This window comes from Streptomyces rubrogriseus, assembly GCF_027947575.1.
GTDB classification, from domain to species: Bacteria; Actinomycetota; Actinomycetes; order Streptomycetales; family Streptomycetaceae; genus Streptomyces; species Streptomyces rubrogriseus.
In genome coordinates, this window is the sequence record NZ_CP116256.1 from 7,677,493 (window position 1) to 7,733,422 (window position 55,930).

Here is a 55,930-nt window from a genome sequence, read left to right on the forward strand (position 1 = left end):
CAGGTCGTTGGCGTTGAGGTCGGGCATCTTGGTGGTGGCGATCTCACGGACCTGCTCGCGCGTGATCTTCGCGACCTTGGTCTTGTGCGGCTCGCCGGAGCCCTTCTCCACGCCCGCGGCCTTGAGGATCATCTTGGCGGCCGGCGGCGTCTTGGTGATGAAGGTGAAGGAGCGGTCCTCGTAGACCGTGATCTCCACCGGGATGACCCAGCCGCGCTGCGACTCGGTCGCGGCGTTGTAGGCCTTGCAGAACTCCATGATGTTGACGCCGTGCTGACCCAGCGCGGGGCCGACCGGCGGAGCCGGGTTCGCGGCACCGGCCTGGATCTGGAGCTTGATGAGCCCCGTGACCTTCTTCTTCTTGGGAGGCATAGCTCTCCGGGTCCTTTCGATTCGGGTCCTGCCCGCGTTCGGGAGCTACCCGGACACAGGCATACCGCACAACGATAACGGGTATAGATGCGCGGCCAAAAACCGAGCAGGTCAGACGCCGCGCGAGCGGGCGCCTGACCTGGTCGGAAGCAGTACGTCCAGAGGAGTGCGGAGTACCGGTGGGGTACTAGTTCTTCTGGATCTGGTCGAAGCTCAGCTCGACCGGGGTCTCGCGGCCGAAGATCTCGACGAGGCCCTTGACCTTCTTCGAGTCGGCGTTGATCTCGTTGATCGTGGCCTGGAGGGTGGCGAAGGGGCCGTCGGTGACGGTGACCGAGTCGCCGACCTCGAAGTCCAGGACCTGGACCTCGACCTTGCGCTGCGGCGCCGGCTTGCCCTCGGCCTCGGCGGCCTCGCGGGCGGCCTTCTCCTCGGCCTCCGGGGCGAGCATCTTGACGATCTCGTCCAGCGTCAGCGGGTACGGGTCGTAGGCGTTGCCGACGAAGCCGGTGACGCCGGGGGTGTTGCGGACGACGCCCCAGGACTCGTTGGTGAGGTCCATGCGGACCAGCACGTAGCCGGGGAGCTTGTTCTGGCGGATCGTCTTGCGGTCGCCGTTCTTGATCTGGACGACCTCTTCCTGCGGCACCTCGGCCTGGAAGATGTAGTCCTCGACGTTGAGCGAGACGGCGCGCTGCTCGAGGTTGGTCTTCACGCGGTTCTCGTAACCGGCGTAGGTGTGGATGACGTACCACTCGCCGGGGAGGACGCGCAGCTCCTGGCGGAGCTTCTCGATCGGGTCGAGCTCGGGCTCCTCGGCCTCGGGCTCCTCCTCGGACTCCTCGGCTTCCGCCGCGTCGGCGTCGGCGTCGGCCTCGGTGGCCTCCGCGTCGGCCGCCTCGGCGGTCTCGTCCGCCTCCGCGTCCGTCGCGTCCTCGTCCGTCTCCGCGACGACCGTGTCGTCGGCAGCCTCGGCCTCGGCGGAGGCCTCGGTGTCCTCGTTGTCGGCGCCCTCGACGGTGCCGAGCTCGTCCTCGACGGACTCGACCGGCTCGATGGCGTCGTTCACGTTCGGGTCAGACACTGTGGCTGCTTCTTCCTGGATACATAGGGGTGGAACACGCGAAAGGGGCGCCGGGTACCTCGGCGCCCTTCGCTCTCGACTCAGCCGAAGACGTACTTGGCGGCGTGAGAGAAGCCATAGTCAATCAGAGTCACCAGGCCGATCATGATGACCACGAAGATGATCACCACGGTGGTGTACGTCGTCAGCTGGTTGCGGCTGGGCCAGACGACCTTGCGCAGCTCCGCGACGATCTGGCGGTAGAAGAGCGCGAGCCGCTTCAGCGGGCCCTTCTTGCCTCGCTTGCCGCCCTTGCGGGACTTCTTGGAGTCCGGCGCCTCGTCCTGGGCATCAGGCATGTCGATGGAGCCCACGGCGTCCGTCACTCGTCCTCACCTGATTCCGGGTCGTGGCCGTGCCGCGCCCGGTTGGAGCCGCACGGCGGTGCATTGCTGTACGTACATGCGCACACATCCTGGCGATGGTGTGTGTAGCAGGGCCGGAGGGACTTGAACCCCCAACCGCTGGTTTTGGAGACCAGTGCTCTACCAATTGAGCTACGACCCTTTGTTCGTCCCCCAACGTACCGCATCCGCCCGAATGCTCGGTGTGCACCGGGTGATCGCGGGCCGCTGAAGGCCAACGAGGTGAGAGTGTACGTGCTCACGGGCCGGGCGTCGAACAGAAAGCATGTCCGGACTGATGTTCAGGCCGGGGACCGGACTGGCGTTCAGGTCCTGGACCGGTCCGGTTCAGTCCGTGAAACCCCTGTGCCCGTGAGGTTTCCGGTCTGGAACGATGGGGTCATGAGCGCTGCAACCCCTCCCACCGAGCGCCGGGTCTCCGCCCGAGTCGGCGCGATCTCCGAGTCCGCGACCCTCGCCGTGGACGCCAAGGCCAAGGCCCTCAAGGCCGCCGGACGTCCCGTGATCGGCTTCGGCGCGGGTGAGCCCGACTTCCCGACGCCGGACTACATCGTCGAGGCCGCCGTCGAGGCGTGCAAGAACCCGAAGTTCCACCGATACACGCCGGCCGGCGGGCTGCCCGAGCTGAAGGCCGCCATCGCCGCGAAGACGCTGCGCGACTCCGGCTACGAGGTCGACCCGTCGCAGATCCTCATCACCAACGGCGGCAAGCAGGCCATCTACGAGGCGTTCGCCGCGATCCTCGACCCGGGCGACGAGGTCATCGTCCCGGCGCCGTACTGGACGACGTACCCGGAGTCGATCCGGCTGGCCGGCGGTGTGCCCGTCGAGGTCGTCGCCGACGAGACGACCGGCTACCGGGTGACGGTGGAGCAGCTGGAGGCGGCGCGCACCGAGAAGACCAAGGTCGTCCTGTTCGTGTCGCCGTCGAACCCGACGGGGGCGGTGTACAGCGAGGCCGAGACCGAGGCGATCGGACGCTGGGCCGCCGAGCACGGGCTGTGGGTGCTGACCGACGAGATCTACGAGCACCTGGTGTACGGCGACGCCGTCTCCGTGTCCCTGCCCGCGCTGCTGCCCGAGCTGCGCGACAAGTGCATCGTGGTCAACGGCGTGGCGAAGACGTACGCGATGACCGGCTGGCGGGTCGGGTGGGTCATCGGCCCGAAGGACGTCGTCAAGGCCGCGACCAACCTCCAGTCGCACGCCACTTCCAACGTGGCCAACGTGTCGCAGGCGGCGGCGCTGGCCGCGGTCTCCGGCGACCTGGACGCCGTGGCGAAGATGCGGGAGGCCTTCGACCGGCGCCGCCAGACGATCGTGCGGATGCTGAACGAGATCGACGGCGTGCTCTGCCCGGAGCCCGAGGGCGCGTTCTACGCCTACCCGTCGGTGAAGGCGCTGCTCGGCAAGGAGATCCGCGGCAAGCGTCCGCAGGACTCGGTCGAGCTGGCCGCGCTCATCCTGGAGGAGGCCGAGGTCGCGGTGGTGCCGGGTGAGGCGTTCGGCACGCCGGGGTACCTGCGGCTGTCGTACGCGCTCGGGGACGAGGACCTCGTCGAGGGCGTGAGCCGGATCCAGAAGCTGCTGGCGGAGGCGCGGGACTGACCCGTCCCGTTGTCCCGCGGGGCCACCCCTCAACGTTGAGGGGTGGCCCTGTTTGGTTGAGGGGTGGCCCTGTTTGTTTGTGCGAGCAAGACCACGTACGGGGAAAGTGCTGTCCGGCCGGGCGTGTCGTGCGGCAGGATCACGGAATGGAGCGTGTACGTGATGTCTCTGAACTGCCCAAGGCCCATCTCCACCTGCACTTCACCGGGTCGATGCGGCCCACCACCCTGCTGGAGCTGGCAGACAAGCACGGGGTGCGGCTGCCCGAGACGCTGACCGAGGCCCTGGGCCGCGGGGAGTCGCCGAAGCTGCGGGCGACGGACGAGCGGGGCTGGTTCCGCTTCCAGCGGCTGTACGACGCGGCGCGGTCGTGCCTGCAGACACCGGAGGACATCCAGCGGCTGGTGCGGGAGGCCGCGGAGGAGGACCTGCGGGACGGGTCGGGGTGGCTGGAGATCCAGGTCGATCCGACGTCGTACGCGCCTCGGCTGGGCGGGCTGATTCCGGCGCTGGAGATCATCCTGGACGCGGTGGAGACGACCGTGCGGGACACCGGGATCGGGATGCGGGTGCTGGTCGCCGCGAACCGGATGAAGCATCCGCTGGACGCGCGGACGCTGGCGCGGCTGGCGGTGCGGTACGCGGAGCGGGGGGTGGTCGGGTTCGGGCTGTCGAACGACGAACGGCGCGGGATGGCGCGGGACTTCGACCGGGCGTTCGCGATCGCGCGGGACGGGGGGCTGCTGAGCGCGCCGCACGGGGGTGAGCTGACCGGTCCGGCGTCGGTGCGGGACTGCCTGGACGACCTGGAGGCGGACCGGATCGGGCACGGCGTGCGGGCTGCGGAGGATCCCCGGCTGCTGAAGCGGCTGGCGGACCGGCAGGTGACGTGCGAGGTGTGCCCGGCGTCGAACGTCGCGCTGGGCGTGTACGAGAAGCCGGAGGACGTGCCGCTGCGGAGGCTGTTCGACGCGGGGGTGCCGATGGCGCTGGGCGCGGACGATCCGCTGCTGTTCGGGTCGCGGCTGGCCGCCCAGTACGAGATCGCGCGCGAGCACCACGGGTTCACGGACGCGGAGCTGGCGGAGCTGGCGCGTCAGTCGGTGCGGGGGTCGGCGGCGCCTGAGGACGTGAAGGGGAGGCTGCTGGCGGGAGTGGACGACTGGCTTGCGGCGTAGGTGGTGGGCTGCGGGGGGCGCGCGGGGTGCCTGCGGCGGCCTGTGCGGGTTCGGTGGGAGTGCGCGTAGCGCGGTACGTCCGGTGGGTGGGTCGGGGTCGCGCCGGGGGGTGTCCGTCCTCGGAACGGCGCGGAATCGGTCGGCCACGGGGGTGCGGGGCGTTGACGCGCCAACCGCTGCGGGCGGACACCCCCCGACACGCCCCCTTCTCGCCGTACCTACCTAGCTGCGGGCAGTCGTGCCGCTGGGGCGGCACGGGTGGGCGGTGGGGGTACCTCCCAGGCCGTTCAGGCACTGGGGGAGGCACCCCGCAACGCCGGGCCGCGCTCCCCTCGCGCCCGCACCCGCGCCGGGGCCCCGTAACGCCGGGCCACGGGATCCACCGGCGGCGCGTGGCCGCGGGCTACAGGGCGACGCCCACCGTCACCGGTTCGTTGACCAGCGTGACGCCGAAGGCCTCGTGGACCCCGGCGACGACCTCGCGGGCCAGCGCGAGCAGGTCCTCGGTCGTCGCCTCGCCGCGGTTGGTGAGCGCGAGGGTGTGCTTGGTGGAGATGCGCGCGGGGCCCGTGCCGTACCCCTTGGTGAAGCCCGCCTTGTCGATCAGCCAGGCCGCTGAGGTCTTGACCCTGCCCTCCCCGGCCGGGAAGGCGGGCGGCTCCACGGCGGCACCGAGGCGCCCGGCGACGCGGGAGCGGAACGCGGCGAACTCCTCGTCCGTGAGGATCGGGTTGGTGAAGAACGACCCGGCCGACCACGTGTCGTGGTCCTCCGGGTCCAGCACCATGCCCTTCCCGGCACGCAGCCTCAGCACCGTCTCCCGGGCGGCCGTCAGCGGCACCCGGTCGCCCGCCTCGACACCGAGGGCGCGGGCCGTCTCGGCGTACCGGAGGGGCGCGGAGAGCCCGTCGGCGTTCTCCAGCTCGAAGCGGACGCGCAGGACCACGTACCGCTCGGGCTCGGCCTTGAAGCGGCTGTGGCGGTAGGAGAAGGCGCAGTCCGCGTTGGAGAGGGCGACCGTCTCGCGGCTCCGGCGGTCGTACGCCGTGACCTCGGTGATCGTGGCGGACACCTCCTGGCCGTACGCGCCGACGTTCTGGATCGGGGTCGCGCCCGCCGAGCCGGGGATGCCGGCCAGGCACTCGACGCCCGCCAGGCCCGCCTCGACGGTGCGGGCGACCGCGTCGGTCCAGATCTCGCCCGCCGCCAGCTCCAGCGTCGTGCCGTCGAGGCGGAAGCCGCGCGTGGCGATGTGCAGGGCGGTGCCGTCGAAGCCCTTGTCGCCGATGACCAGGTTGGATCCGCCGCCGACGAGCAGCAGCGGGGTCCCGGTGTCGTCGGCCTCGCGGACGGCGGCGATCACCTCGGCGTCGGTGGTGGCCGTGAGCAGCCGGGTCGCGGGCCCGCCCAGGCGGAAGGTGGTCAGCGGGGCGAGGGGGGCGTCGTGGAGTTCCTGCACGGGCTCAAGAGTACGAGACGGCACCGACGGCGCCGGGCCGCAGGCAGGGGAAACACGGCGACGCCCCCGCAGGCCGGCGGGGGCGTCGCGGGGCGTGTCCTCACGTCAGGCGCCTGCGCACCTCCGCCCAGCTGATGGGGAGCTCGTCGCTCGACGCCGGCCAGGAGGCGAACTTCGAGTCCCGCATCTGCGCCGACAGTCCGCGGGAGGTCGGTGCGTGGGTGCCGGAGCGGGCGAAGGTCTTGAGGGTCTCGGGCGACTCCCAGGCGGAGAGCGTCCAGAAGGTCCGTTTGAAGGGTTCCGCCTTCAGTGAGGCCCCGTACGCTCCGGGCGCGCTGCGGACCTGCCGCCACACGCCCGGCGTGCGCGCGAGGAACTTCAGCGCTCCCCACAGGGTGCGGGTCTCGAAGCGGGAGGCGAAGACGTGGACCTCGGTGGCGCGGGGAGGCTCGTTCGGCACGGTCCAGGGAAGGGTGGGCATGTCGTACTCCTCTCGTGATGCTTGCTGTGCCGTGCGGTCAGTGGTGGGGCGTCGGTGCCGTCGTGGCGAGGGCCGGTTCGGTCGCCGGTTCGGTCTTCGGTGTGGCTGTGGGGTCGTCGGTACGGCGGCGGGCCGGGATCGCCAGGGCCGCTGTTCCGCCCAGGGCCACCACTGCGGCACCCACGGCGATCGCCGGGCGCAGTCCGTCCACGAAGGTCTGCGCGGACTCGTAGCCGCCCTGCGCCGCGAAGATGGAGGACATGACGGCGATGCCGAGCGCGCCGCCCACCTCGCGCAGCGCGTTGTTGGCACCGGAGGCGATGCCCTGCTCCTTCGCGGCGACGCTGGACATCACCAGGGCGGAGGCGGGGGCGAAGTAGAGGGCCATGCCGATTCCGCTGAGGATCAGACCGGGCAGCTGGACCGCGTAGGAGGCGTCGGCCGTGATCACGGAGGCCAGGTAGCCGAGGCCGGCCGCCTGGAGGAAGAGTCCGGTCGCGACGACCGGGCGGCCTCCGATCCGGTCCGAGAGGAGACCGGCGATCGGCGCGACCAGCATCGGCATGCCGGTCCAGGGCAGCATGCGCAGGCCCGCCTCCGTGGGCGAGTAGCCGAGCACGCCCTGCATGTACTGGCTCAGGAGGAAGATCGAGCCGAACATCCCCAGGAACATCAGCAGGCTCGCCGCGTTGACCCCGGCGAAGGCACGGGAGCGGAAGAGCCGCATGGGGAGCATGGGGTTCCCGGCACGGGTGCTGTAGAGGACGAAGCCGACGAGCAGCGCGGCCCCGGCGAACAGGGCGGTCAGCACCACGGAGCCGGTCCAGCCGTCGACGGGGCCGCGGACCAGGCCGTAGACGATGCCGAAGAGGCCGCCGCTGGCGAGCAGCGTGCCGGGTATGTCGAGCGGGGCGCCGGTGCCGTGCGACTCGGCGAGGCGGAGGCGGGCGAGGGGCAGCAGGGCCAGGCCCAGCGGTACGTTCAGCCAGAAGATCCACTGCCAGGAGATGTGCTCGGTGAGGCTGCCGCCGACCAGCGGGCCGGACGCCACGGCGAGCCCGTTGACAGCCCCCCAGATGCCGTACGCCATCCCGCGGCGTTCGGCGGGTACCGCGGCCGTCAGCAGGGTCAGCGTGAGCGGCATCATGATCGCCGCGCCGACGCCCTGCACCGCGCGGGCGGCGATGAGCGAGTCGATGCCGGGTGCCAGGGCCGCGGCGGCGGACGCCCCGGTGAAGACGGTGAGGCCGACCAGGAAGAGCCTGCGGCGGCCGAAGCGGTCGCCGAGGGCCGCGCCGAACATCAGGAGGACGGCGAAGGTGAGCGTGTAGGCGCTCACGGTCCATTCCAGGTCGTGCAGCGCGCCGCCCAGGTCCTCGCGGATGGAGGGCAGGGCGGTGGTGACGACGAGGTTGTCCAGGGCCGCCATGAAGCCGGCGACGCTGGTGATGACGAGGGCCCAGGCGGCTCCCCCACCGCGGGTGCTCCGACGTGCTCCTTGCTGTGACATCTCTCCCCCAGAGGGTGTGCGTGCACTTGCCGTGGATTTGATTAGTGATTGATGACTAACTTCCGCTGGCGTGCGGAAGGGGCCGGCTGTCGTCTTTCCGGATGCGGATGCGGATGTGGATGCCGCGGCCGCGTGCTACGAGTCCGTTCCTACGCGTCCTCGTCCTGCGCGCCCTCGTCCTACGCGTCCGCGTCGTTCCGGCTCGGCTTGGCCTGGCCCGACTCGTAGATGCCGCCGTAGACGCGGTGGCCCGGCGGGAAACCCATGCCTACCAGGGTGTTGATCAGCATGCCGTAGGCCAGGAAGGTCGTCGTCTGTGCGATGTCCGCCCCCAGCGGCAGGTGCACGGTGTCCCAGATCTCGAGCCAGCCCTTGCGGACCATCTCGCCGAACTCGTGGTCCCCGGCCGCCTCGGCGGCGGCGACGGTGACGTACACCTGCAACTGCATCTGGAGCTTCTCGGGCTGGTCCGCGATCAGCTGCGAGTAGGCCTCGGCCATGGCATGCAGGGCCTCTTCGCCGTGCAGACCCTCGGACGCCTTCTCGAAGACCTCGCGGGTGTCCCGCATGCAGCGCTCCGCCACCGCGAGGAAGATCGCCTTCTTCCCCGGGAAGAGACGGAACAGGTACGGCTGGGAGACCCCCACGCGCTTGGCGATGGTCTCCGTGGACGTGCCGTGATAGCCACCCCGGGCGAACTCGCTCGTCGCCGCGCGGATGACGCTCTCGCGCCGCTCCTCTGCGCTCATCCTGACCATGGAAGTAAGTTAGTACTCAATTACTAACTCCGTCAAGGGCGGGGTGCGCGGTGGGCGGTGCGCGTCAGCGCGGGGGTCGACGCACGACGCCGGCGAGCACCGTGTCGACCAGCTTGCCGACGGCCGCCGCGGCCGGCGGATGGCCCGGGTCGCGGTCCGTGAACAGGAGATGGCCACCGCCGACTAGGGAGAGCGTGAGCGAGTCGATGTCGGCGTCGGCCGAGATGCGGCCCCTCGCGCGCTCCTCCGACAGATAGGCGGAGACCGCGGCCGCGACCTGGGCGAGGATCGCGATGCCGCCACCGGGCACGGCCTGCCGCAGCCGTGCGCGCAGCTCGTCCCGGAAGGTGATGAGCGGAATGATCGCCACGGGGACCGGTCCGAACAGGGCGGTCAGCGCGCCGGTGAGGTTGTCCGCCACGGTGCCGGAGCCCACGGCCTCCCGCAGCGCCAGCGCCTGCGTGTCGAGCTGCGCGGCCCGGTCGAGCACGAGTTCGACGAGGAAGGCGTCGAAGTCCGCGAAGTGCCGGTGCAGGACGCCTTTGGCGCAGCCCGCCTCGTCCGTGACGGCCCGGCTGGTCAGCCCGTTCGGGCCGTCCCGCAGAAGCACGCGCTCGGCGGCGTCGAACAGCTGCCGCCGCGCGTCGCGAAGGTGCACTCCGGTCGGCACTCGCGGATCCCCTCTCGCACTGCTCACTCATTGGCTTGTGGGCGTGCGCCCACTAAAGTGAACGCATGCCCACTCTATCCTCTCCGGAGCAGCCGGAGCAGCCGCCCTCGCATCAGGCCCGGGAGACGGCCGAGTCCTTCGGTACCGACGCGCAGCGCTACGACCGGGCCCGACCGCCCTACCCCGACGCCCTCGTGACGCGTGTCGTCGCGGGGAGCCCGGGGCCCGACGTCCTCGACGTCGGCTGCGGCACGGGCATCGCGGCCCGTCAGTTCCAGGCCGCCGGCTGCGCCGTACTCGGGGTCGAGCCGGACGCGCGGATGGCCGCCTTCGCCCGGGACCGCGGGCTGCCGGTCGAGGTGGCGGCCTTCGAGGCCTGGGAGCCCGCCGGCCGGGCCTTCGACGCGGTGATCGCCGCCCAGTCGTGGCACTGGGTGGACCCGGCCGCCGGCGCCGTGAAGGCGGCCCAGGTGCTGCGCCCGGACGGGCGCCTGGCGATCTTCGGGCACGTGTACGAGCCGCCGGCCGAAGTGGCCGAGCCGTTCGCGGCCGCCTACCGTCGGGCGGCACCCGAATCGCCGTTCAGCGCTCAGCCGGCGCGACGACCGCTGGAGATGTACCAGGCGGGGTACGCACAGATCGCCGACCGGATCCGCGAGTCCGGGCGGTTCCACGAGCCGGAGCAGTGGCGGTTCGACTGGGAGCGGTCGTACACCCGCGACGAGTGGCTGGAGCTGCTCCCCACCACCGGCGGCCTCACCCGGCTCCGCCCCGGCCAACTGGCCGGAATACTGGACGCGGTCGGCCGCGCCGTCGACGCGCTGGGCGGCCGCTTCACGATGCGGTACACGACGCTGGCGACCACGGCGGTACGCGCCGGCGCCCGCTGACCGGCTCCCCCTGGCGTGGCCTGACCTGGCCAGGGGGGCGGCTGTTGGGCCGGGCGTCTGCCCGTCAGCCCAGTCGTACGACCGCGCGGGACATGCCGAGCACCTTTTGGCCGGCGCTGGTGGCCGTGAGGTCGACGCGGACGGTGTTGTCGTCGAGCTTGGCCGCCACCTTGCCGCTGACCTCGATCACGGCACCCACGTCGTCGTTCGGGACGACGACGGGCCTGGTGAAGCGGACGCCGTACTCCACGACCGCGCCCGGGTCGCCGGTCCAGTCGGTGACCACGCGGATCGCCTCGGCCATGGTGAACATGCCGTGCGCGATGACGTCCGGCAGGCCCACCTCCTTGGCGAACCTCTCGTTCCAGTGGATCGGGTTGAAGTCGCCGGAGGCCCCCGCGTACCGCACGAGCGTGGCGCGGTCCACGGGGAAGCTCTGCGCGGGCAGTTCGGTGCCGACCTCGACGTCGCTGTATGCGATCTTCGACTGCATCGCGCTCACGCCCCTTCGGCCGCGCGGGCCACGAGCTTGGTCCAGGCGGTCACGACGTGCTCCCCGGCCTCGTCGTGGACCTCGCCACGGATGTCCAGGATGTCGTTGCCGGCCATCGACTTGATCGCCTCGATGGTCGAGGTGACCGTGAGCCGGTCACCGGCCCGGACCGGGCGGGCGTAGGCGAACTTCTGGTCGCCGTGCACCACACGGCTGTAGTCCAGCCCGAGCTGCGGGTCCTCGATGACCTGACCGGCCGCCTTGAACGTGATCGAGAACACGAAGGTCGGCGGGGCGATCACATCCGGATGCCCGAGCGCCTTCGCGGCCTCCGCGTCGGTGTACGCCGGGTTGGCGTCCCCCACCGCCTCCGCGAACTCGCGGATCTTCTCCCGGCCCACCTCATAGGGCGCGGTGGGCGGATAGCTCCGCCCCACGAACGACTGGTCGAGCGCCATGGGCTCGCAACCTCCTGCTGCTGCTCGTCATGCCTGGGACAACGACACGAGGCCGCCCCCAAACCTCGGGGACGGCCTCGTGTACGAGCCTGTTTCTATCGCGTTTCGCGGTGCGCGGTGTGCGCGTTGCAACGCGGGCAGTGCTTCTTCATCTCCAGTCGGTCCGGGTTGTTACGCCGGTTCTTCTTGGTGATGTAGTTCCGCTCCTTGCACTCCACGCAGGCCAGCGTGATCTTCGGGCGGACGTCGGTGGCAGCCACGTGAGTGCACTCCTTGACGAACGGATTGATGGTATTAACGCAAGAAAGAGTAGCCGATTGAAGGACCGACCCCGCAATCGGCTACTGAGAGTAGCGGTGACCGGACTTGAACCGGTGACACAGCGATTATGAGCCGCTTGCTCTACCGACTGAGCTACACCGCTGTGATGCGATCGGGCCCCGCCTTGCGACGGGAACCTCTCACACCAGAGCCCCAAAACGGAATCGAACCGTTGACCTTCTCCTTACCATGGAGACGCTCTGCCGACTGAGCTATTGGGGCGAGCGATGAAGACATTACACGGTCGCCCGCCGATCGCCCAAATCCGTTTCGCCGACCCTGCCCCGTCCCGTCCCGACCGCACAGCGGGCGGCCCGACCGCGCCGGACGGCACCGGTACGACTATTGCGCTCCTCCGCGCCACGGGCTGATCACCGTCCTAGGCTCGACTCACTCTGCGTGATCTTGCGTCCCCCACTGCGCAGTCCCGAGCCCAGAGGAGCGCGATGCCCGACAGCCAGCCGCAGCCGCCCCACTCGCCCTCCCCCTCGGACCCCGCCGACCGCGGCTCGCTCCTGCTCTCCGGGGCGCGGCTCACCGACGGCCGGAGCGTGGACGTACGGCTCCACGGCGGACGCATCGAGGCGGTCGGCACGGCCGGCAGCCTGTCCCCGGGCCGGGCCTCCGGCCCCGGCGGCCACCTGGACCTGGGCGGCTACCTGCTCCTGCCCGCCCCGGCCGATCCCCACGTCCACCCCGACACGGCGCTCACGGCCGACGTCCACGGCCCCGTCTCCTACGACCCCGAGGACGTCCAGCGCCGGGCCACCGAGGCCGCCCTGCTCCAGTTGGCCCACGGCGCCACCGCGCTGCGGGCGCACGTGCGGGTGGGCGACGTCGCGGGCCTGGGGGCGCTGACCGCCGTCCTGCGGACCCGGCGCTCCCTGCGCGGCCTCGTCGAACTGAGCGCGGTGGCGATGCCGAGGGTGCTGACCGGGGTGGCCGGTGCCGACGGGCTGGCGATGCTGCGGGACGCGGTCAAGATGGGCGCGGACGTGGTGGGCGGGTGTCCGGACCTGGACCCCGATCCGGCGGGGTACGTGGAGACGGTCCTGGAGGTCGCCGCCGAGCACGGCTGCCCGGTCGACCTGCACACCGACGCCGCCGACCCGGCACGGCTGGCCCGGCTGGCGGCCACGGCGGGCGGGTTGCGCCCGGGGTCGCCATCGGCCCCTGCGACGGCCTGGGCTCAGCTGCCCGCCGAGGCGGCCTCCCGGGCCGCGGACCAGCTGGCGGCGGCCGGTGTGACCGTGGTCTGCCTGCCGCAGGGCGCCTGCGGGACGGTGGACCACCCCGACGGCACGGCACCGGTACGGCTGCTGCGGGCGGCCGGGGTGCGGCTCGCCGCCGGGAGCGGCGCGCTGCGGGACGTGTCCAACCCGGTCGGGCGCGGCGACCCCCTGGAGGCGGCCTACCTGCTGGCCTCGCGGCACGGGCTGCGCCCCGCGGAGGCCTACGACGCGGTGAGCGCGGCGGCACGGTCGGCCCTCGGCCTGCCGGAGGTGCGGGTGGAGGCGGGCTTCCCGGCCGAACTGGTCGCCGTACGGGGGGATGGGCTGGCGGGCGCGCTGTCGCTGGGCTACAGCCGGATCGTCGTGCACCGGGGGCGCGTGGTGGCACGGACCAGCGCGGTACGGGAGTACGGCGACTCGACCACCGCGTCCGACCTGGGGCTGCCTCGGCAAGGGGGTGCGGGGCGGGGACGGCGCGAGGGGCGTGGCGGACCTGGCCGGGGAGGGGGCACGGGCTGAGGGTGGCCGGGGCACGGCGGGTGGCCGCGGAGGGGGGTGGTCGGTTCGGAGGGCCGGCGGACCGGTGCCGGGGTGGCCGAAGCCGTGCGGCGCGGGCGGTCGTCGGGGCGTACGGTCGGAGGCATGCGCATTGTCATCGCTGGTGGTCATGGTCAGATCGCGCTGCGGCTGGAGCGGTTGCTCGCCGCGCGCGGTGACGAGGTGGCGGGCATCGTCCGCAAGGCCGAGCAGGCCGACGATCTGCGTGCGGCGGGCGCCGAACCGGTCGTGCTGGACCTGGAGTCGGCCTCGGTCGAGGAAGTGGCGGAGCGGCTGCGGGGCGCGGACGCGGCGGTCTTCGCGGCGGGGGCGGGGCCCGGCAGCGGGGCGGCCCGCAAGGACACGGTGGACAAGGCGGCGGCGGTCCGCTTCGCCGACGCGGCGGTCCGGGCGGGCGTACGGCGCTTCCTGATCGTGTCGTCCATGGGCGCCGATCCGGGGCACCGGGGGGACGAGATCTTCGACGTCTACCTGCGCGCCAAGGGCGAGGCCGACGCCTACGTCAGCTCGCTGGACGCCTTGGACTGGACGATCCTGCGCCCCGGCGCCCTGACGGACGACGCGGGCACGGGCCTGGTGCGTCTGGAGGCGCACACCGGCCGCGGCCCCGTTCCGCGCGACGACGTCGCCGCGGTCCTGGCCGAACTGGTCGACACCCCGGCCACGAACGGCCTGACCCTGGAGCTGATCAGCGGCTCGGCGCCCGTGTCGGTGGCGGTGAAGTCGGTGGCGGGGAACTGACGGCGGCTAGAAGAGGGGCAGCTGCCCGGGGAAGTCGGGGACGACGTACCCGTCCAAGGACGGCTGCGCCGCGCCCAGTTGCGCCGACCGGCGCGAGCCCGGACAGGACACCAGCTCACCGCTCCCCCGCGCGCCGGGGGGATCATGGCGCGCGTACCGCCCCGCGACGACGGCGATCTCGCGACGGCACTCTGGGCAGGTTCTGCGACGGGAGGACGAGGCCATACCACCAGTCTGCCCCGCCCCACCGACACCGTGAGCCGTCCCCGCGGGTCTCGGTGACGGCGCATCGTCAACGGCGTTTGCGGCCGAAGCGACGCTTACTGCCCTTGCTCGGCTTCCGGCCCGTCAACTGCTGTGCCTCATGTGTCCTGCCCATCGCGGTCAATACGGCGGCGAGATTCTGGGTGGCAAGCTCGGTCCTGGGGTGCTTCGCGCCGAAGAGCCGTGCGTAGCCCGCACGCACATCTTTCAGGAGAGCAACCGCCTCCGGGAACTGGCGGGTGGCGTGCAGGGTTCTGGCGAGGTTGTTGGCCGAGGTGAGGGTGTCGGGGTGGTCCTCACCCAGAACACGGCGCCGACGCGCAAGAACATCCTCAAGCCTGCGGCGGGCCTCCTCGTGCTCCCCCAAGTGGTTCAGGGTGCTGGCAAGGTTGCTTGCGGAAATCAGGGTGTCGGGGTGGTCCTCACCCAGAACACGGCGCCGACGCGCAAGAACATGCCCATGCCTGCGGCGGGCCTCCTCGTGCTCCCCCAGTTCGTTGAGAGTGCCGGCAAGATTGTTGGCGGAAATCAGGGTGTCGGGGTGGTCCTCACCCAGAACACGGCGCCGACGCGCGAGAACGTCCCCATGCATGCGGTGGGCCTCCGCATGCTCTCCCAGGTAAGACAAGTTGGTGGAGGCGTCGTTGGCCGAATGGAGAGTGTCAGGGTGGTCCTCACCCAGAACCCGGCGGCGACGGACAAGGGTGTCCTCGACGATGAGGTACCCCTTGGCGTAGTCGCCGCGCCCGACGGTCGCGTGCCCCAGGAACTGTGCGCAGGTGAGGGTGTCGGGGTGGTCCGGTCCCAGATCGGTGCTCCAGGCCTGGTGCAGCGCCGCGCTGAGGTCGTGGGCGGCGCGTGGCAGGCGGCTGCAGATGAGGAAGTGCGCCGCTTTCGAGAACGTGGTGCGCAGTGCGGCCTGGTTGGCGAGCGCCGTGGTGACGTGGGGAGCGGTGAGGTGGGCGGTGAGGGAGGCCCAGGCCGGCCAGTCGGCGGGAGATCGCGGGTCGCCCGGGTCGACCGCGGCCAGGACGGCGGTGACGTCGTCGCGGATCGCGGCGACCGGGTCAGGACCGGTCCGGGTACGGAGGATGGCCTGCGTCAGCCGGTGGATCTGGAAGGTGTCGTAGTCGGTGCGGGCCAGTCCGAAGCGGCCGAGGGGCTGGAGGGCGTTGCGCAGCCACATCGGGTCGTCGGGGTCGCCGGGGATGGTGGCGAGTTGGGGGCGGGCCGTCTCCAGCCAGGCGGTGGGGATGGGTTCGGGACCGAGGAACGCACCGAGGCGGAGCAGAGCGACGGCGTCAGCGTGGCCGTCGTCCACAAGGCGGGTGACGGCGATGCCGACCGTCGCGGCCAGCGGCGCGGGGTGGTCACGGACGTCGCTCTCCTGGAGGAGGCGTGCGGTGTCCGTGGTCAGCAGCCGGCGGTAGCGGTCCAGGGTCATGCCGCTGCGCAGGACTCCCGAAGCCTGGGCGAGCGCGAGGGGCAGGTCGCCGAGGTCCTGCGCCAGGAGATCGGCGTGCTCGGTGGTCATTCCGAGATACGGCCCTTGAGGTAGGCGAGGGAGTCGTTGCGGGTGAAGACGTCCAGGTCGCTCTGGTGGGCGATCCCGTGCCAGTCGGGGTTGCGGGAGGTGATCAGAACGTGGCCCGGCCCTTCGGGGAGCCAGGGCTCGATCTGATCGGGGTGTTCGGCGTTGTCGAGAACGAGGAGCCAGCGGTGCCGCGTCCGCAGATGCTGGAGGAGGGCACGGGCGTTGGGTTCGGAGCCCGCGTCGGACTTGGCGATGCCGAGGCGGTCGGCGAGTTCGGTGTAGCGGACGGGCAACTGGTCGGCCTGTTCGGCATCGACCCACCACACGAGGTCGTACTGGCTGGCGAAACGGTGGGCGTACTCCAAGGCGATCTGGGTCTTTCCGATGCCGCCCATGCCGTGGAGGGCCTGAACCACTGCCTGTCGTCCGCTGAGCAGCCCGGTACGCAGCTGCCCCATGACCGCCTCGCGGCCGGAGAAGTCGGGGTTGCGGCGACGGACGTTCCACACCTCGGGCAGGCCGACACTGCTGGGCAGCCGCGGACGCTGTACATCGGGTGCCGCGGGCGTATCGGCGGACGCGGCGCCGGGGAAGCCGACCGGACCGGTCGGGGGAACCGGCCCATGGACGGCTTCGAGCAGGGCGGCAGTGGCGGCGGTCTCGTCCAGCCCGTGCACGTCCGTGCGCAGTATCCCGGCCAGCAGGGCGGGGATGTCGTCGTCGGTCAGGAGCTCGATCGCCACCGGAACGAGACGCCCCCGCAGGGCTACGGCGGCCGACCACTCTTCCCTGGTCCATCGTTTGGGGTCGAAGTAGTGCCTGGAGAACAGGGCCACCATCGCGTCGGCCTTGCCGAGGGCCAGGTTCATCTTCTGGACGAAGTCGTCGCCGGTGCGCCAGTGCCACCGGTCCAGCTCGACCTGGTGCCCGGCCTGCTGGAGCTGCCAGCCGGCCCACTCCGCCCAAGCCTGGTCCGGGCCTGCGTAGCTGAGAAAGATACGTTGCGTGGTGTCGGTCACCGTTGACCCCCGAATTCCCTGACGCTCACAACGCGGAGCACGGGCCATGATCTCGCGTACACCGTGGGCCAGGGCAGGGAACACCGAGATCTCGTGGACCCCGTGAACGACGAAAGGGTCTGTGCCCAGCATTGCTGCTGGTCACAGACCCTTTCGGTCGTGTGGCGGCGCCAGGATTCGAACCTGGGAAGGCTGAGCCGGCAGATTTACAGTCTGCTCCCTTTGGCCGCTCGGGCACACCGCCGGGGTTTGCTGCTCGTCGAACCGCTCTTCGGCGGTGCTCCGTGGCAACGACGTAAACAATACCTGATGTGGAGGGGTGCTTCGCCACCCGATTGATCGCCGCTCGGATCGCGGTGGGTGGCTAGGCTTGTCCGGATGCGGCCGAGGACCCCGCGGGGCCCGGCGGCCGCCGACGTATGCCGGTACGGACCCGATACGCGGCCCGACACGCACCCAGATACAAGGAGCCACAGGACATGGCCGACTCCAGTTTCGACATCGTCTCGAAGGTCGAGCGGCAGGAGGTCGACAACGCCCTCAACCAGGCCGCCAAGGAGATCTCGCAGCGCTACGACTTCAAGGGCGTGGGCGCCTCGATCTCGTGGTCCGGGGAGAAGATCCTCATGGAGGCCAACTCCGAGGACCGGGTGAGCGCGGTCCTCGACGTCTTCCAGTCCAAGCTGATCAAGCGCGGCATCTCGCTCAAGGCTCTGGACGCGGGCGAGCCGCAGCTCTCCGGCAAGGAGTACAAGATCTTCGCGTCGATCGAGGAGGGCATTTCGCAGGAGAACGCGAAGAAGGTGGCCAAGCTCATCCGCGACGAGGGCCCCAAGGGCGTAAAGGCCCAGGTGCAGGGCGAGGAGCTGCGGGTCTCGTCGAAGAGCCGGGACGACCTGCAGACCGTGATCTCTCTGCTGAAGGGCCAGGACTTCGACTTCGCGCTGCAGTTCGTCAACTACCGGTGAGCCGCTGAGCGCGACGCGGTGGCTCGGTGGCGCGTAGGCCTTCGTTGACGGGAAAGGGTGGGCACCCCGGCGGTGCCCACCCTTTCCCGTCCGGTCCGCGCGCGTTCAGTCGCGCGAGTTGCCGAACAGGAGCCGGTAGGCGACCAGGAGCACCAGCGAACCGCCGATCGCCGCCGCCCAGGTGGCGCCGTCGTAGAAGTCCTTGCTGATCGGGTGGTCCAGCCAGCGGGCCGATATCCAGCCGCCGAGGAAGGCGCCCGCGATGCCGATGAGGGTGGTGCCGATGAGCCCTCCGGGGTCGCGGCCCGGCAGCAGGACCTTGGCAATGGCTCCGGCCAGCAGTCCGAGGATGATCCAGCTGATGACGGTCATGCCGTGACCCTGCCCTTTCTTCCTGTGCCCACACTGCGCCAGTGCTGAGGGCCCGTTTCTCGCGGTGTTCATGTCCTCTTGGTGGAGAGGACGTTCCGACCGCGCCGGGTGGTTGCGCTGGTCAGTAGGGTGCGACCCATGACACCTGCGGGTTCGGAGCTGCGTCGCACTCTCGGCGTGGGCGACGCCGTCGTCGTCGGACTCGGTTCAATGATCGGCGCCGGGATCTTCGCCGCCCTGGCACCGGCGGCCGGCGCCGCCGGCTCGGGTCTGCTCCTCGCCCTCGCCGGGGCAGCCGTCGTCGCCTACTGCAATGCCCTGTCGTCGGCTCGGCTGGCCGCGCGGTATCCGGCCTCGGGCGGCACCTACGTCTACGGGCGCGAACGGCTCGGGGAGTTCTGGGGCTATCTCGCGGGCTGGTCCTTCATCGTCGGGAAGACGGCCTCCTGTGCTGCCATGGCGCTCACCGTGGGCGCGTACGTCTGGCCGGAGCAGGCGCACACCGTGGCGGTCGCCGCCGTGGTGGCGCTGACCGCGGTGAACTACGGCGGCATCCAGAAGTCCGCCTGGCTGACACGGGTGATCGTGGCGGTGGTTCTCGCTGTCCTCGCTTCCGTGGTGGTGGTGTGCCTCGGGTCCGGGCGGTCCGACTCCGGACGGCTGGACATCGGCTTGTCGGGCGGGGCGGGCGGGGTCCTTCAGGCGGCCGGCCTGCTGTTCTTCGCGTTCGCGGGGTACGCGCGCATCGCGACGCTCGGCGAGGAGGTGCGGGACCCGCGGCGCACCATTCCGCGCGCGATCCCGCTGGCGCTGGGCCTCGCCCTGGCGGTGTACGGGTGTGTGGCGGTGGCTGTCCTTTCCGTGCTGGGTCCGGTCGGTCTGGGGCAGGCGACGGCACCCCTGGCCGACGCGGTACGGGCGGCCGGCCTGCCGGGGTTGGTGCCGGTCGTGCGGGCGGGCGCCGCCGTGGCCGCGCTGGGTTCGCTGCTGGCCTGATCCTGGGCGTCTCCCGGACGACGCTGGCCATGGCCAGGGACCGTCATCTGCCCCACGCGCTGGCCGCGGTGCACCCGCGTTTCCAGGTGCCGCACCGGGCGGAGCTGGCCGTGGGCGCGGTGGTCGCGGTGCTGGCGGCGACGGTGGACGTGCGTGGGGCGATCGGCTTCTCCTCCTTCGGTGTGCTGGCGTACTACGCGGTGGCCAACGCGTCGGCCTGGACGCTCGACCCGTCGAGGCTGTCGCGGGTCGTACCGGCGCTGGGGCTGCTCGGGTGCATGGTGCTCGCGTTCTCGCTTCCGGCGGTGTCGGTCGTCGTGGGAGTGGGTGTGCTGGCGGTGGGCGTGGTGGCGTACGGGGTGCGGGGGCAGCAAGTCCCGCGGTGAAGGGCCACGGCGCGATGGCCGCGCGTCGGCGCCTCGGGGTACGTCCTGACGGGCGGGGCTCGGCCGGCTTCCGCTCAGGACGCCGGTGCGGGCGACGTGCCGGTCGGGACGGGCGGTCTTCCGGTGCGCAGGGGTAGGGCGATCCACGGGGTCGGTTCCGGGTCCTCGCGGGTCTCCTCGTACCAGCCCGTGCCCTCGATCCAGGTGCGCAACCAGTCGGCGAGGCTCGGGGCGTCGACGTACCAGGCATGGTCGACGTCGCCCGCGTTGGGCTCGAAGAGGAGGACGGTGGCCTGCGGGGAGCGGCAGTCGACGCACGCGTACATCGCGCAACCCCAGTGGGATATGGGCAGGACGCCCTCGGGCCAGGGCCAGTCGGGGTCCTTCGCGCCGCTGTCCCGGTTGGCCAGGTACTGGGCAACGGCGGCGGGCTCGCCCGAGGGCGCGTTGTCGAGCAGCGGCAACAGGCCGTACTCCGGGCCGAATCCGCCGTCTCCTATACGCAGGTACAACTCGGCGAGCAGGGCGGGGAGAGGAAAGCCCAGGGCGGCCTCGGCGCGGGCCGGCGCATCCCCGTCCACGGGCTCGGGCAGGGAACTCCAGCCCCACGGTCGGGTGCTCCGCGCCTTGGCGGCCACCCTTTCCAGCAACTGCTCGCTCTCGGTCATGGGTTCATGATGCAGGCCGCCACTGACATCCGGGCGGGTCTGTGGACAACCCGGAAGTTGTGGACAACGAGGGCCACGAGGGCCCACGGAAGCCCTCTTACCAACCGGTCCGCTGCGTCGCTGCCGCGGCGGTGAACGGCTGGTCCGTGCGCACGATCTCGCGGCCCAGCGGGAGCAGGGAGACGGGGATCAGCTTGAAGTTGGCGATGCCGAGCGGGATGCCGATGATCGTGACGCACAGCGCGATGCCGGTGACGATGTGGCCGAGGGCCAGCCACCAGCCGGCGAGGACGAGCCACAGCACGTTCCCGATGCACGAGGGTGCTCCGGCACCGCGCCGCTCGACCGTCGTGTACCCGAAGGGCCACAGGGCGTAGACGCCGATGCGGAAGGCCGCTATGCCGAAGGGGATGCCGATGATCGTGATGCAGAGGAGCGCGCCCGCGAGCAGGTAGCCGAGGAACAGCCAGAAGCCGCTGAGCACGAGCCAAATGACGTTGAGGATGGTCTTCACTGCTGACGACCTGCCATCTTTTCGAGTCGGGCGATTCGCTCCGCCATGGGCGGGTGGGTCGAGAACATCTTCGAGAGCCCCTGTCCCGGGCGGAAGGGGTTGGCGATCATCATGTGGCTGGCGGTCTCGAGCCGGGGCTCCGGCGGCAGCGGAAGCTGCTTGGTGCCCAGTTCCAGCTTCCGCAGGGCGCCGGCCAGGGCGAGCGGGTCACCGGTCAGCTGGGCGCCGGAGGCGTCGGCCTCGTACTCCCGGGAGCGGCTGATCGCCAGTTGGATGACGGTGGCGGCGAGTGGTCCGAGCAGCATGATGAGGAGCATGCCCAGCAGACCGGGTCCGTCATCGTCGTTGGACCGTCCTGCCGGGATCAGCCAGGCGAAGTTGACCAGGAACATGATCACCGAGGCCAGGGCGCCGGCGACGGAGGAGATCAGGATGTCGCGGTTGTAGACGTGGCTCAGTTCGTGCCCGATGACGCCGCGCAGTTCGCGCTCGTCCAGCAGGCGCATGATGCCCTCGGTACAGCACACGGCCGCGTTGCGCGGGTTGCGGCCGGTCGCGAAGGCGTTCGGGGCGTCCGTCGGCGAGATGTACAGGCGGGGCATCGGCTGCCGGGCCTGGGTGGAGAGCTCGCGGACCATGCGGTACAGCGCCGGGGCCTCGAACTCGCTGACCGGGCGCGCGCGCATCGCGCGCAGGGCGAGCTTGTCGCTGTTCCAGTAAGCGTACGCGTTGGTGCCCAGGGCGACGAGGACGGCGACGACGAGCCCCGCTCGGCCGAAGAAGCTGCCGATAACGATGATGAGCGCGGACAGTCCCCCGAGGAGAACTGCGGTCCTGAGCCCGTTGTGCCGGCGGTGCACGGTACGCCCTCCAAGTCGTGCAGCAGGGGAACCCTTTGCTTGCTGGTCTCGCTCGCTGTGGTTGCTTCCTGGTCTTCGATGCCACCGGTGCCGTGGTGACACGTCCAGTGGACCCTTCCGTACTGGTCAACGCCAGGCGAGGGCCACCAGTTCCCTGCCGCCCTGCGCGGGGCGTGTGGTCCGTACGGGTGACGGCCGCGGCGGGCGGCCGCGATCAGAAGAGCCCGGTGTCGGCGAAGCGCAGGATCAGCTGGGGTGCTCCGGAGAGGGCGACGGCGAGGACCGCCGTCACTGTGATCGCGGCCGTGAGGGGGGCGGGGGCGCGGTGCCCGGCGGTCGCGTCCTCGGGTGCCCGGAACAGCAGCGCCGTCCATTGGAGGTAGTAGAAGAGCGCGATCACGACGTTGACGGCCATGACGACGGCCAGCCAGCCGAGTCCGGCGTCGACGGCCGCGGAGAAGACCGTGACCTTGGCGAAGAGGCCGATGATGCCGGGCGGCAGTCCGGCGAGGCAGAGCAGGAAGAAGGCCAGGAGAAGGGCGGTGAGGGGGTTGGACGCGTAGAGGCCGCGGTAGTCCGCCACGCGGTTCAGCGCCTTGGTGCGGCCGACGAGTGCGGCCACCGCGAAGGCGCCCAGGTTCACCGCGGCGTACATGAGGGCGTAGGCGACGGTGGAGCCGACGGAGTGTTCGGGGTCGTCGGAATACGCGGCGGCGGCGATCGGCACCAGGAGGTAGCCGGCCTGGCCGACGGACGACCAGGCGAGCAGGCGTACCGCGCTGTACGCGCGCGTGGACTGCTGCCGGAGGGCGCCGACGTTGCCGACCGTCATGGTGAGTGCGGCGAGGGCCGCGAGGGCCGGGCCCCAGACGTCGGCGTAGGACGGCAGGGCGACGACCGTGACCAGGATGAGGCCGGAGAAGCCGACCGCTTTGCCGATCACGGACAGGTAGGCGGCGATGGGCAGGGGGGCGCCCACGTAGGTGTCGGGCACCCAGAAGTGGAAGGGGACGGCGGCCGTCTTGAAGGCGAAGCCGACGAGGGTGAGGACGACGCCGGTCTGGGCGAGGGTGGTGAACTGCCCGTCGACGTGCTGGATGCGGTCCGCCACCTGGGTGAGGTAGAGGGTGCCGGTGGTGGCGTAGACGAAGCTGATGCCCATGAGGCTGACCGCGGTCGCGGTGACCGAGGACAGGAAGAACTTCAGGGCCGCTTCGGAGGACCTACGGTCGCCCTGCCGGAGGCCGACGAGGGCGAAGGCGGGCAGGGAGGCGACCTCCAGGGCGACGATCAGCGTGGCGAGGTCGCGGGAGGCGGGCAGGAGGGCGGCGCCGGCCGCGGAGGAGAGCAGCAGGAACCAGTACTCGCCCGCGGGCAGTCCCCGGTCGGCGTCCTTGACCGCGGTGACGGACAGCAGGGCGGTCAGCAGGGCGCCGCCGAGGACGAGGAACTGGATGGCGAGGGTGAAGGTGTCCGCGGTGTAGCTGCACACGCCGGGCTCGCCGGCCTGGCAGAACGTCGAGCGCTCGGCGTTCACCAGGGGCAGCAGCATGAGGGCGGAGGCGGCGAGTCCGGCGACCGAGATCCAGCCGAGCAGCGGCTTGCGGGCGTCCTTGACGAACAGGTCGGTGACGAGGACGACGAGTCCCACGACCGCCGTGATGGTGGGCGGCGCGATGGCGAGCCAGTCGACCGACTGCACGAGGTTCTGGGCCGGCGGCTGTGCCAGGGGCTCCGCGAGGTGCTGGGCCGGGGAGCTCATCGGGTGCCTCCTGAGAGGAGCTGCTGCACGGCCGGGTCGGTCAGCCCGAGGAGGGTCCTGGGCCACAGTCCGGCGACGACGGTGAGGGCGACGAGCGGCGTCCAGGCGGCGAACTCGTAGGTGCGCACGTCGGCGAACTTCGGCTGCGGGGCCTCCTGCGGTACGGCGCCCATGCAGACGCGGCGGACCACGATCAGCATGTACGCGGCGGTCAGCAGGGTACCGAAGGCGGCGATGGCCATGAAGGTGAGGAACGCGGGGCGGCTGAGGTCGTCGTGCGGGTCGAAGGCACCGAACAGGGCCAGCATCTCGCCCCAGAACCCGGCAAGGCCGGGCAGACCGAGCGAGGCGACCGCGGCGAAGGCGAGCAGTCCGCCGAGGCGCGGTGCCTTGCCGTACAGGGCGTGGCCGGACTCCTCGGCGAGGGTGTCGAGGTCGGTCGTTCCGGTGCGGTCCTTGAGCGCGCCGACCACGAAGAAGAGCAGGCCGGTGATCAGGCCGTGGGCGATGTTGGCGAAGAGGGCGCCGTTGACGCCGGTGGGGGTCATGGTCGCGACACCGAGCAGGACGAAGCCCATGTGGCCGACGGAGGAGTAGGCGATGAGGCGCTTGAGATCGCCCTTCGCGCCCCTTCTGGCGAGGGCCAGGCAGGCCAGGGAGCCGTAGATGATGCCGACGACGGCGAAGGCGGCGAGGTACGGCGCGAAGATGCGGAAGCCCTCCGGCGCGACCGGGAGCAGGATGCGGATGAAACCGTACGTGCCCATCTTCAGCAGAACGCCGGCCAGCAGGACCGAGCCGACGGTCGGCGCGGCGGTGTGGGCGTCGGGCAGCCAGCTGTGCAGCGGCCACATCGGAGTCTTCACCGCGAGCCCGAGACCGATCGCCAGAACGGCGATGACCTGCACGGATGTGGTCAGCGACCGGCCGTTGTCAGTGGCGAGTGCCACCATGTCGAATGTGCCCGCCGTGATTCCGATCAGGAGCAGGCCGAGCAGCATGACGACGGAGCCGAGGAGCGTGAAGAGGATGAATTTCCAGGCGGCCCCGGCCCGTCCCTCGCCGCCCCAGCGGGCGATGAGGAAGTACATCGGGATGAGGACCATCTCGAAGGCGAGGAAGAAGAGGATCAGGTCGAGGACGGCGAAGGTGGCGAGGGTGCCGGACTCCAGAACGAGCAGCAGAGCGACGAACGCCTTCGGGCTGGGGCTGGGGCTGGGGCCTGCGGCCCGCGGCGTCAGCCCCTCGTGTCGCTGCTTGAAGTACGAGTAGAGCGCGCAGAGGAAGGTCAGCAGCGCGGTCAGGACGAGCAGGGGGAGGGAGATGCCGTCGATGCCGAGGTGGATGCGTACGTCGAGTGCGGGGATCCAGCTGATGTCCGTGCTGGCCTGCATCTTCGACGGATGGTCGTGGTCGAAGCCGAGCACGAGGACGACCGCCGCGAGGAGGACGGCGCCGGTGACGGTGACGCCGTGCCGGAGCACGGCCTGCTCGGGTGACTTCCCCTTCAGTCCGGGCGGGGCCGGCAGGAGGGCGGCGACGGCGCCGAGGAGCGGGCCGACGACGAGGAACGCGAGAAGCACCTGCATCACGGACTCGTTGATATCGATCACGTCTGCTCACGCTCCCGCGGCGACGAGGACGGCGGCGACCGCGAGGACGACGGTGCCGGCGAGCAGCGCGCTCACATAGGTCTGCACATTGCCGGTCTGGGCACGTCGTACGGCGGCCCCGAGCAGGCGGGGCAGGACGCCCGCCGCGCGTACGTAGGTGTCGACGACCTCGCGGTCGAGGAACCGGACGAGGCTTGCGCCTGCCTGGACCGGGCGGACGAAGAGGGTCGTGTACACCGCGTCCAGGTGGAAGCCCGCCGCCGCGTGCCGGTGCACCGGGCCCAGCAGGAGCCGTCCCGGATCCGACGGGTCGGGTGCGGAGGCCAGGTCTCCGTAGGCGGCCCGGTGGGCGGCGATCGCCTCGGCCTCCACCAGACCGGCGTCGCCCTCGGGGTGGGCCGCGACGGCGCCCAGCGGCGTGCGGTCGGCGAGCGCCGTGGTGTGCCGCCAGGCGGCGTAGGTGACGATGCCGCCGACCAGGGCCACGCCCGTGCCGAGCACGGAGGTGGTGAGGGTCGGAGTGAGGTCCTGGCCGTCGAACCAGTCGGGCAGCAGGCGGAAGGCGAGTCCGCCCAGTGCGAGTGAGGGGAGGGCGAGCACCCAGAGCACGGCGTTCATGACCAGCGGCTGCCTGCCGTGATCGGGGGCCTCGGCGCCTCGGCCGCGGAAGGCCAGCAGCCACAGGCGGGTCGCGTAGGCGGCGGTGAGCAGGGCCGTGATCAGGCCGGCGACGAGCACGGTCCAGCCCGCGGCGCCGGGCGCGTGCTCGGTGTGGCCGGTGACGACGTGCTCCGCGGCGCCGAGGACGGACTCCTTGGAGAAGAAGCCGCTGAAGGGCGGGATCGCGGCGAGCGCGAGCAGGGCCACGGTCATCGTCCAGTAGGCGTCCGGGACGCGGTCGCGCAGGCCTCGCATCCGGGACATGGCGGCCAGTGAGTTGGTGCCGGCGGCGTGGATGATCACGCCGGCGGCGAGGAACAGGAGCGCCTTGAAGGCAGCGTGGGAGAGGAGGTGGAAGACGGCGGCACCCCGGTCGCCCGTGGCGAGGGCGCCGGTCATGTAGCCGAGCTGTCCGATCGTCGAGTAGGCCAGGACGCGTTTGATGTCGTCCTGGGCGAGGGCGGCGAGCGCGGAGCCGACCATCGTGACGGCGGCCATGACGGCGAGGACGACCATCGCGGCCCGCGAGGCCTCGAAGAGCGGAAGGAGCCGGGCGACGAAGTACACACCGGCGGCGACCATCGTCGCGGCGTGGATCAGCGCGGAGACGGGCGTCGGGCCCGCCATCGCGTCGGGAAGCCAGGTGTGCAGCGGGAACTGCGCCGACTTGCCCGCGACACCGGCCAGGAGCAGCAGCGCGATCAGCGTCGGGTGGTCGAGCGAGCCGCTCGCGACCGCTCCGAGGATCTTGGTGATGCGGAAGGAGCCCGCCTCGGTGGCCAGCGCCAGCAGACCGATCAGGAAGGGGACGTCGCCGAGCTTGGTGACGAGGAAGGCCTTGAGGGAGGCGGCGCGCGCCTCCGGGGTCTCCCAGTAGTGGCCGACCAGGAAGTACGAGCAGATGCCCATGACTTCCCAGCCGACCAGCAGCACCATCAGGTCGCCGGAGTAGACGACGAGGAACATGGCGGAGGTGAACAGGGAGACGAGCGCGGCGTACGAGGCGTAGCGCGGGTCGTCGCGCAGGTATCCCGTGGAGTAGATCTGCACGCAGGTGGCGACGGTGCCGACCAGGACGGCGACGAGGGCGGCGAAGCCGTCGATGTGCAGGGCGAGTTCGACGGGGACCGAGCCGGTGGGCGTCAGCTCGGTGACTGCGTCGAGGGCCCGGCCACCGCCCTGACGCGCCGCGACGAGGGCGGCGAGGACGAGGGAAGCCAGCGTCGGCAGGACGGCGAGGGGACGGACGAAACCGGGGGCCGACCGACCCAGGAGGAAACCGGCGGCTGCCCCGAGGAAGGGAAGGAGGGGGACGAGTACGGCGAGGGTGGTCGTGGTCACGCGGTGGCCTCAGCCTTCTCGGCGGCCGTCCCGGTCGCGGGAGTGTCGGTGTCGGGGCCGTCCGGCTCGTGGCCCTCGGCGGTGTCGCGGAGCTTGTCGATGTCCGAGGTGCCGCGGTTGCGGTGGACGGCGAGGACGATCGCCAGGCCTATGCCGATCTCGGCGGCCGCGATGGCGATCGTGAACAGGGTCAGGGCCTGACCGGAGTGCAGGGTCTCCTCCGCGGCCCTGCTGAGCCAGACGTCGAAGGCGACCAGGTTGAGGTTGACGGCGTTGAGCATCAGCTCGACCGACATCAGGACCAGGATCGCGTTGCGGCGCGCGAGGACGCCGTAGAGACCCGTGCAGAAGAGGAGGGCGGAGAGGACGGCGGGATAGGCGAGGTGCATCAGCGGGCACCGCCCGTCCGGGAGGGTCCGGGCCGGGAGGTTCCTGGCTCGGAGGTGCCGCGCTCGGGAGTGCCCGGCTCGGGGGTTCCGGTCCCGGGCGTTTCGTCGGCGCGGGCCGCCTTGGCCTTGCGGGACAGGACGATGGCGCCGACCAGGGCGGCGAGGAGGAGGACGGAGAGTGCTTCGAAGGGGAGGACCCAGTTCTGGAACAGGCTCGCCCCCGTGACGGCGGTGGAGCCCGCGGCCGGGCCGTCCAGATCGATCCAGGTGGTGCGGAAGGCGTCGACGACGACCCACACCAGGGCCGCCGCGGAGGCCACGGCCACGGTGAGGGCGGCCCAGCGGTTGCCGGAGTCGGCGTCCGGCGACCGGCCGATGGGCGCCCGGGTGAGCATCAGGCCGAAGAGGATGAGGACCACGACGGCACCGACGTAGATGAGGACCTGGACCCAGGCGATGAACTCTGCGGTGAGCAGCAGGTATTCGACGGCGAGGCCGCCGAGGGCCACCACCAGCCACAGGGCCGCGTGGACGAGCTGGCGGGTGGTCACGGTGACGACGGCGGCCGCGAGGGTGACCAGGCCGACGAGGAGGAAGGCGATCTCCACGCCGGTCGGGGACAGGAAGCCGTGGGATGCGGCGGCGAGGATCATGTCCGGCCCTCCTGCCCGGGCTCGCCCGGTTGCCCGGGGTGGTCGGGTCCGGGCTGGTCCGGCTGCTGCTGCGCGGCCAGCTTGTCGGCGGCCTTGCGGGCGGCGGCGAGTTCCTTGGGCTCCTCCGCGCCGGGGTCCAGGGCGGGCGGGGCCGGCACGGTCCACATCCACTCGCGGAGCTTGTCGCGCTCGTGGGTGAGGTCGCGGATGTCGGTCTCGGCGTACTCGAACTCCGGGGACCAGAACAGGGCGTCGAAAGGACAGACCTCGATGCAGATGCCGCAGTACATGCACAGGGCGAAGTCGATGGCGAAGCGGTCGAGGACGTTGCGGCTGCGGTCGCGTCCGCCGGGGGTGGCCGCGGGGACCGTCTCCTTGTGGGAGTCGATGTAGATGCACCAGTCGGGACACTCGCGGGCGCACAGCATGCAGACCGTGCAGTTCTCCTCGAACAGGCCGATCACGCCGCGGGTACGGGGCGGCAGCTCGGGCTGGGCGTCCGGGTACTGCTCGGTGACGGTCTTCCGCGTCATCGTGCGCAGCGTGACGGCCAGACCCTTGGCCAGGCCGCTGCCGGGGACGGGGGCCATTACGCGATCACCACCTTGACGATGCCGGTGAGGGCGATCTGGGCGAGGGAGAGGGGGACGAGGAGCGTCCAGGACAGTTTCTGGAGCTGGTCCTCGCGCAGGCGCGGATAGGTCACGCGGAGCCAGATCACGACGAAGGCGAGGACGGCCGCCTTGAGCAGGGTCCACACCCAGCCGAGTCCGTCGGCGCCCCAGGGGCCGTGCCAGCCGCCCAGGAAGAGGACGGTGGTCAGACCGCACAGGACGACGATTCCGGCGTACTCGGCCAGGAGGAACAGGGCGAAGCGCAGGCCGGTGTACTCGGTGTAGGCACCGAAGATGATCTCCGAGTCGGCGACCGGCATGTCGAAGGGGGGCCGCTGCAGTTCGGCGAGCCCGGCGACGAAGAAGACGATCGCGCCGACGATCTGCCAGGGCAGCCACCACCACTCGAAGGCGTCGAGGATCCCGACGAGGGAGACCGTGCCGGCCGCCATGGCGACTGAGGCCGCGGTCAGCAGCATCGGGAGTTCGTAGGCGAGAAGCTGGGCGGCGGTGCGCAGGCCGCCGAGGAGGGAGAACTTGTTGGCCGAGGACCAGCCTGCCATGAGCGAGCCGAGGACGCCCACGCCCATGACGGCGAGGACGAAGAAGACTCCCGCGTCGACGACCTGACCGACCGCGCCCTCCCCGGGCCCGACCGGGATGGCCAGGAGAACCAGGAGGTACGGCAGCAGGGCCACCGCCGGGGCGAGCTGGAAGATGCGGCGGTCCGCGTCGGCGGGGACCACGTCCTCCTTCTGCGCGAACTTCACGCCGTCCGCGACGAGCTGGGCCCAGCCGTGGAAACCACCCGCGTACATCGGGCCCAGGCGGCCCTGCATGTGCGCCATCACCTTGTGCTCGGTCTGGCCGACTATCAGGGGGAACGCGAGGAAGACGACGAAGACGACCAGAAGGCGCAGGGTGACGTCGAGCGCGTCGTTCACTGCCGGCCTCCTGGGGAGTTGGGTGGGTTCGGGGGGTCATCGGGAGTGTCGGTGTCGCCCGGGGTGTCCGACTCCGCTTCCGGTGACTCGGTGGACGCCGCCGGCTCCTCTGCCGCCTCCGGGTCCCCCGCGGCGTCGGGCTTCTCCGCGGCATCGGGGTTTCCCGCGGCATCGGGCTTTCCCGCCGCCTCGGGGTCGTCGAACGCCGGGCGGGCGTGGTGCCACGGGGCGTCCGGGCTGCGCGGTGTCGAGGGCGCCGGCTTCGGGGCCGGTTCCTCCGCGGGCGAGGAGGTGGTGCCGTCGCCGCCCCGGGGGGCGCTGCCGGCACCCGCGTCGTCCGGCTCCCCGGCGGCGGAGGCCTCCCGCTGACTCGCCGAGCCCTGCGACGCACTCCGACTCCGACGGGGGCCGACTGTGTCGGGTGTCCGTCCGGTCGCCGGGGCGCCGGTGCCGGTGCCGGTGCCGTCACCCTGCCCTGCAGCCGTGTCGGCGGTGGGCCCGTCCGCCGGACCGGCCGCCCGCTGGGAGGCGGAGCCCTGGCTCGCACTGCGCGACCGCCGCGGCGCCGGTCCGGCCGTCGGTGCGGTCTTCGGCGCCGTCGTCGGTTCGCTAGGCCGGGGAGGTCTGGCTTAGCCGAGCCTTCGGCCGCCGTGCGGGCGCGGCGCGGCGCGGCCGGGGTCTCGGTGCCGGGAGCCGTCTGGCCGACGGAGCCCTCGGCGGCCGTACGGGTCCGGCGGGCCGGGCGCTCCCCGCCCCGCGGACCGGGCGCTCCCCCGCCGCTCGCCCCGCACCGCGTGCCGGGCGGGCCGGAGCGGGCGGCAGCTGGCCCTTCAGCGGGCCCCACTCGTTGGGGTCGGGGACGCCAGGCGGCAGCATCTGGCGGCGACGGGGACCGCCGTGATCGGACTCGCCGGGTTCCTTGGCTCCGGGCCAGGCCTTGGCGACGCGTGCGGCGAGGACGAAGTCCTTCCGCAGTGGGTGGCCCTCGAAGCCCTCCGGAAGGAGCAGGTGGTCCAGCGCGGGGTGGTCCGCGAAGGCGACACCGAACATCTCGTGGGTCTCGCGCTCGTGCCAGGCCGCGCCCGCGTACACCCCGACGGCGCTGGGCAGAGCCGGTGCGTCGTGCGGGACGGTCGTGCGCAGCAGCAGCCTGCGGACCGGTCCCAGCGCCGCGACGTGTGCCGCGACGCGAAACCCGGTGCCCGGTTCGTCGACCGCGCTCAGCCAGTCGAAGTACGTGCAGCCCAGCCGGTCACGCGCCGTCTCCAGGGCGGTGATCCAGGAGGCGGGCGGCACGTCGACGGTCAGGAGGTCGTACGACTCCTCCGCCGTGGCGTCCGTGCCGAAGAGCTCCTCGACGCCGGCGGGCAGCCAGCCGACCGCCGTCATCGGCCTCGCCCCGCATCCGAGCCCGTGTCCGTGCCCTCACCCGAACTCGGCCCCGAGCCCGGCTCCGGCGGTCGTACCAGACCGCTTCGCAGCGCGGCCGTCGACGGCCGGGGCGAGACGCCGTACCGCTCGCCAAGGGACTCCCGCGCGATCTTCTCCTGGAGTTTGAGGATCCCCTGGAGCAGCGCCTCGGGGCGCGGCGGGCAGCCGGGAACGTAGACGTCGACGGGGATGATCTGGTCGACGCCCTTCGTCACGGAGTAGGAGTCCCAGTAGGGGCCGCCGCAGTTGGAGCAGGCGCCGAAGGAGATGACGTACTTCGGCTCGGGCATCTGCTCGTACAGGCGCTTGACGGCCGGTGCCATCTTGTCGGTCACCGTGCCCGAGACGACCATCAGGTCGGCCTGACGGGGGCCGGGCGCGAACGGGATGACACCGAGCCGGATGAAGTCGTGGCGGGCCATCGACGCGGCGATGAACTCGATCGCGCAGCAGGCGAGGCCGAAGTTGAACACCCAGAGCGAGTAGCGGCGGCCCCAGTTCAGGACGACCTTCATCGGCTCCGGGGCGAGGCGGGCGAGCGTGCCCAGCCTCTTGGGCTCGGGGAGCGGCACGGGGGTGGGATCGGCGGGGTTCACGTCCACGACAGGACGCCCTTCTTGTATGCGTACAACAGACCCACGGCGAGGAAGCCGAGGAAGATGAACATCTCGACGAGGGTCGTGGCCCCGTAACCAGGGTCGGCGAAGACCGTCGCCCAGGGGAAGAGGAAGATCGAGTCGACCGCGAAGATGACGTAGAGGAACGCGTAGACGTAGTAGCGGACCTGGGTGTGCGCCCAGCCCTCTCCGACGGGGTCGACGCCGCACTCGTAGGTGAGCAGCTTCTCGGGCGTGGGGACCACCGGTCGCAGCAGCCGCCCGGCGCCGAAGGCCACGGCGACGAAGAGCACCCCGACGACGGCGAGCAGGCCGACGACCGAGTAGGACTGGAAGTAGTCCGCGGCGAGCCCGACGGTCGCATCGGCGGTGGTCACGGCGTCGGCGGTCGCGTCGCCGACGGTCGGTTCCGGCACGTGCGGCCCTCGCTCCCTGTCGTGAACCTCGTGAACGCTGCTGTTCGACGATCCGTACGCACGGGAGTCTAGAGCCTGATAAAGAGACGGTAAGCAGCCCGTCGCCCCTCGAGACGCGGGGGTGGGGTTTTCCTCAGTGGATCCCGGCGGTCCACCTCATGGCGCGGCGTCGCGCCGCACGGCACGCTGACGTGTATGACCGAACGCCTCTCGACATCCAGCCTCGCCGGGACCACCGGCTCAGCGGCCGGCGACCGCCTGCCGCCGGCCCGTTTCGCCTACGACCGGCACACCTGGAAAGAGATCGCCCACCTGCTGGCGAATTTCCCGGCGGCGCTGCTCGGCTTCACCTACGTGGTGACGATGCTGTCCGTCGGCATCGGATTGACGGTCACGGTGATCGGACTCCCGCTGCTGGCGGCCGGCCTGCTGGGCGCGCGGCAGCTGGGCAAGCTCGAGCGGGCGCGGAGCAGAGCGCTGCTCGGGGTGCGGGTGGACGAGCCGAGCCCACTGCCGTTGCGGAGCGGGCGCGGCTTCTTCGCGCAGTTGTGGATGTCGTTGAAGGACCCGGTGGGCTGGCGCACGGTCCTGTACGCGTTCATCCGGTTCCCCTGGGGCGTCGCCACCTTCCTCGTCACCCTGACGTCGTTGTTCGTGCTGTGGCCCGTGCTGCCGTTCATCGCGCGGGGCCTGGCCAACGCCGACCGGGCGATGGTGCGGGGGCTGCTGTCCCCGTCCGACGAGCTGGAGCGGCGGATCGCCGAGCTGGAGTCGGACCGGGGGGTCGTGGTCGACACGGCCGCCGCCGACCTGCGGCGCATCGAGCGCGACCTGCACGACGGGGCGCAGGCCCGCCTGGTCAACCTCGCCATGGGTCTCGGCCTGGCGAAGGAGAAGCTTCTCGAGGACCCCGACGCGGCGGCGGCCATGGTCGACGAGGCGCACGGCGAGGTGAAGCTGGCCCTGCAGGAGCTGCGGGACCTGGCCCGGGGCATCCACCCCGCGGTCCTGACCGACCGCGGCCTGGACGCGGCGCTCTCCTCGGTCGCCTCCCGCTGCACCGTGCCGGTCAAGGTGACCGCCGACCTGGCGGAACGCCCCGCGGCCGCCATCGAGGGCATCGCCTACTTCACCGTCTCGGAGCTGCTCCAGAACGTGAGCAAGCACAGTGGGGCGAGTTCGGCCTCCGTGGAGGTGTGGCGGTCGTCCGACCGGCTGCTCATACAGGTGGAGGACAACGGCCACGGCGGCGCACGCCTCGACGGTGGTAGTGGGATGAGGGGCCTCGCCGACCGGTTGTCCGCCGTCGACGGCCTCTTCGTCGTCGATTCGCCGGAGGGCGGCCCGACCACGATCACGGCCGAGCTGCCGTGGCGGGACCGTACGGAGGCCGACGCGGCCGGCTCGCGCCCCAGGGGGTAGGGAAAACCCCACTCCGCAGACGCCGACGGGCTCCATGGGCCGAGGCGCCGCGGTCGAGGAGGGTGGAGTTACGACAGCACAGCCGTAGCGCGACGAGGAGAGGGACGGCACCGATGGCCACGGAATACGGACAGGGTTACGGGCTCGGGAGCGGGTCCGGCTTCCCCGGGCACACCGGTGAGCGGCACCACCGGCTGCCGGCGGGGCTGCGGGCACCGTTCGAGGCCCGCAGCTGGCGGGAGTTCGGCTATGTCCTGGTGGGTCTGCCGGTCGGCATCCTGCTCTTCACGTACGCCGTGACGATGGTGTCGCTGGGGGCAGGCCTGCTGGTGACGTTCCTGGGGGTGCCGGTGCTGGCGGCCGCCCTCGCCGGGTGCAGGGGCTTCGGGGCGATGGAGCGGGCGCGGGCCCGTGCCCTGCTGGGCCTGCGGGTTTCCGAGCCGGAGCCGCTGCGGCTGAAGAAGCAGGGCGCGATGGGCTGGATGGGCGCCGTGCTCAAGAGCGGCGCCTCCTGGCGGAGCCTGCTGTACGCGGTGCTGCAGTTCCCGTGGTCGGTGTTCTCGTTCGTCGTCGCCGTGAACGTCTGGGCGTTCGGGTGGGCGATGCTGACGTACCCGCTGTGGTTCTGGGTGTTCCCGATGTACGCGGGCCAGGACGGGCTCCAGCTGTACGGCGACCAGACGCACCGGGTCTACCTGGACAACCCCTTCGAGATCGCCGTGACCGCGCTGGTCGGTCTGCTGTTCACGCTGGCGACGCCGTGGCTGGTGCGGGCGCTGACGACGGTGGACCGGGTCATGGTGCACGGGCTGCTCGGACCGTCGCGGCTGGCGACGCGGGTCGTGGAGCTGGAGTCGGACCGGGGGGTCGTGGTCGACACGGCCGCCGCCGACCTGCGGCGCATCGAGCGCGACCTGCACGACGGGGCACAGGCCCGCCTGGTCAACCTCGCCATGGACCTGGGTCTGGCCAAGGAGAAGCTGAAGGAGGACCCCCGGGCCGCGGCCGTCATGGTGGACGAGGCGCACGGTGAGGTGAAGACGGCGCTCCAGGAGCTGCGGGACCTGGCCCGGGGCATCCACCCCGCGGTCCTGACCGACCGCGGCCTGGACGCGGCGCTCTCCTCGGTCGCCTCCCGCTGCACCGTGCCGGTGCGGGTGGAGGTCGACCTGGCTGAGCGGCCGGCCTCGGCGATCGAGGGCATCGCCTACTTCACCGTCTCGGAGCTGCTCCAGAACGTCAGCAAGCACGCGCGGGCCACGTCGGCCGCCGTGGAGGTCTGGCGGGTGGAGAACCGGCTGATGCTCCAGGTCGTGGACAACGGCGTGGGCGGCGCCGACGCGTCGGCCGGGTCCGGGCTGGCCGGTCTGGCGGAGCGGCTGGACGCAGTGGACGGCATCCTCGTGGTGGACTCGCCGGCCGGAGGCCCGACACGGATCACGGCGGAGCTGCCCTGGCGGAACGAGCCGCTCACCGGCTGACCGGCACAGCGGCGGCGGCCCGGCGCCGTGACGAGGCACCACGCCGTAACGGGGGGCCGCACCGTAACGGGGGCCGCACCGTGCCGGGGCCGCACCGTGCCGGGGGCCGGCCGACCGTCGAGAACCGGCCATCGAGTGGCCGAACCTGTACGGACCCAGTACCAATACCGGGACCGACACCGGGGTCGGTACCCGGGACTTCCCGTTCTCTTCCCGTTGCCCTTGGGCATCCGGCCTCCGATGCTGGGATGCTGGACCTGTCGCACGGACGGTTCGTGGACGCGGCGCGTGCCGCGCGGACCGTGAGGTGCACGGGCTGTGGGGGGCCGAGGATCGTGGAGGACAGGGTGCGGGTGGTCATCGCCGAGGATTCAGTGCTGCTCCGAGAGGGGCTGACCCGGTTGCTGACCGACCGCGGGCACGAGGTCGTGGCCGGTGTCGGCGACGGTGAGGCACTGGTCAAGACCATCACCGAGCTGGACGCGCAGGGCGAGTTGCCGGACGTCGTGGTGGCGGACGTACGGATGCCGCCGACGCACACCGACGAGGGGGTTCGGGCCTCGGTGCGGCTGCGCAAGGCGCATCCCGGTCTCGGCGTGCTGGTGCTGTCCCAGTACGTGGAGGAGCGCTACGCGACGGAGTTGCTGGCCGGTTCCAGTCGGGGCGTGGGCTATCTGCTCAAGGACCGGGTGGCCGAGGTGCGGGAGTTCGTGGACGCGGTGGTGCGGGTGGCGCAGGGCGGTACGGCGCTGGACCCGGAGGTGGTCGCGCAGCTGCTCGGGCGCAGCCGCAAGCAGGACGTCCTCGCCGGGCTCACCCCGCGTGAGCGGGAGGTGCTGGGGCTCATGGCCGAGGGACGGACGAACTCGGCGATCGCCCGGCAGCTCGTCGTGAGCGACGGGGCCGTCGAGAAGCACGTCAGCAACATCTTCATGAAGCTGGGGCTGTCCCCGAGCGACGGTGATCACCGCAGGGTGCTCGCGGTGCTGACCTATCTCAATTCCTGACATCGGCGGCTCATACCTCGGAAGCACCGGTCCGGTCCGATCCGATCCGATCCGGTCCGGTCCGGTCCGGCCCGGCCCGGTCCGGCGACGGGAACGCTCATCCGGACGAATGAGAAACCGGAGGACGGGCGGGGTGCGTCCTCACCGGTGCCGGGGCGGTAAAACCTTGGGATTCCAGGGCCGTGGGCCATCTCGAAGTCGTGTCCATCATGCGAATGTCCACCGGAAGTCACGGCGCGCGGACGTAGGGTTGATCCTGGGACGGTCGGTGGGAGACCAGTCCCCGGACAGCCGTCCCGAGGGAGGTCCAGTTAAGTGACCAGCCAGGTCAGCAGCCCAGCGGAGCAGGCCGACGGAACCGACGAGACCGTCGTGGGAGCACAGCGCAAACCGGTTGCGGCGAAGGACGTCCGCCGGCTGGACCGGGTGATCATCAGGTTCGCGGGGGACTCCGGCGACGGGATGCAGCTCACCGGTGACCGTTTCACCTCGGAAACGGCGTCGTTCGGCAATGACCTGTCGACGCTGCCGAACTTCCCCGCCGAGATCCGGGCCCCCGCCGGCACCCTGCCGGGCGTCTCGTCGTTCCAGCTGCACTTCGCCGACCACGACATCCTCACACCCGGCGACGCCCCCAACGTGCTGGTCGCGATGAACCCGGCCGCGCTGAAAGCCAACGTGGGCGACCTGCCACGCGGCGCGGAGATCATCGTCAACACGGACGAGTTCACCCGGCGGGCCATGCAGAAGGTCGGCTACGACACCTCCCCGCTGGAGGACGGTTCCCTCGACGGCTACCACCTGCATCCGGTGCCGCTGACCACACTGACCGTCCAGGCGCTGGGCGAGTTCGACCTCAGCCGCAAGGAGGCCGAGCGGAGCAAGAACATGTTCGCGCTCGGGCTGCTGTCGTGGATGTATCACCGGCCCACCGAGGGCACGGAGAGGTTTCTGCGGTCGAAGTTCGCGAAGAAGCCGCAGATCGCGGCCGCGAACATCGCGGCCTACCGGGCGGGCTGGAACTTCGGGGAGACCACGGAGGACTTCGCGGTCTCCTACGAGGTGGCGCCGGCGGCGACGGCGTTCCCGCCCGGCACCTACCGCAACATTTCCGGGAACCTGGCCCTGGCCTACGGTCTGATCGCCGCGTCCCGGCAGGCGGACCTGCCGCTGTTCCTGGGCTCCTACCCCATCACCCCGGCGTCCGACATCCTGCACGAGCTGTCCCGGCACAAGAACTTCGGGGTGCGTACCTTCCAGGCGGAGGACGAGATCGCCGGGATCGGCGCGGCGCTGGGAGCGGCCTTCGGCGGGTCGCTGGCGGTGACCACCACCTCCGGCCCCGGGGTGGCGCTCAAGAGCGAGACGATCGGGCTGGCCGTCTCGCTGGAGCTGCCGCTGCTGGTGGTGGACATCCAGCGGGGCGGCCCGTCGACGGGTCTGCCGACCAAGACGGAGCAGGCCGATCTGCTGCAGGCGATGTACGGGCGCAACGGCGAGGCGCCGGTTGCGGTCGTCGCGCCGCGCACGGCGGCCGACTGCTTCGACGCCGCCCTGGAAGCGGCACGGATCGCGCTGGCCTACCGCACTCCGGTCCTCCTGCTCTCCGACGGCTACCTCGCCAACGGCTCCGAACCCTGGCGGATCCCCGAGCCGGACGAACTGCCCGACCTGAGCGTGCAGTTCGCCCAGGGCCCCAACCACACCCTGGACGACGGCACCGAGGTGTTCTGGCCCTACAAACGCGACCCGCACACCCTGGCCCGCCCCTGGGCGGTACCGGGCACCCCCGGCCTCGAGCACCGGATCGGCGGCATCGAGAAACAGGACGGCACCGGGAACATCTCCTACGACCCGGCCAACCACGACTTCATGGTCCGCACCCGCCAGGCCAAGATCGACGGCATCGACGTCCCCGACCTGGACGTCGACGACCCGGACGGCGCCCGGACCCTGGTCCTTGGCTGGGGCTCCACCTACGGGCCCATCACCGCCGCCGTGCGCCGGCTGCGCACCGCCGGGCAGGAGATCGCCCAGGCGCACCTGCGCCACCTCAATCCCTTCCCGGCCAACCTCGGCGACGTCCTCGCCCGCTACGACAAGGTCGTCGTCCCGGAGATGAACCTCGGCCAGCTCGCCACCCTGATCCGGGCCAGGTACCTGGTCGACGCCCGCTCGTTCAACCAGGTCAACGGCATGCCGTTCAAGGCCGAACAGCTCGCCACGGTCCTGAAGGAGGCCATCGATGACTGACACCGGCGCACTGCTCCAGCTCGTCCCCAAGGCCGAGGCCAAGCAGTCCATGAAGGACTTCAAGTCCGACCAGGAAGTGCGCTGGTGTCCCGGCTGCGGCGACTACGCCATCCTCGCCGCCGTGCAGGGCTTCATGCCCCAGCTCGGCCTGGCGAAGGAGAACATCGTCTTCGTCTCCGGCATCGGCTGCTCCTCCCGCTTCCCCTACTACATGAACACCTACGGGATGCACTCCATCCACGGCCGCGCCCCCGCCATCGCCACCGGCCTCGCCACCTCCCGGCGCGACCTGTCCGTGTGGGTCGTCACCGGGGACGGCGACGCCCTCTCCATCGGCGGCAACCACCTCATCCACGCCCTGCGCCGCAACGTCAACCTCAAGATCCTGCTGTTCAACAACCGGATCTACGGCCTGACCAAGGGCCAGTACTCCCCCACCTCCGAAATCGGGAAGATCACCAAATCGACCCCGATGGGCTCCCTGGACGCGCCCTTCAACCCCGTCTCCCTGGCCCTCGGCGCGGAAGCCACCTTCGTCGCACGGACCGTCGACTCCGACCGCAGACACCTCACCGACGTCCTGCGCCAGGCCGCCGAACACCCCGGCACCGCCCTGATCGAGATCTACCAGAACTGCAACATCTTCAACGACGGCGCCTTCGACGCCCTCAAAGACCAGCAGCAGGCCGAAGAGGCGGTCATCCGCCTCGAACACGGCCAGCCGATCCGCTTCGGCACCGACAACACCAAGGGCGTCGTACGGGACCCGCAAACCGGCGACCTGAACATCGTCACCGTCACCGCCGACAACGAGACGCAGATCCTGGTCCACGACGCCCACGCCGCGTCCCCGACCACGGCCTTCGCACTCTCCCGCCTCGCCGACCCCGACACCCTCCACCACACCCCGATCGGTGTCCTGCGCTCAGTCCAACGACCGGTCTACGACACCCTCATGTCCCAACAACTCGACACCGCCATCGAGACAGACGGCAAGGGCGACCTCGCCACGCTGCTGACCGGCAACGACACCTGGACGGTCGTCGGCTGACCAACCCGCCGCCTCACGGCACACCAGAGGGGCCCGGACGACTACCGTCCGGGCCCCTCTTGGTTACCTACAGGTAAGTACCTTACTTCAAGGTGCGCACTTTCCTATGGTTAGCGCCGCCGTTAGGGTTAGTCGCAACGCACCCCCACAAGGAGCACTGAAACCATGAGCATCGTCGTCACCGGAGCCACCGGACACCTCGGCCGCCACGTCGTGCGGCAGCTGCTGGCCAAGGTGCCGGCCGACCAGGTCACCGCCGTCGTCCGGAACCGCGACAAGGCCGCCGACCTCGCCGACCTCGGCGTACGGCTCGCTGTCGCCGACTACAACTCCCCCGAGACCTTCGACGCCGTGTTCGCGGCCGGCGACCGGGTCCTGTTGATCTCCGGCAACGAGTTCGACAAGGGCCGCGTACGGCAGCACACGGTCGTGATCGAGGCGGCGAAGAAGGCCGGCGTCGCCCTGCTCGCCTACACCAGCGCCCCCAGCAGCCTCAAGGCCGCGCTCGCCGACGACCACCGCGCCACCGAGGAGGTTCTGGTCGGCTCGGGCGTGCCGTACACGCTGCTGCGCAACGGTTGGTACCACGAGAACTACACCGAGCAGCTCGCCCCGGTCCTGGAGCACGGCGCCGTCGTCCAGGCGGCCGGTGAGGGCCGGATCTCCTCCGCCTCCCGCGCCGACTACGCGGCCGCCGCCGTCGCCGTACTGACCGGCGAGGGCCACGAGAACACCTCGTACGAGCTGGGCGGCGACGAGGCCTGGAGCTTCGCCGAGTACGCCGCCGAGCTGAGCCGGCAGACGGGCAGGGAGATCACCTACAAGCCCGTCTCGGTCGAGGACTACACCGCCATCCTGACCGGTGCCGGGGTGCCCGGACCGCTCGCGGACGTCTTCGCGGGCGTGGACGCCGCCATCGCCAAGGGCGAGCTGGTCGTCTCCACCGGCGACCTGTCCCGGTTGGCCGGCCGCCCGACGACACCGCTCGCCGAGGCCGTCGCCGTCGCGCTCAAGGACTGATTTCCACCCTCCCCGACCCCGGCCCCTCCTTGCCCCACCCCGCGTGTCATGACCGTATTCCGATACGGGCATGACACGCGGCCGGGTGCGGCGCTACCTTCGTCCTGGCATGCCACCCCGTTCCCGGCATGCCGTGTGCGAGAAGGAGGTGCCCGTGGCCGGGTCGTCCAGGAGTGATCAGCGAGTAGGCCTGCTGAACGGCTTCGCGGCGTACGGGATGTGGGGGCTGGTCCCGCTGTTCTGGCCGCTGCTCAAGCCCGCCGGGGCCGGGGAGATCCTCGCCCACCGGATGGTGTGGTCCCTCGCCTTCGTCGCCGTCGCCCTCCTCTTCGTACGGCGCTGGGCCTGGGCCGGTGAGCTGCTGCGGCAGCCGCGCAGGCTCGCCCTGGTCACGGTGGCCGCCGCGGTCATCACCGTCAACTGGGGCGTCTACATCTGGGCCGTGAACAGCGGCCATGTCGTCGAGGCCTCGCTCGGCTACTTCATCAACCCGCTGGTCACCATCGCCATGGGCGTGTTGCTGCTCAAGGAGCGGCTGCGGCCCGCGCAGTGGGCGGCGGTCGGCACCGGCTTCGCGGCAGTGCTCGTGCTCGCCGTCGGCTACGGCCAGCCGCCGTGGATCTCGCTCTGCCTCGCCTTCTCCTTCGCCACGTACGGCCTGGTGAAGAAGAAGGTCAACCTCGGTGGTGTGGAGTCGCTGGCCGCCGAGACGGCGATCCAGTTCCTTCCGGCGCTCGGCTACCTGCTGTGGCTGGGCGCGCAGGGCGAGTCGACCTTCACCACGGAGGGCGCCGGGCACTCGGCCCTGCTCGCCGCGACCGGCGTCGTCACGGCGATCCCGCTGGTCTGCTTCGGCGCGGCGGCGATCCGCGTTCCGCTGTCCACGCTGGGGCTGCTGCAGTACCTGGCACCGGTCTTCCAGTTCCTGCTCGGCGTCCTCTACTTCGGCGAGGCCATGCCCCCCGAGCGCTGGGCCGGCTTCGGGCTGGTCTGGCTGGCGCTGACGCTGCTCACCTGGGACGCGCTGCGCACGGCCCGCCGGACCGCACGGGCACTGAGGGAACAACTGGACCGGGCGGGCGCGGGCGTACCGCCGCTCAAGGGGGCCGCCGCAGCGCGGGAGCCGGGGGTCGTGGCCTCGGGGACTCCGGCACCGGGCGTCGGCGACGCACCGCAACAGCAACAGCAACAGCAACAGCAACAGCAACACGGAACCAGGGCCGGGAAGCCGTAGCGGCTCCTTCGTACGCTCCCGGGTCAGCGCGTGTCGGGTGCTCGCCGGGCGCGGTGCGCGCGGACCTTCTCCCGGTTTCCGCAGTGCTCCATCGCGCACCAGCGGCGGCGGCCGGGCCGTGAGGTGTCGACGAACAGCAGGAAACAGTTGTGGGCACCGCACTCACGGATGCGGTCCGCGTAGGGGCCGGTGAACAGCTCGATCGCGTCGCGCGCGACCGTCGACAGCAAGCGGGACCCCGTGGCACCCGATGCCCAGCCGCGCGTGCCGTCCGGTTCGAGGCGGGTGACGAGCGGGGGTTCGGCCGCGGCGGAGTTGACGGCGTCCAGGTGATCCCGCCGCAGCGGCCGTCCGTGGGCGCGGTCGGCGGCCAGGAGGAAGAGGGCGTCGCGCAGGGCCCTGGTCCGCGCCACGTCCGCCCGGTCCACTGACAGGTCCAGCCCGTCCGCCAGTCGGCTGCGCTCGACCCAGGTCATCAGGTCGGCGGGCTCGTGCAGCACTTCCCAGCGCGCGAAGGCGCCCGGCCCTCCCGTCGTGAGCAGTTCGAGGCAGAGCGCGCCCGGGTCGAAGCGGTACGGCCTGCCCTCGTGCGACACCAGTGTCAGCCCGGGCGGACGGTCCGCGGCCGGCTTCGACCGTCGCGGAGACTTCGGCGGTTCAGGCGGTTCCGGCGGTTCCGGCGCTTCCTCTACCCGCTCGCTCATGAAACCAGTATAAGTGGTTACATGACATCGACCTCAAGGCCCGCTCCGCTGCACTTCAAGATCGTCATCGACGCGGCCGCCCCGCACGCGCAGGCGGACTTCTGGGCCTCGGCCCTTCACTACGAGGTGGAGGACAACAGCGCGCTCATCGAGAAACTGCTGGGCTTCGGGGCGGTGCCGGCGGAGCTGACCGTCGAGTCCCACGGCCGCCGCGCCTGGCGCGACCTGGCCGCCGTACGCCACCCCGACGACCCCTTCCAGGAGGAGAGCGGCACCGGACTGGGACGCCGACTGCTGTTCCAGCGCGTACCGGAGGCCAAGACCGTCAAGAACCGGATCCACCTCGACGTGCACGCGCCGGACGGCGGGCGCGAGGAGGAGGTCGCCCGGCTCCAGGCACTGGGAGCGAGCGTGCAGCGGCAGGTGAAGGAGCCGGGCGGGGAATGGGTGGTGATGACGGACCCCGAGGGGAACGAGTTCTGCGTCCACTAGGACCGGCATCGGGGGCTTCCGCTATGTGCGATGCCGTGGCCGGATAGCGGTCTTGACGGGCGGTCAGTCCCGCCCGCACCATCCAGGCACCCCATTCACTGCGGGGTCCCCTCCCCCGGGACCTCCTAGGACTTCGGAGCCCCCCACATGCAGCTCCTCCTTTCCGGGCGCGCCCTGACGGCCGGAGCCGTCGCCGTCGCCACGCTGATGGCCGGCGGTTCCGCCGCCGGTGCGGCGTCCGCACCCGCGCACCCCGCCGCCCCCACCGGCACTGCCGCTACCGCTGCCGCCGCCGCGCCCGACATACCGATAGCCAACGTCAAGGCCCATCTGACGCGGCTGCAGTCGATCGCCACGGCGAACGGCGGCAACCGCGCCCACGGCCGCGCCGGCTACCGGGCCTCCCTCGACTACGTGAAGGCCAAGCTGGACGCCGCCGGTTTCACCACCCGCATCCAGCAGTTCAGCGCGTCGGGCCGCACCGGGTACAACCTGACAGCCGACTGGCCCGGCGGCGACGCGAGTCAGGTTGTCATGACCGGGTCACATATGGACAGTGTCGTCTCCGGGCCCGGCATCAACGACAACGGCTCCGGCTCCTCGGCCGTCCTGGAGACCGCGCTCGCCGTCGCCCGGTCCGGCTACCAGCCGACGAAGCACCTGCGCTTCGCCTGGTGGGGCGCGGAGGAGCTGGGACTCGTCGGCTCCCGCTACTACGTCAACAGCCTCGGCTCCGCGGAACGCGCGAAGATCAGCGGCTACCTGAACTTCGACATGATCGGCTCGCCCAACCCCGGTTACTTCGTCTACGACGACGATCCCACGATCGAGAAGACGTTCAAGGACTACTTCAGCGGGATCGGCATCTCCACCGAGATCGAGACCGAGGGCGACGGACGCTCCGACCACGCACCCTTCAAGAACGCGGGCGTCCCCGTGGGCGGCCTCTTCAGCGGCGCGGACTACCGCAAGACGTCCGCGCAGGCGGCCAAGTGGGGCGGCACCGTGGGCCAGCCCTTCGACCGCTGCTACCACTCGTCCTGCGACACGACCGCCAACATCGACGACACTGCCCTGGACCGCAACAGCGACGCCGTCGCCTACGCGGTCTGGGAACTGTCGCGGTAGGGCGAGCGTCCCCGCGCGGGCACCGGCCGGCCGACGTCAGCCGGCCTGGGCGCGGGCGCGTTCGGTGAGGCGGCCCATGCGGGTGCGGGCGGACTCCAGTTCCTCGGCGTCCTCGGCGGCCGGGCCGTCCTCGGCGGCGAGTTCGGACCACAGGCCTACCAGGTCGCTCCCCAGTTCCAGGCCCCGTGCGGGGTCGCGTACGGCACGCCAGGCGGTCGCGGCGCTCTGGACGTTGCCGTACGCGGCCTCGGCGTCGCCCGAGCGCCGGTGTATCCGGGCCAGGTCGAGGGAGAGCTGGAAGGCGCGGTCCGGGTCGCCGGACAAGTAGGCGATGTACGCGGTGAGTTCACGGAGCCGGAGCACCTCGGCGTGCTCCGGCCCGAGCGTGCGCGAGGCCTCCGTCAACGTCTGCTCCGCCAGCCGCGCCGCGGCCTCCGTACGCCCCTCCTTGACGGCCTCGTTGATACGGGCCGTCGGCTCCGCGAGCAGGGCCGGGGTGGTGGCGTCGCCGGGCGCGGTGAGCGGCGCGTCCCCGAGCACGGCCTCGGCCACGGCGTCGAAGCCGCGGGCGGGGGTGGGCTTGGGATCGGGGTCGGAGTAGGGGTCGGAGACCGACTTGGGGGCGGGAGCGGGCACGGGCCTGGGAGCGGGAACGGGCGCGGCTTCCGGCTCAGGCTTCGGCTCAAGAACCGGCCCGGGAACCGGATCAGGAACCGGCTCGGGCGCCGGGGTCGGCTCCGGTGCGGCGAAGGGGCCGTATGTCGGTCGCGGCGCCGCGTCCCGCGCGGTGCCGGTCGTGGACGCACCGTCCATGCGGGGCGGCGGCCCGAACGCACCCGTCGGCGGCGCCACCGTGCCGGGCGGCGTCACCCGGGCCGGCTCCGGCAGGGCGCGCAGCGTGAAGGTCGGCGCGGAGGCGCCGCCGGACCGCTCCCGCTCCGTTCCGGGCACCGCCGGCAGCGGGAACGTCGGCGTGCCGTCCCGGGCCGGTACCACCGAGCGCAGGACGTGCGTGGGCCGGTCGTGCCGTGCGGGCGCCTCGACGAGGGCCTCCATGCCGACTCCCTCGCTCGCCCCCTCACGCGCCTCCTCGCGCGCCCCCTCCGCCGCCGTCGGCACCGGGTCCGCGGCGAGGTGGCTCGAGCCGTCCGGGTCGACCCGGAGGGGGACGGAGTAGCCGAGGCGCCGGTCGTGGATCGTGGCGAGGACGGGGCGACCCGCGGCGAGGGCGAGGCGGTGGAGGCGGTTCAGGACGGCGTTCTGGATCTCCTCGCCCGGGGCCGCGACGACCCGCGAACCGTCGACCGAGGCACCGCGCACGCCGGAGTCGCCGTCCGGCACGTGGACGTCGATCGGCGTCGTCGCGGGACCGGGCGAGCCCGCGGCCCACTCGTGTTCCCGCTGCTTGTCGCGGCCGAGTCGAGACATCGTTCCCCCACTCATCGGCGGCTTCCGTCGGCGGTTTCCGTTCCCTGCCGTCCAGAGCCTGTCATGCCTGTCGTGCATCTGCTTCGAGTCTCTCCGCTCGCTCCCGATTCTCGCGTCACCGGGGTGTCACAGGCTCGTTCCAGGAGGTCACGCCGCGCGATGGCCGTGCCCACATGGACAGATTGATGCGTGTGCATATAATGCATACGCAGGTTATCGTCTGCCGCCGACCGACCCTGGGGGGTCCCCATGACGCGCCGCTTCCTCTTCCTGCCGGGCAGCACCCGCCCCGACGGCAACACCGAGCTGCTCGCCCGTCGCGCCGCAGACCAACTGCCCGCGGACGTCGAGCAGCGCTGGATCGACCTGGCCCGGCACCCCTTGCCGGAGTTCGAGGACCTGCGGCACGACAGCGACCACACGCGCCCCACGGAGGGCAACGCGCGGCTGCTGCTCGACGCCACCCTCGCCGCCACGGACATCGTGATCGCCTCGCCGCTGTACTGGTACACGCTGTCCACACCGGTCAAGCGCTACCTCGACCACTGGTCCGGCTGGTTGCGCACCCCCGGCCTCGACTTCAAGGCGACCCTGGCCGGCCGCACCCTGTGGGGCGTCACCGCGCTCGCCCACGAGGAGCGGGAGGTCGCCGACCCGCTGATCGGAGCCCTGAACAACTCCGCGGCGTACATGGGCATGCGCTTCGGCGGAGTGCTGCTGGGCAACGGCAGCAAGCCCGGTGACGTCCTGCGGGACACGGAGGCGCTGGCCCGTGCCAAGACCTTCTTCGCGCGGGAGGCGCCGTTCGCGCGGTTCCCGTACGACCAGGCGAGCGCCGTGACCGTGACTACGCCATGAGCGCCCAGCCCTGACTGCGCGATGACCGCCCAGTCCTGACTGCGCGATGACCACCCAGCCCTGTCTACGCGATGGCCACCAGGTCCTGACTACGCGGTGATGTCCTTCGTCGTGAACCGGGCCCAGGCCGCCGAGCCGAAGACCGCCGCGTAGAGGGCCTGGAGGCCGAGGTTCTTCACCAGGTCGTCCCAGTAGACCGGTTCGCGCATCACGTCGGCGAAGGAGAGCCAGTAGTGCGAGAAGAAGTACGGCTGGAGGGCGTCGAGCTGGGGGATCTGGTCGAGGATCTGGACGGTGATCAGCAGTCCGACCGTGGTGGCCATCGCCGCGATGCCGCTGCCCGTCAAAGTGGAGACGAACAGGCCCAGGGCCGCGATGCCGACCAGTGAGGCGGCCACGACCAGGGCGATCAGCAGCGCCCGTCCCAGGCCCTCGACGTAGGTGATCCGGGTGCCCGAGATGGTGATCAGGTCGCCGACCGGGAAGAGCAGCGCGCCGACCGCCAGCGCCGAGAACGCGACCACCAGGGTGGCGGCGAGGCAGAAGGCGACCACCGTCGCGTACTTGGTGAGCAGCAGCCGGGAGCGGCCGGCCGGGGCGACCAGGAGGTAGCGGAGCGTGCCCGCGCTCGACTCGCCCGCGATCGCGTCGCCCGCGACGACGCCGATGGCCATCGGCAGGAAGAACGGGAGGGTCGCGGCGAGCGCGGTGAAGACCAGGAACAGCCCGTTGTTGCTGATCTGCGAGATGAACGCCGGCCCCTCGCCACCGCCGCCACCGCCGCCGAGCGAGGACCCGTCGCTCGTCTCGATCTTCACGGCGATGCCCACCAGGACCGGCACGGCGGCGAGCACCGTCAGCAGGGCGAGGGTGCGCCAGCGCCGGAAGGTGGTCAGCAGCTCGCTGCGGAACAGCCCGAAGGACCACAGCGGGCTCGGGGGCCGCGCGGCACCTGGGCCCGGGTGCGCAATCGGGTCCCGCGCCCCGCCCGCGGGCTCCCCCACCGGCTCGTCCCGCACATCAGCCCGCGACATCGAAGCCCTCCCCGGTCAGCGCCACGAACGCGTCCTCCAGCGAGGCGTGTTCCACCACGAAGCCCCGGACCCGGACGCGGGCCGCGACCAGCGCCGCGTTCACCTCGGCGAGGTCGCGCTCCGGTGGCTCCGCCGTCACCCGGTCCCCGTCGACGACCACGTCCGCGGCCCCCTGCTCCTTCAGCACCCTGGCCGCGTCGCCCGCGTCCGGCGTGGTCACCACCAGCCGGCCCCGTGCCCCGGCCGCCAGATCGGCGACCGCGCCCTGGGTGACCAGCCGGCCCTGTGCCATCACGGCGGCGTGGGTGCACACCTGCTCGATCTCGTCCAGCAGGTGGGAGGAGAGGAAGACGGTGGTGCCGTCGGAGGCCAGTTCGCGCACGAGGGTGCGGATCTCGCGCATGCCCTGCGGGTCGAGACCGTTGGTCGGCTCGTCCAGCACCAGCAGCCGGCGCGGCTGGAGCAGCGCGGCGGCGAGCCCCAGCCGCTGCTTCATCCCGAGCGAGTACGCCTTCGCCTTCTTGCCGCCGGCGGCCGCGAGGCCCACCCGGTCCAGCGCCGCCCCTACGCGCTCGCGCCGGGTGCGCGGGTCGGCGGTCGGGTCGGCGGCGTCGTAGCGCAGCAGGTTGTCCCGACCGGAGAGGAAGCCGTACAGGGCCGGGCCCTCGATGAGGGCGCCGACCCGGGGCAGTACGGCGCGGGCCGCGCGTGGCATGGGCCGGCCGAGGACCCGGGCGCTGCCCGAGGTGGGTTCGATCAGCCCCATCAGCATGCGGATGGTGGTGGTCTTGCCGGAGCCGTTGGGCCCGAGGAAGCCGAAGACACTGCCCGCCGGGACGGTCAGGTCCAGACCGTCGACGGCGAGCTGTCCGCCGCGGTAGCGCTTGGTGAGCGCGCGGGTGGCGATGACGGCGTCATCCGCGCTCTCCTGGTCCGGGCGCTCCGGCTCCGTGGCGGACGCTTCGGCCATCGGCTCCCTCTTCTCGTCCTCTTCGCCGTACGGGTGGGGGTGCTGCGGGATCCTACTTCGCGGCGTCGGCCGCCTTCACCAGCGCGTCCTTGGTGACCGCACCGGCGTAGACCTTGCCGTCGTCCGTGATCAGGGCGTTGACCAGGCGGGTCTTGAAGACCGTGCCCGAGCCGAAGTCGCCCTTGACCTGGTCGCCGAAGGAGCCGAGGAAGCCGCCGAGGCCGCCCAGGTCGCCCGCGGAGTCCGTGGGCAGGCCGCCCTCAGCGCCGGTGTCGAAGGTGGCGATCGAGTTCCAGCCCTCGCCGATGACCTCGATGCCGTCCATCCCCTTGGCGAGCTCGCCCTCGGCCCCGCGGCCGTGCTCCGGGGCCCCGGCCCGCTCGCCGGCCTCGTCGGCCTCGGTGACCTTGGCCCCCTCGGGTGGCGTGAAGTCGAACGTCGACGCGTCCGGCTTGGCGAAGCTGACCTTGGTGAAGCCCACGTCCACGACGGCGGCGCCGCCGCTCGCCGGGGTCAGGGTGAACTTCAGCGGCGTGCCGGTCTCGGCATCCACCGCCACGGTGATCGCACCGACCGTCGATCCGTCCTGCTTGGGCTCGACGACCAGGCGGTAGGCGTCCCGGCCGGCCACCTGCGCGGTACCGCCGACGGTCACGGACGTGGTGTCGTCGACCGCCTTGAGCGCCTGGTCGGCGAAGTCCTTCGGGGTGGCCGGCACGTCCTGGCCCGGCACGTCCTTCTCCGGCCGCCCGGCGCCGTCGGCGGCGGTGGAGTGGTAGACCTCGTTGGACGAGCTGTCGTAGCCCCAGACGTCCTTGCCGTTGTGGATCAGGCTGTACTCGGCGGCGTTCTCCAGCAGGGACAGCTTCTGCCGGTCGGGGCCGTCGGCCGCGACGCGCAGCGTGTGGCTGCCGGACACCAGCTCGGTGAGCTTGGCCGAGGGGTCGGCGGCGGAGCCCTCGCCATCCCCGCCGGAGCCCGGACCTCCGGACATTCCGGACATCAGGCCGCTCTCCAGCCCGCCGAGGTCCGGCAGACCCAGGTCGGTGTTGATGCGCACCGTGCCGGACAGCTGCTGGACGTCCGACTCGGCGATCTTCTCTATGAGCTGCTCCGCCGTGACCTTCGGCAGGTCGGGGTCGCCGGAGTCGGCGAGCGCGGGAACGAGCCCGATCGTCGCGGCCGCCACTCCCATCACCGCGACCGGGACGACGTACCGCGCGGCCTTGCGCCGTCCGGCCCGCAGCTCCTCGCCCTCCCGGGCGGTCGTGTTGTCGTCGGAATCGATCGGTGCCATGTGTGCCCTACCTCCGTCGTCGGCGGCGGCTGTCTCGCGACCTCGCACTCGTTCACCCGTGAGCCGCCATTCTCACCCGAATCGGTGAGGATTGGTGTTTTTCCGTGGTGTCCATCTGACCAAATCGCCGGAGCACAAGCGTCAGACCGCGGGCTCAACTCCGCCTACTCCTGCGGGATGACACGCAGGGGCGCCGACTCCCCCGCCCCGTAGGGGCCGGCGCGGACCGCGCAGGCGGCGACGGACCGCGGAGGGCGGTCAGCCGGCCCGGTGGACCACCGCGTCGCACAGCTCCACCAGCGCGGCCTTCGCGTCGCACTCGCGCAGCGGGGCCAGCGCCGCCCGGGCCTCCTCCGCGTACCGGACGGTGTCCCGGCGGGCCTGCTCCAGCGCGGGGTGGGCACGCAGCAGGCGCAGCGCCTCGGCGTGCCGCGCGTCGTCGCTCAGGTCGGAGTCGAGCAGCTCGCACAGCGCGAGGTCCTCGGCGAGTCCCAGCCGGGCCGCCCGCTCGCGCAGCCGCAGCACGGGCAGGGTGGGGATGCCCTCGCGCAGGTCCGTGCCGGGCGTCTTGCCGGACTCGTCGGAGTCGGAGGCGATGTCCAGGACGTCGTCGGCGAGCTGGAAGGCGACGCCGAGCCGCTCGCCGTACTGGGTGAGGACGTCCACCACCGTCTCGTCGGCGCCGGACATCATCGCGCCGAACCGGCAGGAGACCGCCACCAGGGAGCCCGTCTTGCCGCCCAGCACGTCTAGGTAGTGGTCGACCGGGTCGCGGCCGTCCTGCGGGCCGGCCGTCTCCAGGATCTGACCGGTGACCAGCCGCTCAAAGGCGAGGGCCTGGACGCGGACCGCCTCGGGTCCGAGGTCGGCGAGGATCTGGGAGGCGCGGGCGAACAGGAAGTCGCCGGTGAGGACCGCGACCGAGTTGTCCCAGCGGGTGTTCGCACTGGGCACCCCGCGCCGCACGGCGGCCTCGTCCATCACGTCGTCGTGGTACAGCGTGGCGAGGTGGGTCAGCTCCACGACCACGGCCGAGGGCACGATCCCGGGGGCGTAGGGGTCACCGAACTGGGCCGAGAGCATCACCAGCAGCGGCCGGAACCGTTTCCCGCCGGCCCGCACCAGGTGCTGGGCGGCCTCCGTGATGAACGGCACCTCGCTTTTGGTTGCCTCAAGCAACCCTTCCTCGACAGCAACCAATCCGGCCTGGACATCGGCTTCCAGAGCCTGGTCCCGCACGCTCAGCCCGAACGGCCCGACGACGGTCACGAGGGGTCTCCTGTCTGCTGGTGTCTACTGGCGATTACCTGGTTTGTCGATAGGTCGCTGCCACCACTCAAGTCAGCGTATCCGGTCACGTTTCGATCACCGCTAGCGCCCACCGTTACAGGCTGGTCGGTATCGGATCATTAACGGTATGTTTTTGATCAGGTGATATGAGCAGATTTTGATTGATATCGCCAGAGGGGACGAGCCGGAGCCGGAGGGCGAACGGGCCGGAGCCGCCACCGAAGATCCCATCACTCCTCCCAACGGCCCGCACTTCGAGAACGTCACCCGATCGACACGCCCGCCCCCTCCTTATGCGCCACCCCTCCACCGCCCTCTCCCCTTCCCCGCTTCCCACCCCTCCCCGCCCGACACCCGAAGCCGTCCCCACCCGCGGCCGGTTGGCTCCCAGTTGGGCTTAATGCCCCATTTGCCGTGCTTGTTGAAGCCAGTGAGTTGGCTCACTCCGGACGACCTACAGGCAACCCGGCCGGAACCTGTGCCCTCCCTTTGCCCCGCAAGCCAGTTGGGGATTGGCAGCAGCAAAGGATCAAGAGCCATATAGGCCTCAGACCAAGGTCAACAGGCATGTTGGGTGATTCCTGCACTTGTTCCGGACATGTGCTCTCGCATACGTTCCCGGCCTGTCGGGTGGACGCCGAATCCTGCCACCGCCCGTCGCACAGTCATCCACCCAACAAACTCGCAGGCAGGAGCGGGGGACCCAGGTAAGTCGCCGCACCGGTCACCACCGGAGCGGCTCGGGGTGAAGCCGTACCCGTCAGGGCACGGCCGGGCACCTCCCCGCCCGAACCCGACAGCTCACCTCGTAGGCGTAAGGAGAGGGACACCGCATGTCTGCCAACGGTCAGAACCGTCACGCCCGCACCAGCCGCCTCGCCCGCAAGCTCGCCGTGGCCGGCACCGGTGCCGCGGTGCTCGCGCTGCCGCTCATCGGCGCCACCACCGCTTCCGCGGCCACCCCGGCCGCCGCCACGACCGCCACCACGGCGGCCACGGCCTACCCGGACAACCTCGACGGCTGGATCCGCGAGTCGCTCGACATCATGGCCCAGCACGGCATCCCCGGGACCTACGAGGGCATTCACCGCAACATCATGCGTGAGTCCTCCGGCAACCCGCTCGCCATCAACAACTGGGACATCAACGCCATCAACGGCACCCCGTCCAAGGGCCTGCTCCAGGTGATCGACCCGACCTTCCAGGCGTACCACGTCGAGGGCACCTCCTGGGACCCGTACGACCCGGTCGCCAACATCACCGCCGCCTGCAACTACGCGGCCGACCGCTACGGCTCGATGGACAACGTCTTCAGCGCGTACTGAGCCGTACGCCGCCCGAACCTCGCCTAAGAGGTACCGAAGATCCGCTCGAGGACGACGGCCACGCCGTCGTCCTCGTTCGTCGTGGTGACCTCGTCGGCCACCGCCTTGAGTTCGGGGTGCGCGCCGGCCATGGCCACACCGTGGGCCGCCCACTGGAACATCGGGATGTCGTTGGGCATGTCCCCGAAGGCGATCGTCCGCCGCCGCTCCAGACCCAGGTGCTCGGCGGCCAGCGCCAGACCGGTGGCCTTGGTGATGCCGCAGGGCTGGAGCTCCACCGTGCCGGGCCCCGACATGGTGACCGTCGCGAGGGAACCGACCACCGCGCGAGCCGTCGCCGCCAGTTCGTCGTCGGTCAGCTCGGGGTGGCGCAGCAGCACCTTGCTGATCGGCCTGGACCACAGCTGCGCACGCTGCTCGACGCGCACCGCGGGCAGCGTCGGGTGGGGCATCAGGTAGTCCGGCTCGATGAGTGTCAGCCCGTCGACGCCGTCCTGGTCCACGGCCGCGTGCACCTGGCCCACCTCGGCCTCGATCTTGCCGAGCGCGGTCTCGGCCAGCTCCCGGTCCAGGGTGACCGACCACAGCATCCGGTGCGCGCCGGCGTCGTACACCTGCGCGCCCTGTCCGCACACCGCGAGCCCCGTGCAGCCGAGCCGGTCGAGCAGCGGGCGCACCCGGGGGGCCGGGCGCCCCGTCACCACCAGGTGCCGCGCACCCGCCCCGGCGGCCCGCGCCAGCGCGGCCAGCGACCGGTCGGAGACGGTGTCGTCGCCTCGGAGCAGCGTGCCGTCCAGGTCGGTGGCGACGAGTGAATACGCGGTGCGGTCCATGATCAGAGAATACGGACACCGCACCCGTCCGACTCACCCGTGACCGCTTCCGAGCGAGGGCGTAGCGAGTGCGCTCGAACCCGCACGGCGTTGCACGACGACGCCCGAGGATGTCCGAAACCTGATACATCATCGGCTAAAGCCCGTTCAGGGCCTGTGCACCGGTTGGCGGCGGCATCGCACGCTACCTGCCCGCCGGGTGCTCCCCGTGGTGCCTTCCGCCCCCGAACCCGGACCGGGCGCCGCCGCCTTCGGCGGTACTGCCCAAGAGCGGCACGTCACCCGTAACGTGTGGCCGGACCGCGTGCGTCACGTGACGCACCCCGATCACGTGACACAACGGCACACCCGGCACACCTGACACACCCGGCACACTTGACACACCCAGTACAGCCGCCGTCACGCAACGGCACACACGGCGCGCACGGCGCACATGGCGAGCACGAAAGCGAGGCAGCACCCGATGCCCCCCTTCGATGTCCCCGAGGGCGACCCCTTCGGCCCGCACAACCTTCCGTACGGCGTGTTCTCGATCCCCGGCTCGCTCGACCGGACGGACCGGACGGTGGGCGTCCGGCTGGGCGACCACGTCCTCGACGCGGGGGCGGCGGCCCACGCGCTCGGCTCGCCGTACGCGGCCCTCCTCGCGCAGCCCACCCTCAACCCGCTGCTGGCGGCCGGGCGCACGGCGTGGTCGGACGTGCGGCGCGCGCTGACGGCGTGGGTGACGGTCCCCTCCCACCGCGAGACCCTGGAGCCGTTCTTCCACCCGCTGTCGTCGGTGACCCTGCACCTGCCCTTCGAGGTCGCCGACTACGTCGACTTCTACGCCTCCGAGAACCACGCCCGCAACGTCGGCCAGATCTTCCGCCCCGACGCCGCCGACTCCCTCACCCCGAACTGGAAGCACCTCCCGATCGGCTACCACGGCCGCTCCGGCACGGTCGTCGTCTCGGGCACGGACGTCGTGCGCCCGTCGGGGCAGCGCAAGCCCCCGGCCGACGCCGCACCCGTCTTCGGCCCGTCCGTCCGGCTCGACATCGAGGCGGAGGTCGGCTTCGTCGTGGGTGTGCCGTCCGAACTGGGCAGTCCGGTCGCGCTCGGCGACTTCCGCGAGCACGTCTTCGGGCTCTGCCTGCTCAACGACTGGTCCGCGCGGGACGTCCAGGCCTGGGAGTACGTCCCCCTCGGTCCGTTCCTCGGCAAGTCCTTCACCACGTCGGTGTCGGCGTGGATCACCCCGCTGGACGCGCTGGAGGAGGCCCGGGTGGCGCCGCCCGAGCGCACGCACGAGCTGCTGCCCTACCTGGACGACACGAACACCGACCAGGACGATCCCGGCGGCTACGACCTGCGGATCTCCGTCGCCGTCAACGGCCACGTCGTCTCCGAGCCGCCGTTCTCCACCATGTACTGGACGGCCGCCCAGCAGTTGGCCCACATGACGGTCAACGGAGCCTCGCTGCGCACCGGCGACCTCTACGGCTCGGGCACGGTGAGCGGGCCCACCGAGCGGGAGCGGGGGTCGCTGCTCGAACTGACCTGGAACGGCCGCGACCCGCTGGAACTCCCCGACGGCAAGCGGACGTTCCTGGAGGACGGCGACGTGGTGACCCTGTCGGCCTGGGCCCCGGGCCCGGACGGTGTCCGGGTGGGGCTGGGAGAGGTGACCGGGCGAGTGGTCGGCCGGGGGGTCGGGCAGGGCGTCTGACGGTACGCGCGCGACGCCACGGCCGAGGGGGTGCGGGGCCTGTACGCCCGAGGCCCCTACGCCCGAGGTCTGTACGCTCAACGTCCGTACGCCCTCAGTCCGTAAGCCCGAGGTCCGTACGCCCGCGGTCCGTACGCCCAGGTTCTGGAATCGGTGTCCGCCGACACCTGACTCGCACCGCCCGGCCCCGTCATACTGGCGTCGGGCGGTGTGCGCGCGCACGGCCCGGCCCAGCACCACCCCTGTACGGCCAGCACCACCCCTTGTACGGCCAGCACCACCCATGTACGGCCAGATCCGCCCATCCTTCGACCAGGATCCGGAGCCAGTGGCATGACCGTCTGCCTGCTCCTGCTGTTCGTCGTCGCCGTGACCGCCGCGGTGCCGGTGCCCCGCGCGCTGACCCGTTCCGCGTGGCCGGAGCGGGATCCCGTGGTCGGGCTGTGGGTGTGGCAGTGCCTGGTCGCGACGGTGCTGCTGTGCTGCCTGACGGCACTCGCCCTCGGCGCCACCGCCGTCTTCGGGACCGTCCGCGCCCAGCTCTTCGCCCCGGCGCCACCCGCGGTGACCGCGGCGTACAACCTCTCCGCCGGCCCGGTCTGGGCGGCCGCCCTCACCCTGCTGCTGGCGGCCGGCGCGGCCTGGACGACCGCGATGCTCGCCCGCGAGCTGGTCGAGGCCCGCCGGCGGCGCGCCCGGTCCCGCGCCCACCTGCGCGAGCGCGCCCCCGACCTGCCCGCCGGGCTCCCGGCGGCCCGTGGTCCGCTGCTGGTCCTGGAGGACGAGTACCCGGACGCCTGGTGGATGCCCGGCAGCCCGCCCCAGCTGATCGTCACCACCGGTGCCCTGCACCGCCTCACCGACCATCAGCTGGACGCCGTGCTCACCCACGAGCGCGGCCACGCCCGGGCCCGCCACGACTGGCTGCTGCACCTGTCGACCGCCCTGGCCACCGGTTTCCCGAGCGTGCCGCTCTTCGCCCACTTCTGCGACCAGACCCACCGGCTGGTCGAGCTCTCGGCCGACGACACCGCCTCCCGCCGCTGCGGCCACCTGACCACCGCGCTGGCCCTGATCGAGCTGAACCAGCACCGCGGTGTCCTCTCCTGCGCCTCCAGCCACCGCCTCCTCGGCGAACGCGTCGACCGCCTCCT

The 55,930-nt window shown here is 71.4% G+C and carries 52 protein-coding genes, 4 tRNA genes, 2 pseudogenes and 1 riboswitch (2 of these 59 running past the window's edge); of the genes and pseudogenes, 20 read left to right on the forward strand and 38 right to left on the reverse strand.

Going from position 1 to position 55,930, the window contains the following annotated elements; genetic code table 11:
- The 4 genes from rplK to Sru02f_RS34490 all read right to left on the reverse strand — a co-directional run.
- Positions 1–372, reverse strand: the 5' portion of a protein-coding gene (rplK, locus tag Sru02f_RS34475; protein ID WP_073725164.1) for a 50S ribosomal protein L11. 63 nt of this gene lie to the left of the window's left edge; only the first 372 of its 435 coding nucleotides appear in the window; its start codon is at positions 370–372; its stop codon lies beyond the left edge, outside the window.
- Between the two features lie 187 nt (positions 373–559).
- Positions 560–1,456 carry a transcription termination/antitermination protein NusG gene (gene nusG, locus Sru02f_RS34480; protein ID WP_109034188.1) on the reverse strand — a complete coding sequence of 299 codons (897 nt, stop codon included), beginning with the start codon at positions 1,454–1,456 and terminating at the stop codon, positions 560–562.
- Between the two features lie 80 nt (positions 1,457–1,536).
- A complete protein-coding gene (gene secE, locus Sru02f_RS34485) occupies positions 1,537–1,821 on the reverse strand; it encodes a preprotein translocase subunit SecE (RefSeq protein ID WP_003974317.1) in 285 nt (94 codons plus the stop codon).
- Positions 1,822–1,929: 108 nt separating this feature from the next.
- Positions 1,930–2,002, reverse strand: a tRNA-Trp gene (locus Sru02f_RS34490).
- A gap of 239 nt (positions 2,003–2,241) precedes the next feature.
- Here Sru02f_RS34490 and Sru02f_RS34495 point away from each other — a divergent pair.
- The gene (locus Sru02f_RS34495) at positions 2,242–3,468 is read left to right on the forward strand and encodes a pyridoxal phosphate-dependent aminotransferase (RefSeq protein WP_109034187.1); all 1,227 of its coding nucleotides are present in this window, start codon (positions 2,242–2,244) and stop codon (positions 3,466–3,468) included.
- A gap of 146 nt (positions 3,469–3,614) precedes the next feature.
- Positions 3,615–4,646, forward strand: coding sequence for an adenosine deaminase (locus tag Sru02f_RS34500; RefSeq protein WP_109034185.1), 1,032 nt, complete (start codon positions 3,615–3,617; stop codon positions 4,644–4,646).
- A gap of 403 nt (positions 4,647–5,049) precedes the next feature.
- On the opposite strand, the gene Sru02f_RS34505 is transcribed toward Sru02f_RS34500, so the two are convergent.
- The 5 genes from Sru02f_RS34505 to Sru02f_RS34525 all read right to left on the reverse strand — a co-directional run bounded on the left by Sru02f_RS34505 (position 5,050) and on the right by Sru02f_RS34525 (position 9,524).
- A complete protein-coding gene (locus tag Sru02f_RS34505) occupies positions 5,050–6,105 on the reverse strand; it encodes a UDP-N-acetylmuramate dehydrogenase (RefSeq protein WP_109034183.1) in 1,056 nt (351 codons plus the stop codon).
- 100 nt (positions 6,106–6,205) lie between these two features.
- Positions 6,206–6,586, reverse strand: a complete 381-nt coding sequence (locus tag Sru02f_RS34510; RefSeq protein WP_109034181.1) for a DUF3291 domain-containing protein — start codon at positions 6,584–6,586, stop codon at positions 6,206–6,208.
- Between the two features lie 37 nt (positions 6,587–6,623).
- Positions 6,624–8,096: an MFS transporter gene (locus tag Sru02f_RS34515; RefSeq protein WP_109034180.1), complete on the reverse strand. Its 1,473-nt coding sequence runs from the start codon at positions 8,094–8,096 to the stop codon at positions 6,624–6,626.
- A 179-nt stretch (positions 8,097–8,275) separates the two neighbouring features.
- Positions 8,276–8,854, reverse strand: coding sequence for a TetR/AcrR family transcriptional regulator (locus Sru02f_RS34520; protein ID WP_109034178.1), 579 nt, complete (start codon positions 8,852–8,854; stop codon positions 8,276–8,278).
- A 64-nt stretch (positions 8,855–8,918) separates the two neighbouring features.
- Positions 8,919–9,524 carry a TetR/AcrR family transcriptional regulator gene (locus Sru02f_RS34525; RefSeq protein WP_109034176.1) on the reverse strand — a complete coding sequence of 202 codons (606 nt, stop codon included), beginning with the start codon at positions 9,522–9,524 and terminating at the stop codon, positions 8,919–8,921.
- A 65-nt stretch (positions 9,525–9,589) separates the two neighbouring features.
- On the opposite strand from Sru02f_RS34525, the gene Sru02f_RS34530 reads away from it, so the two are divergent.
- The gene (locus Sru02f_RS34530; protein WP_109034174.1) at positions 9,590–10,414 is read left to right on the forward strand and encodes a class I SAM-dependent methyltransferase; all 825 of its coding nucleotides are present in this window, start codon (positions 9,590–9,592) and stop codon (positions 10,412–10,414) included.
- Positions 10,415–10,478: 64 nt separating this feature from the next.
- Here Sru02f_RS34530 and Sru02f_RS34535 read toward each other — a convergent pair whose 3' ends face one another.
- The 5 genes from Sru02f_RS34535 to Sru02f_RS34555 form a co-directional block, all read right to left on the reverse strand.
- Entirely contained in the window at positions 10,479–10,907 is a 429-nt protein-coding gene (locus Sru02f_RS34535) for a MaoC family dehydratase (protein ID WP_109034172.1), read from the reverse strand.
- A gap of 5 nt (positions 10,908–10,912) precedes the next feature.
- Entirely contained in the window at positions 10,913–11,365 is a 453-nt protein-coding gene (locus Sru02f_RS34540; protein WP_109034170.1) for a MaoC family dehydratase N-terminal domain-containing protein, read from the reverse strand.
- A gap of 95 nt (positions 11,366–11,460) precedes the next feature.
- Positions 11,461–11,625, reverse strand: a complete 165-nt coding sequence (gene rpmG, locus Sru02f_RS34545) for a 50S ribosomal protein L33 (protein WP_003948671.1) — start codon at positions 11,623–11,625, stop codon at positions 11,461–11,463.
- Between the two features lie 91 nt (positions 11,626–11,716).
- Positions 11,717–11,789: transfer RNA gene (locus Sru02f_RS34550), tRNA-Met, on the reverse strand.
- Between the two features lie 46 nt (positions 11,790–11,835).
- Positions 11,836–11,908 (reverse strand) — tRNA-Thr (locus Sru02f_RS34555).
- Positions 11,909–12,132: 224 nt separating this feature from the next.
- On the opposite strand from Sru02f_RS34555, the gene Sru02f_RS34560 reads away from it, so the two are divergent.
- Together Sru02f_RS34560 and Sru02f_RS34565 are read left to right on the forward strand one after the other, a co-directional pair.
- Positions 12,133–13,437 (forward strand): amidohydrolase family protein, encoded by a 1,305-nt coding sequence (locus tag Sru02f_RS34560; protein WP_373103654.1) that lies wholly within the window; start codon positions 12,133–12,135, stop codon positions 13,435–13,437.
- A gap of 123 nt (positions 13,438–13,560) precedes the next feature.
- Complete coding sequence (locus Sru02f_RS34565; protein ID WP_109034494.1) at positions 13,561–14,217, forward strand: NAD(P)H-binding protein; 657 nt, start codon at positions 13,561–13,563, stop codon at positions 14,215–14,217.
- Positions 14,218–14,223: 6 nt separating this feature from the next.
- Here Sru02f_RS34565 and Sru02f_RS34570 read toward each other — a convergent pair whose 3' ends face one another.
- The 3 genes and pseudogenes from Sru02f_RS34570 to Sru02f_RS34585 all read right to left on the reverse strand — a co-directional run bounded on the left by Sru02f_RS34570 (position 14,224) and on the right by Sru02f_RS34585 (position 17,278).
- Complete coding sequence (locus Sru02f_RS34570) at positions 14,224–14,442, reverse strand: hypothetical protein (RefSeq protein WP_087807771.1); 219 nt, start codon at positions 14,440–14,442, stop codon at positions 14,224–14,226.
- 124 nt (positions 14,443–14,566) lie between these two features.
- Positions 14,567–17,034 (reverse strand): annotated as a pseudogene (gene fxsT, locus Sru02f_RS38115) (FxSxx-COOH system tetratricopeptide repeat protein); the annotation flags it as partial.
- A 162-nt stretch (positions 17,035–17,196) separates the two neighbouring features.
- Positions 17,197–17,278, reverse strand: a tRNA-Tyr gene (locus tag Sru02f_RS34585).
- 235 nt (positions 17,279–17,513) lie between these two features.
- Here Sru02f_RS34585 and Sru02f_RS34590 point away from each other — a divergent pair.
- Positions 17,514–18,002 (forward strand): YajQ family cyclic di-GMP-binding protein, encoded by a 489-nt coding sequence (locus Sru02f_RS34590; protein WP_109034166.1) that lies wholly within the window; start codon positions 17,514–17,516, stop codon positions 18,000–18,002.
- Positions 18,003–18,107: 105 nt separating this feature from the next.
- On the opposite strand, the gene Sru02f_RS34595 is transcribed toward Sru02f_RS34590, so the two are convergent.
- The gene (locus Sru02f_RS34595; RefSeq protein WP_109034164.1) at positions 18,108–18,374 is read right to left on the reverse strand and encodes a GlsB/YeaQ/YmgE family stress response membrane protein; all 267 of its coding nucleotides are present in this window, start codon (positions 18,372–18,374) and stop codon (positions 18,108–18,110) included.
- Positions 18,375–18,512: 138 nt separating this feature from the next.
- Here Sru02f_RS34595 and Sru02f_RS34600 point away from each other — a divergent pair.
- A pseudogene (locus Sru02f_RS34600) lies at positions 18,513–19,756 on the forward strand (APC family permease).
- Between the two features lie 74 nt (positions 19,757–19,830).
- Here Sru02f_RS34600 and Sru02f_RS34605 read toward each other — a convergent pair.
- From Sru02f_RS34605 to Sru02f_RS34665, 13 genes are all read right to left on the reverse strand, one after another.
- A complete protein-coding gene (locus Sru02f_RS34605) occupies positions 19,831–20,424 on the reverse strand; it encodes an SMI1/KNR4 family protein (protein WP_109034162.1) in 594 nt (197 codons plus the stop codon).
- Between the two features lie 97 nt (positions 20,425–20,521).
- A complete protein-coding gene (locus Sru02f_RS34610) occupies positions 20,522–20,938 on the reverse strand; it encodes a YccF domain-containing protein (protein WP_003974337.1) in 417 nt (138 codons plus the stop codon).
- On the reverse strand, positions 20,935–21,798 hold the full coding sequence (gene htpX, locus Sru02f_RS34615) for a zinc metalloprotease HtpX (protein WP_109034161.1): 864 nt from the start codon (positions 21,796–21,798) through the stop codon (positions 20,935–20,937). Before htpX ends, Sru02f_RS34610 begins: the two co-directional genes overlap by 4 nt.
- Before the next feature lie 214 nt (positions 21,799–22,012).
- Complete coding sequence (locus Sru02f_RS34620; RefSeq protein WP_109034159.1) at positions 22,013–23,560, reverse strand: NADH-quinone oxidoreductase subunit N; 1,548 nt, start codon at positions 23,558–23,560, stop codon at positions 22,013–22,015.
- Entirely contained in the window at positions 23,557–25,173 is a 1,617-nt protein-coding gene (locus tag Sru02f_RS34625; RefSeq protein WP_109034157.1) for an NADH-quinone oxidoreductase subunit M, read from the reverse strand. Before Sru02f_RS34625 ends, Sru02f_RS34620 begins: the two co-directional genes overlap by 4 nt.
- Before the next feature lie 6 nt (positions 25,174–25,179).
- Entirely contained in the window at positions 25,180–27,174 is a 1,995-nt protein-coding gene (locus tag Sru02f_RS34630; RefSeq protein WP_109034155.1) for an NADH-quinone oxidoreductase subunit 5 family protein, read from the reverse strand.
- Positions 27,171–27,563, reverse strand: coding sequence for an NADH-quinone oxidoreductase subunit NuoK (gene nuoK / locus Sru02f_RS34635; RefSeq protein WP_011029757.1), 393 nt, complete (start codon positions 27,561–27,563; stop codon positions 27,171–27,173). The genes Sru02f_RS34630 and nuoK overlap by 4 nt, the downstream gene beginning before the upstream one ends.
- A complete protein-coding gene (locus Sru02f_RS34640) occupies positions 27,563–28,216 on the reverse strand; it encodes an NADH-quinone oxidoreductase subunit J family protein (protein WP_109034153.1) in 654 nt (217 codons plus the stop codon). Before Sru02f_RS34640 ends, nuoK begins: the two co-directional genes overlap by 1 nt.
- Positions 28,213–28,806: a NuoI/complex I 23 kDa subunit family protein gene (locus Sru02f_RS34645; RefSeq protein WP_109034151.1), complete on the reverse strand. Its 594-nt coding sequence runs from the start codon at positions 28,804–28,806 to the stop codon at positions 28,213–28,215. Before Sru02f_RS34645 ends, Sru02f_RS34640 begins: the two co-directional genes overlap by 4 nt.
- On the reverse strand, positions 28,806–29,774 hold the full coding sequence (locus Sru02f_RS34650; RefSeq protein ID WP_003974345.1) for a complex I subunit 1/NuoH family protein: 969 nt from the start codon (positions 29,772–29,774) through the stop codon (positions 28,806–28,808). Before Sru02f_RS34650 ends, Sru02f_RS34645 begins: the two co-directional genes overlap by 1 nt.
- Positions 29,775–30,383: 609 nt before the next feature.
- Positions 30,384–31,163 (reverse strand): NADH-quinone oxidoreductase subunit C, encoded by a 780-nt coding sequence (locus Sru02f_RS34655; protein ID WP_373103661.1) that lies wholly within the window; start codon positions 31,161–31,163, stop codon positions 30,384–30,386.
- A complete protein-coding gene (locus Sru02f_RS34660; RefSeq protein ID WP_109034148.1) occupies positions 31,160–31,807 on the reverse strand; it encodes an NADH-quinone oxidoreductase subunit B in 648 nt (215 codons plus the stop codon). Before Sru02f_RS34660 ends, Sru02f_RS34655 begins: the two co-directional genes overlap by 4 nt.
- Positions 31,798–32,238: an NADH-quinone oxidoreductase subunit A gene (locus Sru02f_RS34665; RefSeq protein WP_003974348.1), complete on the reverse strand. Its 441-nt coding sequence runs from the start codon at positions 32,236–32,238 to the stop codon at positions 31,798–31,800. Before Sru02f_RS34665 ends, Sru02f_RS34660 begins: the two co-directional genes overlap by 10 nt.
- A 195-nt stretch (positions 32,239–32,433) precedes the next feature.
- On the opposite strand from Sru02f_RS34665, the gene Sru02f_RS34670 reads away from it, so the two are divergent.
- The 7 genes from Sru02f_RS34670 to rarD all read left to right on the forward strand — a co-directional run bounded on the left by Sru02f_RS34670 (position 32,434) and on the right by rarD (position 41,706).
- Entirely contained in the window at positions 32,434–33,660 is a 1,227-nt protein-coding gene (locus Sru02f_RS34670) for a sensor histidine kinase (RefSeq protein WP_109034146.1), read from the forward strand.
- Positions 33,661–33,773: 113 nt separating this feature from the next.
- Entirely contained in the window at positions 33,774–35,141 is a 1,368-nt protein-coding gene (locus Sru02f_RS34675) for a sensor histidine kinase (RefSeq protein WP_109034144.1), read from the forward strand.
- 347 nt (positions 35,142–35,488) lie between these two features.
- Positions 35,489–36,148: a response regulator transcription factor gene (locus Sru02f_RS34680; RefSeq protein ID WP_275898184.1), complete on the forward strand. Its 660-nt coding sequence runs from the start codon at positions 35,489–35,491 to the stop codon at positions 36,146–36,148.
- A gap of 315 nt (positions 36,149–36,463) precedes the next feature.
- Positions 36,464–38,401: a 2-oxoacid:acceptor oxidoreductase subunit alpha gene (locus Sru02f_RS34685; protein WP_373103663.1), complete on the forward strand. Its 1,938-nt coding sequence runs from the start codon at positions 36,464–36,466 to the stop codon at positions 38,399–38,401.
- Positions 38,394–39,452, forward strand: coding sequence for a 2-oxoacid:ferredoxin oxidoreductase subunit beta (locus Sru02f_RS34690; protein WP_373103664.1), 1,059 nt, complete (start codon positions 38,394–38,396; stop codon positions 39,450–39,452). The genes Sru02f_RS34685 and Sru02f_RS34690 overlap by 8 nt, the downstream gene beginning before the upstream one ends.
- Before the next feature lie 165 nt (positions 39,453–39,617).
- On the forward strand, positions 39,618–40,472 hold the full coding sequence (locus tag Sru02f_RS34695) for an SDR family oxidoreductase (RefSeq protein ID WP_109035784.1): 855 nt from the start codon (positions 39,618–39,620) through the stop codon (positions 40,470–40,472).
- A gap of 154 nt (positions 40,473–40,626) precedes the next feature.
- Positions 40,627–41,706 carry an EamA family transporter RarD gene (gene rarD, locus Sru02f_RS34700; protein WP_109035782.1) on the forward strand — a complete coding sequence of 360 codons (1,080 nt, stop codon included), beginning with the start codon at positions 40,627–40,629 and terminating at the stop codon, positions 41,704–41,706.
- Between the two features lie 23 nt (positions 41,707–41,729).
- Here the strand turns inward: rarD and Sru02f_RS34705 are convergent, their stop codons facing one another.
- The gene (locus tag Sru02f_RS34705) at positions 41,730–42,302 is read right to left on the reverse strand and encodes a CGNR zinc finger domain-containing protein (protein ID WP_109035780.1); all 573 of its coding nucleotides are present in this window, start codon (positions 42,300–42,302) and stop codon (positions 41,730–41,732) included.
- 129 nt (positions 42,303–42,431) lie between these two features.
- Between Sru02f_RS34705 and Sru02f_RS34710 the strand changes: the two genes are divergently transcribed.
- Together Sru02f_RS34710 and Sru02f_RS34715 are read left to right on the forward strand one after the other, a co-directional pair.
- The gene (locus tag Sru02f_RS34710; RefSeq protein WP_109035778.1) at positions 42,432–42,902 is read left to right on the forward strand and encodes a VOC family protein; all 471 of its coding nucleotides are present in this window, start codon (positions 42,432–42,434) and stop codon (positions 42,900–42,902) included.
- 147 nt (positions 42,903–43,049) lie between these two features.
- On the forward strand, positions 43,050–44,030 hold the full coding sequence (locus Sru02f_RS34715; RefSeq protein ID WP_109035776.1) for a M28 family metallopeptidase: 981 nt from the start codon (positions 43,050–43,052) through the stop codon (positions 44,028–44,030).
- A 36-nt stretch (positions 44,031–44,066) separates the two neighbouring features.
- On the opposite strand, the gene Sru02f_RS34720 is transcribed toward Sru02f_RS34715, so the two are convergent.
- Positions 44,067–45,458 (reverse strand): tetratricopeptide repeat protein, encoded by a 1,392-nt coding sequence (locus Sru02f_RS34720; RefSeq protein WP_174855220.1) that lies wholly within the window; start codon positions 45,456–45,458, stop codon positions 44,067–44,069.
- Positions 45,459–45,707: 249 nt separating this feature from the next.
- On the opposite strand from Sru02f_RS34720, the gene Sru02f_RS34725 reads away from it, so the two are divergent.
- Positions 45,708–46,316 (forward strand): flavodoxin family protein, encoded by a 609-nt coding sequence (locus Sru02f_RS34725; protein WP_109035772.1) that lies wholly within the window; start codon positions 45,708–45,710, stop codon positions 46,314–46,316.
- 89 nt (positions 46,317–46,405) lie between these two features.
- Here the strand turns inward: Sru02f_RS34725 and Sru02f_RS34730 are convergent, their stop codons facing one another.
- From Sru02f_RS34730 to Sru02f_RS34745, 4 genes are all read right to left on the reverse strand, one after another.
- Positions 46,406–47,350, reverse strand: a complete 945-nt coding sequence (locus Sru02f_RS34730) for an ABC transporter permease (RefSeq protein ID WP_174855219.1) — start codon at positions 47,348–47,350, stop codon at positions 46,406–46,408.
- On the reverse strand, positions 47,337–48,320 hold the full coding sequence (locus tag Sru02f_RS34735; RefSeq protein ID WP_109035768.1) for an ABC transporter ATP-binding protein: 984 nt from the start codon (positions 48,318–48,320) through the stop codon (positions 47,337–47,339). Before Sru02f_RS34735 ends, Sru02f_RS34730 begins: the two co-directional genes overlap by 14 nt.
- A 52-nt stretch (positions 48,321–48,372) precedes the next feature.
- Entirely contained in the window at positions 48,373–49,617 is a 1,245-nt protein-coding gene (locus Sru02f_RS34740) for a LolA family protein (RefSeq protein WP_109035766.1), read from the reverse strand.
- A gap of 258 nt (positions 49,618–49,875) precedes the next feature.
- The gene (locus tag Sru02f_RS34745) at positions 49,876–50,886 is read right to left on the reverse strand and encodes a polyprenyl synthetase family protein (RefSeq protein ID WP_003974364.1); all 1,011 of its coding nucleotides are present in this window, start codon (positions 50,884–50,886) and stop codon (positions 49,876–49,878) included.
- A gap of 681 nt (positions 50,887–51,567) precedes the next feature.
- A riboswitch (cyclic di-AMP (ydaO/yuaA leader) is annotated at positions 51,568–51,736 on the forward strand.
- Between the two features lie 4 nt (positions 51,737–51,740).
- Here Sru02f_RS34745 and Sru02f_RS34750 point away from each other — a divergent pair.
- Positions 51,741–52,232, forward strand: a complete 492-nt coding sequence (locus tag Sru02f_RS34750) for a transglycosylase SLT domain-containing protein (protein ID WP_003974365.1) — start codon at positions 51,741–51,743, stop codon at positions 52,230–52,232.
- A 23-nt stretch (positions 52,233–52,255) separates the two neighbouring features.
- Here Sru02f_RS34750 and Sru02f_RS34755 read toward each other — a convergent pair whose 3' ends face one another.
- Positions 52,256–53,065: an HAD family hydrolase gene (locus tag Sru02f_RS34755; protein ID WP_109035764.1), complete on the reverse strand. Its 810-nt coding sequence runs from the start codon at positions 53,063–53,065 to the stop codon at positions 52,256–52,258.
- A gap of 463 nt (positions 53,066–53,528) precedes the next feature.
- Here Sru02f_RS34755 and fahA point away from each other — a divergent pair, with 463 nt between their 5' ends.
- Together fahA and Sru02f_RS34765 are read left to right on the forward strand one after the other, a co-directional pair.
- Positions 53,529–54,776 (forward strand): fumarylacetoacetase, encoded by a 1,248-nt coding sequence (gene fahA / locus Sru02f_RS34760; protein ID WP_109035762.1) that lies wholly within the window; start codon positions 53,529–53,531, stop codon positions 54,774–54,776.
- 333 nt (positions 54,777–55,109) lie between these two features.
- Positions 55,110–55,930, forward strand: the 5' portion of a protein-coding gene (locus Sru02f_RS34765; protein ID WP_109035760.1) for a M56 family metallopeptidase. The gene runs 118 nt beyond the window's last position; only the first 821 of its 939 coding nucleotides appear in the window; its start codon is at positions 55,110–55,112; its stop codon lies beyond the right edge, outside the window.

Coding starts and splice junctions, on each gene's coding strand:
- Sru02f_RS34495 (WP_109034187.1), top strand. CDS start 2,242: ATGAGCGCTGCAACCCCTCCCACCGAGCGCCGGGTCTCCGCCCGAGTC.
- Sru02f_RS34500 (WP_109034185.1), top strand. CDS start 3,615: ATGGAGCGTGTACGTGATGTCTCTGAACTGCCCAAGGCCCATCTCCAC.
- Sru02f_RS34510 (WP_109034181.1), bottom strand. CDS start 6,586: ATGCCCACCCTTCCCTGGACCGTGCCGAACGAGCCTCCCCGCGCCACC.
- Sru02f_RS34515 (WP_109034180.1), bottom strand. CDS start 8,096: ATGTCACAGCAAGGAGCACGTCGGAGCACCCGCGGTGGGGGAGCCGCC.
- Sru02f_RS34520 (WP_109034178.1), bottom strand. CDS start 8,854: ATGGTCAGGATGAGCGCAGAGGAGCGGCGCGAGAGCGTCATCCGCGCG.
- Sru02f_RS34530 (WP_109034174.1), top strand. CDS start 9,590: ATGCCCACTCTATCCTCTCCGGAGCAGCCGGAGCAGCCGCCCTCGCAT.
- Sru02f_RS34535 (WP_109034172.1), bottom strand. CDS start 10,907: ATGCAGTCGAAGATCGCATACAGCGACGTCGAGGTCGGCACCGAACTG.
- Sru02f_RS34540 (WP_109034170.1), bottom strand. CDS start 11,365: ATGGCGCTCGACCAGTCGTTCGTGGGGCGGAGCTATCCGCCCACCGCG.
- Sru02f_RS34560 (WP_373103654.1), top strand. CDS start 12,133: ATGCCCGACAGCCAGCCGCAGCCGCCCCACTCGCCCTCCCCCTCGGAC.
- Sru02f_RS34565 (WP_109034494.1), top strand. CDS start 13,561: ATGCGCATTGTCATCGCTGGTGGTCATGGTCAGATCGCGCTGCGGCTG.
- Sru02f_RS34570 (WP_087807771.1), bottom strand. CDS start 14,442: ATGGCCTCGTCCTCCCGTCGCAGAACCTGCCCAGAGTGCCGTCGCGAG.
- Sru02f_RS34590 (WP_109034166.1), top strand. CDS start 17,514: ATGGCCGACTCCAGTTTCGACATCGTCTCGAAGGTCGAGCGGCAGGAG.
- Sru02f_RS34595 (WP_109034164.1), bottom strand. CDS start 18,374: ATGACCGTCATCAGCTGGATCATCCTCGGACTGCTGGCCGGAGCCATT.
- Sru02f_RS34605 (WP_109034162.1), bottom strand. CDS start 20,424: ATGACCGAGAGCGAGCAGTTGCTGGAAAGGGTGGCCGCCAAGGCGCGG.
- Sru02f_RS34620 (WP_109034159.1), bottom strand. CDS start 23,560: ATGAGCTCCCCGGCCCAGCACCTCGCGGAGCCCCTGGCACAGCCGCCG.
- nuoK (WP_011029757.1), bottom strand. CDS start 27,563: ATGCACCTCGCCTATCCCGCCGTCCTCTCCGCCCTCCTCTTCTGCACG.
- Sru02f_RS34640 (WP_109034153.1), bottom strand. CDS start 28,216: ATGATCCTCGCCGCCGCATCCCACGGCTTCCTGTCCCCGACCGGCGTG.
- Sru02f_RS34645 (WP_109034151.1), bottom strand. CDS start 28,806: ATGGCCCCCGTCCCCGGCAGCGGCCTGGCCAAGGGTCTGGCCGTCACG.
- Sru02f_RS34655 (WP_373103661.1), bottom strand. CDS start 31,163: ATGACGGCGGTCGGCTGGCTGCCCGCCGGCGTCGAGGAGCTCTTCGGC.
- Sru02f_RS34670 (WP_109034146.1), top strand. CDS start 32,434: ATGACCGAACGCCTCTCGACATCCAGCCTCGCCGGGACCACCGGCTCA.
- Sru02f_RS34675 (WP_109034144.1), top strand. CDS start 33,774: ATGGCCACGGAATACGGACAGGGTTACGGGCTCGGGAGCGGGTCCGGC.
- Sru02f_RS34690 (WP_373103664.1), top strand. CDS start 38,394: ATGACTGACACCGGCGCACTGCTCCAGCTCGTCCCCAAGGCCGAGGCC.
- Sru02f_RS34695 (WP_109035784.1), top strand. CDS start 39,618: ATGAGCATCGTCGTCACCGGAGCCACCGGACACCTCGGCCGCCACGTC.
- Sru02f_RS34710 (WP_109035778.1), top strand. CDS start 42,432: ATGACATCGACCTCAAGGCCCGCTCCGCTGCACTTCAAGATCGTCATC.
- Sru02f_RS34715 (WP_109035776.1), top strand. CDS start 43,050: ATGCAGCTCCTCCTTTCCGGGCGCGCCCTGACGGCCGGAGCCGTCGCC.
- Sru02f_RS34720 (WP_174855220.1), bottom strand. CDS start 45,458: ATGTCTCGACTCGGCCGCGACAAGCAGCGGGAACACGAGTGGGCCGCG.
- Sru02f_RS34725 (WP_109035772.1), top strand. CDS start 45,708: ATGACGCGCCGCTTCCTCTTCCTGCCGGGCAGCACCCGCCCCGACGGC.
- Sru02f_RS34730 (WP_174855219.1), bottom strand. CDS start 47,350: ATGTCGCGGGCTGATGTGCGGGACGAGCCGGTGGGGGAGCCCGCGGGC.
- Sru02f_RS34735 (WP_109035768.1), bottom strand. CDS start 48,320: ATGGCCGAAGCGTCCGCCACGGAGCCGGAGCGCCCGGACCAGGAGAGC.
- Sru02f_RS34740 (WP_109035766.1), bottom strand. CDS start 49,617: ATGGCACCGATCGATTCCGACGACAACACGACCGCCCGGGAGGGCGAG.
- Sru02f_RS34750 (WP_003974365.1), top strand. CDS start 51,741: ATGTCTGCCAACGGTCAGAACCGTCACGCCCGCACCAGCCGCCTCGCC.
- Sru02f_RS34755 (WP_109035764.1), bottom strand. CDS start 53,065: ATGGACCGCACCGCGTATTCACTCGTCGCCACCGACCTGGACGGCACG.
- fahA (WP_109035762.1), top strand. CDS start 53,529: ATGCCCCCCTTCGATGTCCCCGAGGGCGACCCCTTCGGCCCGCACAAC.